The organism is Spirosoma litoris (genome assembly GCF_054776755.1).
Genome location: NZ_BAAHBI010000057.1, coordinates 115,274 through 172,944, shown reverse-complemented (window position 1 = coordinate 172,944; position 57,671 = coordinate 115,274). Strand labels below are relative to the sequence as shown.

The following is a 57,671-nucleotide window of genomic DNA, read 5'->3' as shown; positions in this document are numbered from 1 at the left end:
AATCAGCGGGTATTTTTTTGCCTGAATCAATCGTAATATTACATTATACCAATAGGAAAACATATGGAAACCGCCGAGCAAATCAAAGAAGTCGTGCGCCAGAAATACGGCGCAATTGCCGAACAACCGACCGTCGGCCCGGCCGATACCAATGGCTGTTGGGGACCCACCTCCTGCTGTGGGCCTGAAACGGTCGCCAGCGTGCCCATTGATATGACCGTGAGCTATGACGAGCTGAACGGCTACGTCGCCGAAGCCGATTTGGGATTGGGTTGCGGCCTGCCTACGCAATTCGTGCAGATCAAACCCGGTGACACCGTAGTGGATCTTGGATCGGGCGCAGGCAATGACTGCTTTGTGGCCCGTGCCGAAACCGGCGAAACGGGTCGCGTGATCGGCCTGGATATGACCCCGGCCATGATCGACCGTGCCCGCAAAAACACCAAGACGCTCGGATTTACCAATGTCGAATTTGTCTATGGCGACATCGAGGACATGCCGTTACCGAGCAATTTGGCCGACGTTGTGGTGAGTAACTGCGTGATGAACCTGGTCCCCGACAAACAAAAAGCCGTTGGCGAAACCTTCCGCATTTTGAAGCCCGGTGGTCATTTCAGCATCTCCGATATCGTGCTGAAAGGTGAGCTGCCCGCAGGCTTGCAACAGGACGCCGAACTCTATGTGGGTTGTGTATCGGGTGCCATCCAGAAGAACGAGTATTTGCAGCTCATCCAGGAGAACGGTTTTACCAACATCATCGTGCAGAAAGAGCGCGAAATTTCTTTGCCCGATGAGGTGCTGAAAAACTATCTGTCGGCGGAAGAAATCGCCGATTATCGCCATCAAGACAAAGGTATTTATAGCGTCACCGTATTTGCCCAGAAGCCCGAAGAAGCGGCCCCAGCGGCCTGCTGCCCTCCCGGTTGCTGCAACTAAACCCAACTACAAAACAGCCATGAAAAAAATCCTAGTGCTTTGCACGGGCAATTCCGCCCGTTCGCAGATGGCCGAAGGCTATTTGCAGCATTTCGCAGGCGACCGCGCCCAAGTCTATAGCGCGGGTGTTGCTCCGCACGGCGTCAATCCGTTGGCCATTCAAGTAATGGCCGAAGACGGCATCGACATTTCGCATCATACCTCGAATCACGCCGATGAGTATGTGCAAATCCCGTTCGATTACGTCATCACCGTGTGTGACAATGCCCGCGAACAATGTCCGTATTTTCCCACAGCGGGCGAAATGATCCATCACAGTTTCCCCGATCCAGGGCACACACCAGGCGAGGATAAATTGACTTCCTTTCGCCGGGTGCGGGATCTGATCAAAACCTACAGTCAGGAATTCATCGAAAGTCGGTTGGGTGAACCTGTTCCGCAATAAGTGATGGCCATGCAGATCGAACCCGCGCAACTGGCAGATAGGGAGGCCGTCATTGCCCTGCTAGAGCAAGGGCACCTATTGACTGAGGATTTACCGACCGGCCTTCCTGATTTTTTCATTGCGAAATACGAGGAAACTCCCGTTGGGGTGGCTGGTTTGGAACGCTTCGGCCCGGTGGGCCTGCTGCGTTCGGTGGCCGTCGATCCGCACTACCAGGGCAAGCAAATTGCCGCCCAACTGGTTGGCCGATTGCTGGAAGCCGCCCGGGCATCCAGCCTGCAAGAAGTGTATCTTATAACCAATACCGCCGACCGCTATTTCGAGCGGCATGGCTTCCAAATCGTCAGCCGGCAGGAAGTGCCTGCGGCTATCCAACAGACGCAGCAATTCAGCGATTTATGCCCGTCATCGGCCATCGTCATGAAACGCGCGCTAATTCAGGATCAATTATGAGTACCCCCCGTCTTTCGTTTCTCGACCGCTTTTTGACCCTATGGATTTTCCTGGCCATGCTGATCGGCGTGGGCATCGGGTATTTTTTCCCGCAGTCGCAGGGCTTCATCAATGGGTTTAATTCCGGCTCGACCAACGTGCCGCTCGCCGTTGGCCTGGTGCTGATGATGTATCCGCCTTTGGCGAAGGTGCGGTATGACGAGCTGCCCAAGGTGTTTGCCAACACCAAAATATTGGGTCTTTCGCTCGTGCAAAACTGGATCGTCGGCCCGCTGCTCATGTTCGGGCTGGCGGTCATTTTCCTGCCTGACAAACCCGAATACATGACCGGCCTTATTATGATCGGCATTGCCCGCTGCATTGCAATGGTGATTGTCTGGAATGATTTGGCGGGCGGTGATCGGCTCTATGCCGCCGGTCTAGTGGCCTTCAACAGCATTTTCCAGGTGCTGTTCTATTCGGTCTATGCCTGGTTGTTCATTACCGTGCTACCGCCCCTGTTTGGCCTGCATGGTTACGAGGTGAATATCACCATCGGCGAAGTGGCCAAAAGTGTCTTCATTTATTTGGGCGTGCCCTTCCTGGCAGGCATGTTTTCGCGGATCATCCTGACGCGTTTGAAAAGCCGCCAATGGTACGAGCAGACGTTTTTGCCTGCCATCAGCCCCATTACGCTCATCGCGTTGCTGTTTACCATCGTGGTCATGTTCAGCCTGAAAGGACAGCTCATCGTGTCCATTCCGCTCGATGTGCTGCGCATCGCCATTCCGCTGACGATCTATTTTGCCATCATGTTCTTTTCGGCCTTCTATCTCTCGAAACGGGCCGGTGCCGATTATGCCAAATCCACCTCGCTCGCTTTCACCGCAGCGGGCAATAATTTTGAGTTGGGTATCGCCGTTGCCATTGCCGTCTTCGGAATCAATTCAGGCGCGGCCTTTGCCGCCGTGGTTGGTCCGCTGATCGAAGTGCCGGTGCTGATCCTGATGGTCAATTTCGCTCTGAAACAACAAAGCAAGTTTGCTCCCTACTACAAAAAGACGCTCCAAAAGCACGCATGAAAATTGCCCTGTTTTCCGACATTCACGCCAACTTGCCTGCTTTGGAAGCGGTATTGGCCGACATCGACAGCCGCCAGCCTGACGCGGTTTATTGTTTGGGTGATTTGGTCGGCTATAATATCTGGCCAAACGAGGTGATTGCCACGATCCGCAAACGCGGTATTCCGACGATTGCCGGGAATTATGATTATGGCATCGGTCGCAGCTCCGACGATTGCGGATGCGCCTACAAAGAGGAACAGGAAAAGTCCAATGGCAAAGTGTCCATTGCCTACACCAATGTCCAGGTGGGCAACGATGAGCGGCAGTATCTGCGCACGCTCCCAACTCATATTCGCGTGGAATTTGAGCTAGGCAACGACCCCGAACACCTTTGGCAGCAACAAACCCCGTTCACGTTGCTGCTGGTGCATGGTAGCCCCCGGCGCGTGAATGAATATCTGTTTGAGGATCGGGGCGACCGCAGTTTGGGCCGCGTGATCGAGGGTGCGGGTGCTGATGTGCTGTGTTTCGGTCATACGCACAAACCCTTCCACAAAGTGGTGAGTGCCAAGGCAGAAGGCCAGGAAACATATTGGCGTCATGCCATTAATATTGGTTCCGTGGGAAAACCAAAGGACGGTGATCCGAGGGCCGGTTATGTGCTGCTGACGATAGACGAAACAGCGCGGCCAGGTTCGCGCGAAGGGGTTACCGTGGAGTTCGTGCGCGTTGCCTACGATGTAGAAAAAGCAGCCCAGGCCGTTGAGCAAAGCGAATTGCCGGATGCCTACGCGGAAGCCTTGCGCATCGCCCGATAATCGATTTACCCGACCGCTCCTAAATTTCCCAGCGTATGAGAAAAATTTTATGTTGGTTCGCCAGTGCCGGGATGCTGTATTTTGTGGCAGCTCCCGGCCTTGCTCAGTCGAGCAGTAATTTTCTGATCGACTACACAAGGGAGGGCGCATGGCGATATACCAGCGTCAGAGAAACACCCTACCAGAGCAACGGGCGCGTCATTCAGCACCAATTAACCGCGCTAGGTAAAAAGCTCAATCATTTGTCGGTGGTCGATGCCCCGGCTTATTCGCAGCTCCAAAGCGACTTACACGGGTACTTGCAACGGCTCGAAAACGATTCCCCCGATTATGGCCGCGCCGAGGTGTATCATTCCGTTTTACTGCGCCTGATGCAGTTCGAGGAGTCGATTAAAGAAAACCTGATCGACAACAGGCACCGTGACCCGCGCCCAATAGACGCCGATGCTGCAAAACAGGATGAAGGTCAGCAAGCCGCCGTGCTACCTTATGCGTTGCTCTTTCGTCGGCAGGATCACCGCTCTAAGCTGGTGCATATCGTTACCAGTGGGAAAGTCACGATTCTAAAGCATGGCCCAACTTACTGCCTGGTGCGGTGCGGCCCCCACGAGGGATATTTGCACAAAGGAATGATCGTTGCATTACCATGATGCAATTGTGCGTTTTACATAATTGCGGATTACTTTTACGAAGAATTGGGGTCTCACAACTAAGTGATACTCAAGCCGTTAAATGGGTATGATTTCAACCGATCTTCTCGAAAACTTTAAGCCCACTTTGGCAACGGCCATTGGCCAACTTCAAGCGGTATTGCATTCGGTTAAAGAAAGCAGCGATCCCGAACGGGAATTAATCCAACTCAAAGCGGCTCAGGTACTTTTATCGAAAAGCGTTTTGCTGCTGCTGGATGATGTTTACCGAAAAGCAATGGCCGAGAAAATTGCTTTCGCGCACCATCATTGCCCCGGTGATTGTGGACAAGAAAATTTGATTGAACGATTACGGCGCATGTTTCCCGATATACCATTGGAGGACGTACCCCAGCGGTTGAAAGAAGCCGAAGCGGTCGAACAGTTCATGAAGAAAATTTTATTAGAAAAAAGTTTGGAGACCCCCCATCCCTCCATCTGAACTTTCGCGCTCACTTAAAATCAATTCATTATGTCTAAACGCACAGTGTTTGCTTCTGTCGCCACCATGTTGGCGGTTGGAGGTATGGCCTATGGCCTAAGCAGCTTCACCAGCCGGAGCGAAACGTGTCCGCTGGAAGGTACGCCCGCTTGCCCGAAGGCAATGTCGGCGCAGGCCGTAGCATCGACCCACGCTAAAACGGTGGCCGATGCGGAATTACCCCCATGCTGCCGGGCAAAGAAAGGCATCTAACGTGTAGAAGGCCCCGAAAGGGGCTTTCTGCTTCTCTGCGTTGTTCACAAGCACACGTCGCTTGCAAATAAACTTTATGGCTTTTCCTGCAAAAAGAAACCGCTGTATGTGATTCAAGTATTTAAGAATTTGCTTAAATAAGCAAATTACTTACCTTTGTTCTGAAATGGAAAATTCCTCAAACTGTGTTCGCGTCTTTGCCGATCAAGAACAGATTCGCCAATGTACCGAGAAAATAAAATATGCCGGGCCAGTCTTTGACCGATTGGCTCAGGTGTTGGATTTGGCAGGCAATGCCAACCGGCTTAAAATTATTTATTTGTTGCGGGAAGAAAGCAATTTGTGCGTTTGCGATTTGAGCGACATTTTGGGCATGACTATTCCCGCTGTTTCTCAGCATTTGCGTAAGCTCAAAGATGCGCAGTTGATCCAAGCCCGGAAAGTCGGCCAGACTGTTTTTTATTCATTGCGGACAGAATCAACCGGCATCTTACATTCGCTGTTAGAACATCTTGAAACGATGCAAACCGCCCCTTGCTAACTGTTTAATTTGGGGCCATAACGATCGCAAAGCTATGAAACTCGCAGGATTGACCGGGCTACTGACCGCCTTTGTTTCTTCTCTCTGTTGCACAGTCCCTTTGCTCACATTGCTGGTGGGTGCCACTGGCTCGGCTGGTGGGTGGGCTTGGCTGGAACCTTTGCGGCCTTACAGTATCGCGCTCACGGTGGGCGCGTTGGGTTGGGCCTGGTACGAACAATTAAAACCCAAAAAAACGATGGAATGTAATTGTGAAACGAAGAAAACATCCTTTTGGCAAACGAAGCCAATTTTGGGCGTAATAACAGCAATTGCATTGCTGCTGTTGGCTTTCCCTTCTTACTCAAACTGGCTGTACCAGAAAAAGAATCAAGCGACCTTGCAACCCGCGCAGGGAGGCACGCAACAAGTGGCCTATGTCACCATCAAGGGCATGTCCTGTGAAGGCTGCGAACATCACATCAAGCAGGAAGTCACCAAGATCAAGGGCGTATCGGCGGTGGATGTGTCGTACCAAAAAGGGGCTGCTACCGTGAAATACGATAGCAAAAAAACCTCTCTGGCTGACATCAAAAAAGCGGTGGATGCCACCGGATACAAAGTCACCAGCACAAAAACGCTTTAAGGAATGACTGTCACACTCGGATCTGTGATTACATGCCCAAATTGTGGCCACCAAGCAGCGGAGATCATGCCGACCGATGCTTGCACCTATTTTTATGAATGCACCTCCTGCCAGACCCTTTTAAAGCCGTTGGCGGGGGATTGTTGTGTCTTCTGTTCCTATGGGTCGGCGAAGTGCCCGCCGATCCAAGAGCAAAAGAGTTGCTGCGCCTGATATGGCTATTGTCAAATCACTTTTCGTGTTCATTTTGGCCGGATTCTGTGAGATCGGGGGCGGATACCTCGTTTGGCTTTGGATGAAAGAGGGAAAACCGCTCTGGTATGGCGTTATCGGCGGCATCATGTTGGCCTGCTATGGCATCGTGGCAACGTTTCAGCCCACTGGATTTGGCCGCGTGTATGCCACATACGGCGGTTTCTTTATTGTCATGGCTCTGCTGTGGGCATGGAAGGTGGATGGATTCCGACCAGACAGATATGATATTATCGGCGCATTGATTGCGCTGATCGGGGTTTGCGTTATCTACTACGCACCCCGACATTAATCAAAACAGCCTACCGAACGGCAGGCTGTTCAAGTTTGTCGAGTTCCATCACCAGATAGACCATTTCCTTTGTTTCGGCGGAATCCCCCATTTCCAGGGAAATAGGGCCTTCTTCAGGCTGAAAGGTCAGGTGAAACACCAGCCAGGGGCAGCATACCCGCTCGAATTTGATAAATTCAGCCAGGTCGCCAATGATAGCATTATCGGACTTTTCAAACACCAGCTCGTAGCTATTCGGATGCTCAACGGCGCGTGACACCTTTTTAAAAAGCGTCTGGTGCAATTCATTCATGCGCTTGATCTGGTCTTTGTCTGTAAGCTTGCAGGCGAGCGCGATTTTTTTCTTTAAAACGGCTTGGGTTTCCATCGTCTTTGTTGTTTTTGTCTGAGCCAGGCAGGACAATACGAGCAGCCAGGCCAACCCGGTAAGCATGAGTGATTTCATGGTTTTTCTGGTAAATTTAAACGGTGGAGTATAGTCCACTGTCAAGCGTTTCACCGATAAAATTATGCTCATCGGCATCATTGCCCAGGAATCAGGCTTTTCCCGCGATACGATCCGGTATTACGAAAAAATCGGTCTGCTGCGACTGCCCAAACGAGCCAGGCGGGAAAACAACTACAAGGAATATTCCCCGGCTATTTTATCGCGGCTTCGGGCAATCAAGGAATTAAAGAAAATCGGCTACACGCTGGCAGAAATTCAGCAGGTCATCGCCTCCTACGAAACGGGCGGGATGGATTGCATCGCAGGCAAAGGCCAGGTGCTGGAAAAAGTGCGACTGATTGAGGAACAGATCGTGCAATTGCAAACCCTCAGACTGCAATTGTTGGAAGCGGTTGCCGATTGCCCCGACCATTGCAAAATTGCTGCCATTTTAGATGATACTCTGATGGTTCGATAGAAGGCCGCTAGCAATGACCGCAGCAGGCCGCAACATCGTTCGATTTCTCGAAACTCTCCTGCCCTTCTTTGAAGGAGAACCAGGCTAGCCCCAGCATACCAGCTGCATCAATGTAGGGTAGATGCAGCAACTCATACAGCACACTCGATGCCAACAACACCACCGACATATAGACACAAACCATTGTGCATTTGCCATCAGTAATAATAGAGGCTGAACTGAGCTGTTCGCCTGTGCGAATCTTCCACCTGGCAAGCACTCGCATAATGGCAATGGAGAGCAGAGATACCACGATTCCGGCCACGGTCGTTTCCGGCTTTTGATTCTCCCAAATACTGACGCCCGCGCCGATCATCAAACCTGCCACCAGTACATACAAGCAGACGCCCGTGATTTGAAGAGCCAGCTTTTCAAAGCGGCCCCGATCTTTGTTGCCGAACCGACGCAAACGGGCGATCATGGCTAGGATACCCAAGCCGGAAATGACTTCGATAAAACTATCCGCGCCAAAGCCTGCCAAGGTCAAGGCTTCGTCTTGTGCGCCGAAATACAATGAAACCAAGCCTTCGCCGATATTGTACACGACGGTAAAGAGGGCCAATCCCGTGGCAATGTTCCACCGTTTATCAACGGGAGGATTAAGTGTCGTTTCCATAGATTCTTGTATTTGTAACCCGGAAGGCAGGGAAATAATTTATCCGCCTTCTTTGATCGTTGTTCCTATATAAACGAGCGTTTATACAGGAACACTTCTTTTTAAAGGATATTGACCTTGTCTCAAGAAAGGCTAGTGGCTGTTGCACAACTCCACTTAGGAATTTAAGTGGCCTTTTCTGTATCTTAAGGTATGCAAGGCCGAAAAGAGTATACCGAAAAGCAAATCACTTGTTTTCAGTTGTCCAGCCGCGTCCCTAAGCACAACTTCTACCGTCGGTTAAAGGAGACGCTCGATCTGACCTTTATCTATGAGGCCACTAAACAGCTCTATGGCCATACCGGAAACCCTTCCATTGACCCAGTCGTATTCTTCAAATTCATGCTCATCGGTTGCCTGGAGAATATTACTTCCGACAGAAAGTTAGTCGAGCATTGCTCGCTACGCATGGATATGCTGTACTTCTTGGGCTATAACATTGATGAGCCATTACCCTGGCACTCCACGTTGAGCCGTACGCGACAACTTTATCCGGAAGCACTCTTCGAAGCCGTGTTCGATAAAGTGTTCGGCCTATGTGTAGCTAACAACATGGTGGCTGGCCGTAGGGTAGCCATCGACTCAGCGCCTGTCAAAGCGAATGCGTCGATGGAAAGACTGTTAGAAAAACAACCCAACCTACCTGGTCCCAGACTGGTCCAGTCGGCTGAGGATCAGCCCGGGACTTCCATAGCCCAACTTAGCCCCCGTCATCCTGCGTCGGTGATTACCGCAGCCGATCACCAATTGAGACGGCTGAAAAAGCATCAGCAAAACCTGAAAAGTGCACCGACTACCTTGGGAGCTGGTAACGAAAAGGCAAAGTTACTGAGTAACAAAACCCACTACAGCCCAACCGATCCTGACGCCCGCATTTCCATCAAGCCGGGTAAAGCCCGCAAACTTAACTACCATTGCAATCTGGCAGTTGATACCGCCGAGGGGGTCATTAGCCATGTGCAGGCCGATTTTGCCGATGGTCGAGACAGCCAGTGTTTGCCAGATATTACGCTGAAACTTCAGAAACGGTTAGCCGCCAATGAGCTGCGCCTTGAAGAGGTACTGGCTGATACGGGTTACTCTAATGGCGGTAACTATGCCTTGCTGGAGGGGTGGAAAATCACGGGGTGGATACCTGTGTTTGGTAAGTACAAGCCACAGATCGAAGGCTTTCCCTATGATCCTGAAAAAGATCACTTTACCTGCTCGCAGGGTAAGCGTTTACCCTTTAAGACGTTCGACAGGAACGCGGACGGAGGCTTATTGAAGGTTTATCGAGCAGCTTACCAAGACTGTCAACAGTGCCCCCTCAAACCCACGTGTGTTCCTAAGAGCCAATGCCGTCAGATTATTCGTTCGGCCTATGATCCACACTATCGACGAGCCCTAGAACGCCAGCAAAGCCCACGAGGCAAGCGCATGAAGCGGTTACGGAGTGCGACGATAGAACCAGCCTTAGGCAGTTTGGTCGACTATTATGGGTTACGAAAGATAAATGTACGAGGCAAAGCTGGGGCTCACAAGGTGATGCTCATGGCAGCAGTGGCCTTCAATCTGAAGAAGTATATGAAGTTCACTACCAAGTCTACCGTCAGCCAAGCCATAGCCCTAAAAGTGGAGTGGTCATTGGCTTCTGGTGACACTTTTCTAAGCTTTACCATGATTTATCTCAACTGAGATGGGGCAACGAGGTGAGAAAATCTGACCACTAGCCTACACAGAGAGAACAACCGATGTAAAAAGCGGAGTTGTGCAACAGCCACGCTACTTTTCTTGAGACAACTTTGTACACTGCTGGCTTAAACGACGAATTATCTCCCTTTCCGCAGAACTACCCACCCCTTTTTCATTTAAGACTGTCAAATGAAGAGCTAACTGCTTCAGTTGTAGAAATATGAGAAAGGTCAGGAATTTATGTAACTAAGATCATCTCATTGAACCCACGCACTTCTGACCTTTGATACAGATTATTATATAATCCAGTGATCTTGCTTGGTACGCTAAATGGGTGAAGCCTACGGATACAACAAGCGAGTCGCCTTGGGTAACTACAACCAACTTTTAACAAGACCATCATGAAATCACTAGCACTCGTTTTTCTTTTTGTCTGCCTGGTTACCAGCCCCTTTTATACGTATGCGCAAGGTGCCAATTATAAACAACCGATGACGATCAATGCCACTGGGCAGGTGAAAGACGTTACGGGAGCAACGATTGGACTCGTTACCAAAGACAAGATGATACAGGATGCGAAAGGTCACAAAATGGCCTTTGTGGACGGGCAGGGCAACTTAGTCGATGCCAAAACGAACAAAAAGCTGGGGCATATGGGAAAAGATGGGAAAACCTATATGGATGCCAATGGCGATCTGATGTTCACCATCAAAAATAATCCGGATAAAACCTGTGACATTTTTAATGCTAAGGGCAAAAAAATCGGGAATGTGCATGAAAGCTACAAAGGAACAGCCTGCGCACTGCACTGCTTTGAGAATCAGCATACCCATATGAATAAGCAGTAACGGTACGAAATCTATAATTAACAGGGTTAAGGCCCAGTCGCTAAAGCCCTTTATTGCTTTGGTGACCGGGCCTAACTTTAAGAAAAATAGTTCATTGAACGGGATAAAATTGACCGTAAAGGCGTAATAGCTATTCCTGTTTGGGGTTAAGACTCCGCTTTAGGAGTTGCGCGTTCAGTGCTACAATCACTGTACTTGCACTCATTAATACGGCACCCAAGGCCGGACTAAGCACAAAGTTGGGGTACAGCACCCCAGCCGCCAGCGGAACGGCAATCACATTGTAACCCGTCGCCCAGAATAAGTTCTGAATCATCTTGCGGTAGGTAGCCTTTCCAAAATCAACCAGGTTGGTAATATCGGTGGGTTTGCTGTTGACTAAGATAATGTCGGCAGTCTCAGCGGCAACATCGGTGCCGGAACCTACGGCGATGCCTACGTTGGCCTGCGCTAAGGCGGGAGCATCATTAACCCCGTCGCCGGTCATGGCTACGAATTGGCCTTTTGCCTGTAAATCCTTTACGATCGTTACTTTCTCGTCGGGCAGCACCTCGGCGAATACCCCGTCCAAACCCAGTTCTTTAGCAACGGTATCGGCTACTTTCTGGTTATCACCAGTGGCCATATACACCTTTATACCCGACTCCTGTAAGCGTCGAACGGCTTCTTTAGAATCATCGCGTATACGGTCAGCTAAGGCTATGTAACCCATAAGTTGATCGTTCATCAGAACGAAGATTACCGTTTCGGCATCGCTGCCGGTTGCATCCGGGGGCAGTTTGATCTCTTTCTCTTTCAGATAGCCAGGGCTGACAACCACAACCGATTTTCCGTTCACGGTAGCCGTAACGCCTTTACCCGTAATGGATTGAAAGTTGCTGATGGATGGCAAATCCAGTTTCCTTTTCTGAGCCTCACGAACAATGCCCTGGGCAATCGGGTGTTGTGACTGTTGTTCCAAAGCGGCTGTCATACCTAACAAGGTTGTCTCGTCCATCTCTGCCGACAACACCTTGACGCGTGTAACGCCAAACTCGCCTTCGGTCAGCGTACCGGTTTTGTCGAAAACCATCGCGGTAATTTTGCGGGCTTCCTCAAAGGCAGTCCGGTTGCGAATAAGTAGTCCCTTTTGGGCTGAAATGGCTGTGGAGATGGCTACTACCAGCGGAATTGCAACGCCCAAGGCGTGGGGGCAGGCTGTCACCATTACCGTAACCATCCGCTCGACAGCAAAAGCGACGTCTTTACCCAGCCAGAGCCAGGTTACAAGGGTAATTAGCCCCACCGACAGGGATACAATGGTTAGCCAGCCCGCTGCGCGGTCAGCCAGTGTCTGGGTTTGTGATTTGGCATTCTGAGCCTCCTCAACCAGTTTAACCACTTTGTTGAGGTAGCTGTCTTCCCCCCGATGGGTGACCTTAATTTTGAGCGACCCTTCTCCGTTAACCGCCCCGGCGATAACCGTATCGCGCAGCGCTTTCTGTACGGGCACACTTTCACCCGTTAACATACTCTCATTGACCGCACTATCCCCCTCAACTACCTCACCATCAGTCGGAATACGTTCTCCGGGTCGAACCAGCACTACGTCGCCAATAGCCAGTGACGTGACGTTTACGTCGCTGATGGTATCTCCATTCACCTTGTGGGCATCAGAAGGCAACATCTGTACGATCAACTCCAATGAGTGTGAGGCTCCCGCTACTGATTTCATCTCGAAATAATGTCCCAGCAGCATGATATCAATCAGCGTGGCCAGCTCAAAGAAGAAATCCATACCACTCAACCACCCCACCGATACGACGACGCTATAGACATAGGCGGTGGTGATGGCTACGGCAACGAGCGTCATCATGCCCAACTGCCGATTCCTCAGTTCGCCGATCATACCCGTTAGGAATGGCCAGCCGCCGTAGCCATAAATGATGGACGCAAGCACCAGCACCACCCCATTCCGAAAGGGGAAGTCAAGGGTGTAGCCCGTCAGGTCGCGAAACATCATTGACAGGAGGACAACCGGCACCGACAGGGCGAGACAAATCCAGAACCGGCGTAAAAAATCGGCGATCATGGCTCCATGATCATGCCCCCCGTGTCCCCCATGACCGCCTTGCTTACCATGTCCCATCTTAGAATGATCCATCTGGGCGTGATCCATCGACTCATGTTCCATCCCTATGCCGCCCTGATGTTGCTGGGGACTGTCGGGTCCACTGTGGCCATCGTGCCCAATATGTTGCAGTGCTTTCTGTTCAGCGGGTGATTCGGCAGCAGACCCTACGCGGTTTGCATTTGGTTCGTGGTCATGGGTGGGATTGGCAGGCAACCCGCTTGCCTGATGGTCGGTATGTATAGGGGCTGGCTCATCACGGGCTTCCATCACATGAAACGATCCGACCGTCGAAACCAGTTGCTGTATGTCGGCAGCGGAAGGATGATGCTCAACCGTAAGCAACGCTTCGGGTGGGTCAACGGTTAGCCGGGCGTCGATGATGCCCGGCTGACCAATCAAACGCTTTTGGATGGCTTCGGCCTGCTCGGTGGTCGTTAAGCCGTGTATCATATACCGGTGCTGATGCGTCATATTCCTGGATCCGTTAGCATTCGTTGTGTATTCTGAAAGCGCAAAACACGCTAGCTCATCAACTTAACTCGCTGGACGTTAAAAAAGGCCATACTACAAAAATTCTGCAAGGCAAGGCCCGAATTTTGCAAGCCTCTGCATCACTCATACCCATAGCTTTGTTTGTTATCGTATTGAGTACACTGCAATTACTTCCACCAGTGCGTGACGGGGTAAGTAGTCAGGTCGGCATTCAACCGGCCGGCGACCCCGTGAGATATTGCCCGATAGAAATGGAGCCAACAATAATGAAAGCGATTCAGCCGGACGATCAGAACGCCGGTAAGGCGGAACACCAGGCAGGTTTGCTACGAATTCGGGGCATGGTGTGCGCCCGGTGCATCGACGTCGTTCAACGTGAACTAACTCAGGCTGGTTTCGATGTCCTTACAGTTCAGTTAGGAAAGGTCACACTTCGAGACGCTTTAACGTCGAATGACATGGAGCGCATCCAGACTGTTTTATCGAAGCAGGGATTTAGTCTTCTGGAGGATCAACAGAAAATGACCGTTCACCAGCGAGCCAAAACCTTTGTTGATTTTTATTTCGCACAGGCGACTGACCTTAGCGAAAGCAACATCGGATCCGCACCGGCGGGGGTGCGGCCTTCCGACCGGCAGAACCGCCGACTATCAACCCAGATTCAGGACGCGCTAGGTCTAGATTATGACACCATCAGCAGTCAGTTTACAAAAACAGAGGGCATCACGCTGGAACGGTATATTATCCTCCGGCGAATCGACAAGGTGAAAGAATGGCTGGTGTACTCAGATGAGACCCTCACTGAGATTGCTCACCGCACGGGTTACAGCAGTGTGCAACACCTTTCCAACCGGTTTCGGCAGCAGACCGGCTTGACTCCTTCCTATTTCCGTCAGGTACGTCAACAGAAGCAAGTATTGCAGCAGGGGACTCTGTAAGCAGCAACCAATAGGCCGGTGGTGGTTCATCTTTGGGCATCCCCTAAAATCTCACAAGCGGCCGGGGTAATTGTATAACGAAATGGGTGGTAGGCGGGGCGACCTTTGCCCTATAAATTGACGAAACCATGATGACCCAACCCATTACTGCTCCTGCAAAATCCGCAACTACGGGTGAGCTAACCCGCCAAACGTTTCCAGTACTGGAGATGACCTGCGCAGCTTGTGCCGTCAGTGTCGAGTCCATGCTTAGCCATACACCCGGCATTGCGAAAGCGGCCGTCAACTACGCCAACCAGTCGGCTTCGGTCGAGTATGATGCTAAACTGATTACCCCGTCCGGGATGCAGCAGGTACTGCAATCCATTGGCTACGACTTAGTGGTCGACGTTGACGATCCTCAGCAGGTACAACAGGAAGCGCAACAGCGACAGTACGAATCATTAAGAAAACGAACCTTGTGGGCCGGAATTCTATCCGTTCCGGTGGTTGTGCTGGGTATGTTCTTTATGGACCTCCCGTACGTCAACTGGATTATGATGGCTCTGTCGGCTCCGGTCGTGTTCTGGCTGGGTCGGTCCTACTTTGTGAATGCCTGGAAGCAGGCCCGGTATGGCAAAACAAACATGGATACGCTGGTGGCGCTGTCAACAGGCATCGCCTTTCTGTTTAGTGCCTTCAACACACTAAATCCTCAGTTCTGGCATAGCCGGGGTTTGCACCCGCACGTTTATTTTGAAGCCGCTGCGGTAGTGATCGCATTCATCTCGCTGGGCAAGCTGCTCGAAGAACGGGCCAAATCAAATACCTCGTCGGCTATCAAGAAGCTGATGGGTTTGCAACCAAAGACCGTACGAATTGTCGAGGACGGAGCCGGGCCGCATTCGGTCGAACGCGACATCCCCATCGCACAAGTGCGCGTCGGTCAGCTCATCGTCGTGCGACCGGGTGAGCGGATTCCAGTTGATGGGGTTGTTGAATTCGGGGAATCGTATGTAGATGAAAGTATGATTTCGGGCGAAGCGGTTCCAGTAGTCAAACGAACCGGAGAAACCGTCTTTGCTGGGACTATCAATCAAAAAGGGTCGTTCCGCTTCAGGGCCCAAAAGGTGGGTGGTGAAACTGTGCTGGCGCAAATTATCCGCATGGTGCAGGAAGCACAGGGCAGCAAAGCCCCAGTGCAGAAATTAGTCGATAAGATTGCCGGTATCTTCGTACCCGTAGTGATCGGCATCGCTCTACTAACGTTCGGAGCCTGGATGTTCTTCGGTGGTGAAAACGCCCGCGACGGCGGACCGTTCACCCACGCGCTGTTAACCTCTGTGACCGTGCTGGTCATTGCGTGTCCCTGTGCGCTGGGGCTGGCTACTCCTACAGCCATCATGGTCGGCGTCGGTAAAGGAGCCGATAACAACATCCTCATCAAAGACGCGGAAAGCCTGGAACTCGGCTACAAAGTCAATGCCGTTGTGCTGGACAAAACCGGCACCATTACCGAAGGTAAACCCACCGTAACGGATCTGGCTTGGCAAGTAAGCGACGATGAGGTGGCCCATGTAATGCCGGTCCTCTATGCCCTGGAAGCCCAATCTGAACACCCGCTGGCCGATGCCGTCGTTGAGCAGTTGCGTAGCAGAAAGGTAACCGGAACAACCCTGGACGAATTCGAGAGTTTGACTGGTAGGGGGGTTGTAGGCCGGGTTGGAGCCATAACCTACCTGGTTGGCAACGCCCGATTGCTGGCAGAACGGGCGGTTACGGTTAGCCCCGCCATTAAACAGGTAGCCGAGAGCTGGCAGGAAGCGGCCAAGACGGTGGTATATTTCGCTGACCAAACACGCATTCTGGCCGTGATAGCCATTGCCGATCCGGTTAAACAAACCGCCTGCGAAGCGATTCATACCCTCAACGAGCAAGGCATTGCTGTTTACATGATGACCGGCGACAATGCCCAGACGGCCGCGGCGGTTGCCAAAGCGGTTGGGCTAAAGGACTTTCGAGCGGAGGCCCTACCCGCCGATAAAGCGGAATTCGTCAAACAGCTACAGGCACAGGGCAAAGTCGTCGCCATGATCGGCGATGGTATCAACGATTCACAGGCACTGGCGCAGGCTGATGTCAGCATCGCGATGGGACGCGGCTCCGATATCGCGATGGATGTAGCAAAAATGACACTTATCACCTCCGACCTGAATAGTGTACCCAAGGCTTTGCAACTATCCCGTAAAACCGTGCAGACCATCCGGCAAAATTTATTCTGGGCCTTCATCTATAACCTGATTGGGATTCCCATTGCAGCCGGGTTGTTATACCCCGTGAACGGCTTTTTGTTGAACCCGATGATTGCCGGGGCTGCGATGGCGCTTAGCTCCGTGTCAGTGGTTACGAATAGCCTGCGGCTACGGGCGACTAAGTTGTGATGAATGAAGGGAACAGTTTAACAAGACATAAACCAAGTAATAACAACGAACATGGAAACGCTGAATTTCAAGACAAACATTAAGTGTAGTGGTTGCGTGGCAACCGTAACGCCTTTTCTCAATGACATCGAACAACTCGATGGCTGGAATGTAGACACCGCCAGTCCGGATAAGATTCTAACCGTGCAGACAACGGACAACCGCATTGGTGAGGAGGTCCGAAAAGCGGTTGAACGGGCAGGCTATAAAGCAGACCCAATACCACGGCCCTGATTTCTAAAATTTTGTAACGGTATGGTCTTAATCTTATAAGCTGGTCCACTATCCGGTGGGGCAGCTTATTTGTTTTACTGATACTCAACAAATCTATTTATGGAAACACACGATCAACAGACCGACCAGGTTCGGTCAATGCAGCAGGGCCACACGATGGCTGGGCAAAACCACTACGGCAAATTAGCCATCATGGGAGTCTTGTCCTTTTTCTCCATGTACATCCTCATGTACTCGATGGTGGACCGTTTTGAAAATGTAATTCCGAACGTCAATCAGTTGTACATGGCTGGCCTGATGACAATGCCAATGCTTATTATCGAAGTACTATTGATGTCGTCCATGTATACAAATAAACAGCGGAATGTTCTAATCGTCGCGATTAGTACCCTAGCATTGGTCGGCTTTTTTTTTCTCATTCGTGTTCAAACGGCGGTTGGCGATAAGCAGTTTGCCAAATCGATGATTCCGCACCATGCCGCAGCCATTCTGATGGCTAGGGCGGCCAAACTCAGCGATCCCGAACTGCAAAAGTTACAGCAGGATATCATTTCAGCACAGGAAAAAGAAATCAGGCAAATGAAGAACAAAATCGCTGAACTGGATAAGTAAAGAGGATTGAGAGACCAGGCCTGTTAATTATAAACGGCTCTGCTATAAGGTAGGGCTTTTTGTTTTATTAAGTTATAATTCGAAAGCACTGATTATGAAACGTTTTTTTCTCATCACCTATCTTGTTCTGGTGTTTACGGCCAGCTACGGACAACATCAACAGCACACAATGCCCGATGCCAATCGGTCGGCTGAGCAACCTCACAATCCTGACAAGTCTAACTTCCCAGCTGTCAAAACAAGTTTGCCCGTGTCGCGGCCACAGGCGTTGGCGAACGTAAAGCCGACAGGGAAACGGGTACCGTATGATCTGGTCATTGATGAGCAGATGGTTAATATTACGGGCAAACCCAAAAAGGCCATGACCATAAACGGTGGGATTCCCGGACCCACCATGCGGTTTACAGAAGGTGATGTAGCCGTTATTCGGGTTCATAACAAACTGAAAACAGAAACCTCGCTGCACTGGCACGGCATCCTGCTCCCCAACAAACAGGATGGTGTTTCGTATTTGAATACCCCCCCTATTCATGCGGGCGACACCTACACGTTTGAGTACCCCCTCGTTCAGTCAGGTACGTACTGGTTTCACTCCCACACGCGCTATCAGGAGCAGATTGGCGTATACGGCTCGATTGCCATTCAACCTCAGCAGCCCACTCACAAAGTAGATCATGATTTGGTGTTACTACTGTCGGATTGGACGGATGAAAATCCGGCCCATATCCTGAAAAACCTGAAACGGCGCAACGAATGGTACTCGATCAAAAAAAACAATGTCCAATCGCTCAACCGCATTATTCAGCACAAGGCCGTGGGGGCGTACCTGCGGCAGTCGATGATGAAAATGGCACCGATGGATATTTCCGACGTTTACTACGACCGGTTCCTGGTAAATGGAAAAGACACGGTTCGATACCCGGAAATCAAAGCAGGTCAAACCGTTCGGCTTCGGGTTATCAACGCCAGTGCGTCCACCTATTTTCACGTTAATTATGCCGGTGGTCCCATGAAGTTGATTGCTGCCGATGGTCTGGATGTGCAACCGGTGGACGTTGACCGGCGGCTAATTGCCATTGCTGAGACCTACGACTTTATTGTCACTGTCCCAAACGGTGGCGCTTTTGAAGTACGGGCGACGGCACAAGACGGTTCTGGTTACGCAACGGCTTTGCTGGGAAAAGGTAAGGCGAAGTACGCCCCCACTGTCCCCCGCCCCGATCTGTATAAATTAACCGCCAACATGAGTCGAATGGGGGGGATGGGCATGGGTACGATGAACATGGGCAAAACCGACACAACTGCTCAGACTAACTCCGACATGAACGGCCCCATGCTGCACGATATGGCCGGGATGAATCATGGGGCTAGCCAACAACCCGTAAATCCAGCAAAACCGGGCACCAAAGAACCAACCATGGGGAACATGGACCATAGTCAGATGCAGATGGGACAGACTAAGCCAGCACAGGCCGTACCCGGCAAACCGAAAAAGCAGGATCCGATGGCTGGGATGGACCACAGCCAGATGGATATGGGTGAAAAGCCGTCTGCCAAGCAGGCGATTCCGGCAAAAAAAGCCTCAAAGCCCTCAAAAGCGGTTGGATCAATGGCTGGGACGGATCATAGTGCCATGAACATGGGTGGCATGAAAACGGCCAAAGATGGTAAGATGGACATGACGGGGATGGACCATGGACAGATGGGACACTCCTCCATGCCCGCGTCGGTGGACCGGGGCATGGACCATAGTAACATGGCCATGAAAATGGATTCGATGCCCACTACGAAAACGGACGGCAAAAAGCCGGATGACATGGCTGGTATGGATCACAGTAAAATGAACATGGACAATAAAACTGGCGATAAGGCCGGGATGAAAGGAATGAGCAGTGGGGGCGGGGGTATGGAAGGGATGAACATGATGGACGAGCAGAATACCATCGACTACAGCATTCTCAGGTCTTCCGAACCGATTGTCTTTCCGGCGAATCGCCCTATCCGCGAAATACCGCTCACCCTGTCGGGCAATATGTTCCGCTACATCTGGGGCTTTAACGGACAGCCACTCTCGCGAGCCGACATGATTCAAATCCGTCGGGGCGAAATTGTGCGTGTCCGTATGACGAACAATACCATGATGATGCACCCGATTCACTTGCATGGTCATTACTTCCGCGTACTGAACGGGCAGGGTCAGTATTCACCCCTGAAGCATACGGTGAACGTATCGCCCATGGAAAACGTCACGATTGAGTTTATGGCTGATGACGAGAAAGACTGGTTTTTTCACTGTCACCTGCTGTATCATATGCTCAGCGGAATGGCCCGCGTGGTTAGCTATGGCGACAAACCGGACTCATCCATCGCTGCTATTCAAAAACTTCACCTGCGCGACATGCGCGATAATCAGCCGTTTGTCTGGGGCTTCCTGCAACCTGGTTATCCGATCAACTACTTTAATCTAAATGTCTCTACTAACAAAAACGCCATCGTTGCCGGGGGTGACCACGACTGGCGCACAAATCGGTTCGAGTTCGATTTGGATTATGAACGCTACCTCGGCGATTGGTTTCGGGTATTTGCTGGAATAGACGGAGGCAACGAGGAATTCCTGCGCCGGATACGGCCCGAAGAAGGACAGCCAACTGGGGATCAACGCATCATCCGGGCGGTGGCGGGTATTCGGTATATGTTGCCGTTTTTGATTCAGTCAGAGGTTAAACTCGACACACGTGGCAACGTCCGTTTTCAACTCAATGGGCAGCAGATGTTGTTTCCCCGCTTAGATTTCCAGTATCAGACTCAGTGGTTGATTGGAGGCTACCTGCGCGCGCACGTTGAGTTGCAATACACAGTCAGCAAGAACCTCTTTCTACACACCGATTATGACACACGTTACCGCACTGTTGGGGGCGGGCTGGGGTATAACTTCTGATTATAAAAAGGGTTTGCTGACCGGCAAACCCTTTTTACTTCACTATTAACGCCCTTACTGAAATGGTTAACCTAACTCCAATCATGTTCGTGATACCAGTTATTACACTGACAATCAGAATTAATATTAAACATTTATTGGTAGTGGCTTAATCGCGTTGATCAACCCTTCAGACTTGCTTCAAGCCGCTTTAATTCGCCAATCTCTTTAGTCTGCACCTTGATAACGTTATTGGCCATTGCCTTCATTCTCTCCGTCTTCCCTTCCTTCAAAAATGCACGGGCCATATCAACGCCCTGCTGGTGATGCTGGGCCATCATACTGGCAAAGTCGTGGTCAACATTGCCGTTCATGGAGTGGGTACCACTATGCATCATTTTCATCCCTTCTTGTCCTAACTTGGACGAAGATGATTGAGGTTTGTGGCTACTCATAAACTGCGTCAATTCTCCTATCTCTTTTTGATTAGCTGCTTTAATCTGGGTAGCCATTTTTCTTACCTGAGCATTTTTACCCTGCTTAATCTCTAAATCAGCCATTTCTACGGCTGATTGATGATGCATCTTAAGCATCATGGCGAAGTCATGATCGGGATCGCCGGTCATTTTCATGCTCATCATCTGATTCATGCCCGATTGCATGGACTTCATCATGGCATTGCCAGGATTCTGAGCCAGCGTTGGTTGAGTGAGCAGGAGTGCCACACCCAGTCCCGCTGCAATGAATTTATTCGTTTTCATCCGTTTTCGTTAGTTAGAGATAAATGATACATCACAACTCCTCAATAGGGCTTGTTGGTGATAAGCCAATCCTGAAACTGACTAATTTCGGCCTTTTGCTCAGCAATGATTTTCTGAGCCATCTGACGCATGCTCTCAACCGTACCGTAGTTTAATTCAGTCTGTGCCATATCGAGAGCACTCTGATGGTGATCGATCATGAGCGCAACAAAGTCTACATCGGACCGGCCCGTCAGGATACGGGTATCCTGCGCTTTCATCATTTTATCCATATCCTGCATAGCCATCATATCGAAGGACTGACCAGCCGCTGATGCCATTGGCTGGTGGCTGCTAAGAAACTGGGCAAATTGGGCTTTTTCTGCCGTCTGGGAAGTAACAATGTTTTGTGCCATCGTTTTTATAGGTTGATCAGTACCACTCTTGAGTTCCTGATTAGCCATGTCAATGGCACCCTGGTGGTGCATTTGCATCATCATCGCGAAGTCATGATCGGCATCTCCTGTCATTTTCATAGCATTCATCTGCGTCATGTTCGCATGCATGATCTGCTGATAAACATTGGCATCATGTTCCTGTGGTGTTATACCCTCACTATTTTTAGTACAGGCGGTCATAGCTCCCACTATCAGTACGAAGAAGCCAGCTAGTTTAAATACGTTACTTTTCATTGCGTTGAGATATGCGTTTGTTCCTCTACATAACTTGTGGTTATTGACCTGAGTTTTTACAAGATTACCCCTTTAGACTTATAGAATTTACGGATCCAAATAGCATATTGTCATTCGATTTAGTTGCAGTCACTTGTTTATCTGCCTTTCATCCATCAACTTAGTCACCTGACTTGTTGCTTTACCCCCTATCATGCTTGCTGACTCCTTTACCCGCCTGATTGACGACTACAGACAAAACCCGAATCTGATTTACCAAAGTTGGTTTCTGCACAATGAAGACCGCCTGAAAGCCTTTCGCTCGATTCGGCGTGGCGTCTTACAAGTCATCAGTGACATTAAAGACGGTTCGTTTCCCAACGATTTCAAAGGCAGTTCTCTTGAGTTTGTGCTTACCTGCATTACCGAGCAGAAACAGGTATTTGAAGGCGCGTCGCACCCTTTCTACTGGAAACCAAAGCTGCGTATTCCAGATATTTATGAGAATCAGGACCACAAGCGATACTTTGGCCAGTTTCTGGAATGCTGCCTGAAGGCCACCAAACCCGAAACCATCGTCAACGAAATTCACAAACTGGATGCGTATAAGATCAAAGGCCTAGGGCCCGCCGTAGCCAGTATTCTTTATTTCTTGCACCCAACCTGGGTCCCCCCTTTTAATACGGCGATCATTAATGGCTATAACCGACTCTTTAATGAGCGTCGGAAACTAGGATCGTGGTCGGAATACCTAGCCATCCGCGAAAAGATGCTGACGGTAAACAACGAGTACCGGTCTGTGCTGTCAAACGACCTGGGTGCCCTGGCGGGTTTGTTATTCGAGGTGGGAGCGGGTAACCTGCTGGTGCCGGGACTGGCCGATCAACCGGCCGTTGATCGGGAAAAGCTTCAGAAACAAATAGAAAAACGCCACAAAGGTGTGGTAGATGAACAACAGGAAGAACATACGCATAGCGAGATGCAGTATCACCTGCTAACCATTGGTCGAGCTCTGGGGTACGACGTGGCCGCTGCCCGAAATGACATGTCCCGTCACTATAACGGACATTCGTTTTCCTTCCTGAGTTTACCTGCTCTTCCTCCCCTACCTGTCTCGGCTGAAACGAGCCAGACGATCGGCCTAATTGACATTGTCTGGTTAGAAAAAGGCACCGGTCGAATTATTTGTGCCTTCGAAGTAGAGAAAAGTACCTCTATTTACTCTGGCATTTTACGATTGACGGATTTAGTCTGCTCGCTACCCGATCATGCCACTACGCTCTATTTAGTTGTCCCTGACAGCCGTCGGAAAGAAGTTGAAATTCAGTTAACCCGTCCATCAATTAAGCAAACGAATACCCCTATTCGCTACATGCTCATGTCTGAGCTTCGGACCCATTGTGATGCGCTATGCAAATTTGGTGATAGCTACCGGGTGTTGGAGAAGATTGCCCGCTCTGTGTAAATCGATAATTGAGTGATTATTTCAGCACACCTTTCTTGTGTTAAATAACATCATTTATCTTTTAGATACATGCGGCCCACCGCTGTGGTCGGAAATTTGCCGATAGTGTCTAGCCACCTCTTTGTTTGGTTATACCCAACAGTCTCACAAAAACGCTCAATTCATGCTACGGCTTTCTCTAAGGTGGGTCGTGAATTAACCACCAAAAGGACAAAACAAACTCAAGTGACGAATTTGGTGGCCGCCGATGTGCCAGGCCGCTGGAGCGGTCCGTTTTTTTAGACTTACCCAATGATGGGTAAGTCAAGATAAACGACAGTCGATATGAATACGATCTCATCCCGATAAACAATCCGCATCGAGGAGGACAGCCGGGCGTTCGTGTAATTAATGGCTTTCACCAGCGCCTGCTCGATGGTTAGCGAAGCAGGTACGACAAATCCTTCCGCTTCGATTCGTCCGATTAAGTCCAGGATATCGTTAGTCGAATAAGCCAGCACTGGACTCGACTGGTTAGCCATCGTCTCCAGGTAATCAAAGAAGGGATCACTTAGGTCGTATAAAACGGTAGTTCTCATACCTAAATATCGCTTATCAGGGCAGTCCAATTGGGGTTAGCAACGCATCTTTGGAAGAGAGGTGAATCATCTTTCCCCCGTTATTGGCTTTCGTTTTGTCCAAATTTTTGGACATTTTCCTTATTCTTAATCCTATCAGGAAAACGGAATTTGATCATCTGTAATTTGTTCTGCCAGTTCCTCCGTCGTAAAACACGCTAGCTGAATTGCCGAAAAATAACCGATAATCCGGGCGTTGTTGTCAGTAGCTAAAGGTGTTGTTTGCAAGAGCCCTTGTGAATGATCGTCAGCATCAAAAGCACTTGGGCTAAAATAAAGGTGATTCTCTTGATCAAGAATAGCCGCGTAGGCGGTGGGGTCACTTTGCTGGAGTTTCTCCGGCATCACTTCTTCAAACGCTTTGGACAAGCCAGCCGCCAGTGACAATTTAGTGAGCATGATTTCTGAGTCGTTTTCGATTAAAAAAAGAGTTGCTTGTTGAGTGGTGAAACACCTGGCTAGCGGCCAGCTTTTATGCGGCCACTACCCGTTAGTTTTTTACTTGATATATGGACTGTGTAATGCGCCCGTTTATCGTCCTGAACCGTAAAACCTAACTGCGTGGCACCGTAAGCCATGACCTGACGGATCTGGGACTCAAACTGATCGAACTGCAAAATTGCGTCGACGGGTTGATCAATTCGTTGCCAGCGAAGCTGAGGATGGTAATACTCAGTAAAGGCAATCACCGTGGCCTGCGGGTAGGCTTCTGTAATAATTGGGTAGTTCAACATACATTAAATGAAGTTAAGTCACTCGACGGGTACTGATTGGTCGGGATACCTGAGCGGAGGGTGCTTTCGGTTGACTCGGGAGCGGCTTGGCCAGGGCAGACGACTTTAGGTCGGTCAGGGGAGAATTCCCGGGTTTAGGCAAACGGGGTGCCTTCAGCGTTGGTATTTCAGAGGGTTGCTGAACGGCTCTTGCCATAATTTTCTTTACCTGGTCCCAGCTCCTGCCGTTTCGAACATCAACTTTGGTTGAATCTGCTTCGGCATCCGTAAAGAAAGTAAGCGCCCGGCGAGTATGGCTCATCGCCATCGGGGAAGGCGAAAACTGACGCTGATAGTTTTCGAGTACCTCCTTTAAGGGCATTCGTTGGAGGATCTCCGCCAGATCGTAAAAGTCACGGCGTAATCCGCGGTTAGCCACGGCGTGAACTTTCATCGCCACGGCATCCCTTAGATCCAGGAATCGGATATTCTGCTCCGCAAGGGGGGCATGCTGCATCTGATAAGGAAAACGGATCATGTCAAATTTTACCCCATCCAAGAAACCTCGTATACCCAAATCGCTTTGTGAATACACATCGACACGAGCGCCAAAGGTTTGCTCCATGAATTTCTTCATGGCCCCTGGCGGAATGGCTTTGGGCGTAAACAGATCAATATCTGTACTTTGCCGGTGGCCCAGGTGCAGGGCGATTGCTCCACCCCCGCATAATAAAAACCCGGCTTGCTCCAGCTCCCGATTCGTCATCAATTCCTGCAGCAACTGGTAGGGTTTTGCATCGATGGTTTGGAGATGGTACATGCAGGCTGCTAATTTTCAGGTTTATTTTAAATTCTGTATTCGCGAGGATTGATTTGGGGCTTCTTATGATCTTCTGCTTTTAAGCTTGTTTCAGTTTGTCCCTAGAAATGGTTACGAATAGGGAGAGTTGACTGATGATAAGCGAGCTCCTGATTGCGTTAAAACGAAGCATGCTTCAGCTGTGATAAGTCCAGTCGTTTGTAAGCCCGGTACATTTCCGGTTTTAAATTCAGCCATATGGCCGTGAGGGAAATGGTCGATGACTGCAATTCAGCGGTATTCAATAATGCTTGTTTGATAGTCTCCAGATCAAAATAATCGATTATGGCCAGCTTGTCTTCATGGGTGCCCGCATCAAAAACGCGCGCGATAATTGTCTGACGATCCTGATCGTTCTCGATATTGAGCGAGTCGACGTCGTAGCCCCATAAACTGCGGGTGGTGATCTGCAACGACTTGCGGGAAGTAGCCGGTTTGCCGGTTGCCAGGTTAGGAGTTGAATGATCTAAAGGCATGATCGTTAAACTAAGATGAATGAATAAACCTAAGTCTTATTGACCAAAAAAAAAATAATTTATTAAGCCAAATAAGCCGAAAAATGAAATTTTAAATTTTATAGATTTTGGGACCAATCCGGCGTAAGGGATTTACTGCTGGGCAAAAAAAGCCATCGCGTTGGCCACGATGGCACGTAAATGCTCAATCTATAATTCTTCCGGTGAGACTTTCTTCTCGTAGGTGGTAATCAACCGCCCCTGTTCATCGACAATGTCAATTTGCTCAACAACTTCAATCGTGGGTGTGGCATTAGCTAGTCGGTAGCCAACGTACAGAGACATACCAATTTGAACGATTTCAGCAGCTATGGCAAGATAGAGCATCCACTGCCGCCCGGTTGCATCCTGTTTAAACAAAGCAAAGACCATCTTCACCAGGAAAACGCTGATGGCCATACCAATGCGAAGCCGGCTGATGAAATAGGCCTCTGGTCCCAGTAGAATGGCGATGGTAAGCCGGATTGCTCCTACCAGGAAAGCCTGTATGTAATAGGGAATATCAAACAGCTTAGGCACTCTAAACGGTAATGACAGGGGTTCAAAAAGGCGTTTCATGACCAGGCGGGCTTTTAAAGGTTTGTTCCCTATTCAATATACAATCTACTTCAAAAAGAATCGGGCTAATACGTCTGAAAATGAGTACAAGAGCTTATCATTTCTTCCCGGTTATCGCCCTGTTTATTCGACGCGTTAGATAAACAGCCAAGCTGGTCAGGCACTCTAATCAATACGACTTAGCTACTGATCATGATTTTCAATTGTAGGCTGGTTAACCCGGGCGGGCAGCTTTGCATACTCTGGTGATCGGGCAATCTCCTGCTGTAGCTTCTGGCTTAATTCATCGTATATTTCCCAGTTCCAGTCTTTAAATGTCAGCGAATAAAAGTCATATGGACAATCGGATACGCCGGTGTCAGCGGAGAGTGGTTTAATCTGTTTTAACTCAGGATGGCAGGTTTCACCTTTTTTGGTTACCTGTACCGATAAAAGACTGGGAGTTCCTAACAGGGATAACAGATCAAATGGATAGGTAAGCTCCGATTCAGAAAAGTCATAGCCTCTCATCCCAATGACATCCCGGTACAGGTGCGAGCTTTGCCGGAGTGATTGCGTGTATTCTTTATGGATCAGGACGGGACGCGGTTGCTTTTGAACGAGTTCATACTGATCCGGCAATACCCAAGTCAACAGTACTTTTGGCCGCTGATACAGTTGATTCGTTTGTTTGAATAGCTCTTCCTGCGTTCCTTTTTCAACAATACGAAACAATATGCCCACGTATTCACCCGTGGTTAAGTCGGTTGGACTTTGCCGAATTATTGGCAATAGAAGGCTCATCGTCGGTCATAGTTAAAGGATTAAATCAAATAACTGGGGAGAATCCTGCCGTCGTTCACGAAGGTGGCGTCGAGACCAGGGTAACTTCTCATCGGTTTTCAGCAGCAAATACCGGTCTTTCTGTCTCTTTTGGTGATCCAGTAAATACTGCTTTACGTAGATCGGATTAACCGCATGGGTTCGGTGAATTCGGACAAAATCGTGTAAGTATTTCGACACCCATTTGAGACTCATCGCTAATAAATACCGGGTATTATCCTTGAGATAAATGTAACAATACCCTCCATTGCTTTCCAGTCGAATAATTTCTTCATTGCGCAGGGGCTCCAGCTCAGATTTATTGCCATTAGCATTTACTTCCCGATAGATCAGATAAGCCGGCTCCCCAACTATAATGGCATTTTGTGTATCGTTTGGCATTGTCGCTTCAGTTAACCATTCTAACTCGTCAGTTGAACAGGGTTCACACGGCTTACAGGAAGAAAGCCGATCTTCATTTTCATCCGTTACTCTTATTTTTTCGGTACTTCCACCGTAGGTAGGAATTCTTAAATACCGGATCGTTGCATTAAGGCGTATACGGTGCATGGCTAAAGTAGCGTTTTTTGGGGAATTTCAGAGGCGATGTACAGCCAATCATTTAAATTAGATTTCAAGTAAAGCTTTTTTTGCAGATATTTTTGTTTTTTTTTCGGTTCAAAATTCGCAAAAAAAGAGGAGCTACTTATTGGTGGCTTTTCTTTTCCATTCCAGATAGGCTTTTATGATAGTCTGTGCATCAGCAGCCTTAATCGTTTTCATCTGGCTTTCCGTAGCAAACTGCTTAGGCAGTTTAGCATTCGTAACCCCGTCCGTTAGGTAGTACCCAAACGGCCCTTTTCTGACTTCGTATTTTCCGGCTTTGTGAATGATTGTAAGTCCTTTAGCAGCCGGTGTCGAAGAACTTGATTCTAACATTGGAATAGCAAGCTCCAGCGTTACCTCATCGGCGGATAGCGACTCGACCCCCGTAAACGCATCGTTATATAAAAGGTACGTTCCCTGTTTTGAGGTGCCTACCCGAACGGGTTTATTCTTGTACTCCCCCAGTAATCGGGTAGCCGTTTCCCGCTTGGCATCAGGTAGCTTCGCTTCCACGTGGGCAATCATTCGCTGATGCATTTGATCATAGCTCTGAATAACAGTCAGAAATTTGCTTTTGCCTTCGACTATGTCGTCAAGCTGTTTCTCCATGCCTGCCGTAAATCCGTAGTCAACTAATGGGGAAAAATTAGCGTCCAAAAAATCGGCTAATTGAATACCCGTAGCCGTGGGGACCAGTTTTGCTTTATCGCCCCCAACGGATTGTTGTTCGGTCGTGGTACGAATCGTCCCCTGTTTCAGCGTAATGATGGTTGCCGGCAATTTTCGGGCAGCTACATGGCCAGTTTCTGCATAACCCCGCTTTTGAATCGTCGATAGGATACTAGCGTAGGTAGATGGTCGTCCAATCCCTTTCTGTTCCATACTTTTTATCAGTGTTGCTTCATCAAATCGCTTCGGGGGCTGTCGGTAGGTTTGTTTACCCTGCATTTGATCGAGGCGCAGCGTTGTACCAACCGCTACGGGCGAAATAACGGACTCTCCATCAGTTGCATCCTCCTCATCAGCCTCCGTATAGATAGCGCGGTAACCCTCAAAAATTAAGGTACTGGCTTTTGCCTGAAAGGTATCAATGGGTTGCCCGGTGCCGATAGTTAGTATTGTCTCCTCGTACTGGGCTGGTTTCATTTGTGACGCCATGGCACGCGTGTAGATGAGCCGGTACAAGGATTGTTCATCCCCGCTAGTCCCCGCCATTCGAACATCCATATGAGTTGGTCGGATCGCTTCGTGAGCTTCCTGGGCATCCGCTTTAACGGGAAAGCGCCGGGGTTGAAAATAGGTATCACCGAATTGGCTAATGACCTGGTGTTGAATTGCCTCGACTGCTTCCAGGGACAGGTTGGGTGAGTCAGTACGCATATACGTAATATGACCAGCTGCGAATAACGCCTGAGCAACCTCCATAACCCGTTTTGCCCCCCATCGGTCATTTCCTTTGGATAGCTTGCGAATGGCTTCCTGCTGCAGAGAGGAGGTGGTGAAAGCCGGGCCAGGCTGCCGCAGTACCGGCTTGCTTTGTTTATCCAGCAAGCGCCACAACTTGCCGGTGGCCGTATTTAGATAAGCCTGTAAAATAGGCAGTGCATTCATTTTTTGGCTGTCCGCTTCCCCCGCCCCTACGTAATTGGCTTTGATAAACTCATTTTTTGGGCTCGTAAAAACAGCCGTGAGTTTAAAGCTGAACTGATCGGTAAAGGAAGAGATCGTTTTTTCCCGTTCCACAATTAGCTTTAATGCCACACTCTGCACCCGGCCTGCCGTTAAATTTTTACCTGTTTTGCGCCGGGCAATATCCGAAACTTCGTAGCCGGCAATCCTGTCGATGGCCCGCCGGGCTTCCTGGGCTTTGACCAGGCTCATATTAATTGGCCGTCGGCTATCCAGCGCTGATTTAATAGCTGATTTGGTAATCTCCTGAAAGGTGGCTCGTTGTGCCTTGTCTGGTGATATGTTGAGCAATCGGCTCAAATGCCATGAAATGGCTTCGCCTTCCCGATCAGGGTCAGTGGCTAAAATAACATTATCAGCACCCACCTCCCGGACCAGGTTCTTTAGGCCGGTAACGACTTTTTCCTTATCCCGGCTTACCTGGTAAGACATGCTGTAGTTGCGCTCCCGGTTTATGCCTAATTCCTTTTCCGGCAGGTCCTGAACGTGACCTACACTGGCGGCTACATACCACTGGCCGCTACCATATAAATCATCGAGATATTGAAGTAATTTTTGTTTTTTATTTGGTGACTCGACAATGAGCAGATGCTTGGCCATGACTTAAGAAAAGTAACGGGTTAGAAAATTGGATAGGTAAGCTGTCAACCCCACAAAAAGTACACGACCATAAAACCCCCATTCGTAGGGCTTACCCTGACCATTTGTACCTACGCAAAAGCGAACCGCGATCCAGCTTAGGCCGGCTGCCCAGAGAACACATTGTATCAAACGCCACAACCTCTCGAAAGACCCACCCGCTGTTCTTGTTGCCAGCAGTGAGCTGCTCAGGCGTCCAAACCAAAAATGAATGACTAACCCTAGGACTACGAGTAGCAGGAGCTGACTCCATAAGGGCCAGTTCCATATTTCTTGAGTGAACTTATTCATCCTTATTCATCAGTTGATGAGCCGCTTGAAAACAAGGCAGAAACAAGCCTTTTTGCTGATCGGCTATCAGTTTTTGACAGCTTGAAAATTCATAGTCGAATTCTACAATTCCCAAGCTTATAAAGCTGTTGTGGACTTGTAAAGCGTCAATTAAGTTTAAATCATCACCGGATTCCATTAGAATGCCAACGTAAGGCATTTCAGGATCTTCGGTATCAATCACGTAGACTACACCTACGCTGCCACACGGGTTATGGGGCCCATAATGCGGTTCAGCAAGGGTTACCAGCTGTCCGACTTGCCAAAGCTCAGGCAGCGCATCAGCTTTTTGAGATAGATTGGGAAATTGATCCATTAATGAGGCAAGAGGTTGAGCTATGGAGAAACCTTCAAAATATTTCATAAAGGTATTAATTTAAATACTTTTTGACCAAATTATACGGTCAATATTTTAACCTTATAAATTTTGAATGGTAGGAGTAAAAACGGAATCAAAGACTACGGAAGCCACTTATTTTGATAAGCCCCAACTAATTTGTTGAAATAATGGCTGAGTCAGCGGGAAAAGGTGGTGAACCGGCTTATTAAGTTGATTAGGGGATAAACCAACCTTATTTGGGGACAGATTTATTAAGCGGTAGTAAGACCAAAACAGGTTGCTTAAAAGTTGCCCGGATCAGTAAGCAAAAAGGAACTAACTACGTCCGGATGACTCAAGGGCCAGCGTTGAAGTAGTTAGCTAAACACTAACCTATAAGATCAACTAGTTGATAAGTTTGCCTAAATGAGTTTTTTTCTGGCTAGTTCCGTTTCATAATGGCGAGCCAAAAAATGGTAAACGACCAACTCATGACGGCGCTGCTGACCGCTGAATATGCGGTTCAAAATCATGTGCACGAGACTGGCCATCAATTGATCGGATGTGGATGAATCATGCTCCTTCAGATAGATTCCAATTCTGGAACATTGGCCTAAAGTCTGCTTACTTCGGTAATCAATCAGTGGAGTAAGGGTTTTCTCAGGGGTAAAATATAGCGTGTTATGCGTACGATACAGGGCGTTTAACTGGCTCCTGATTCGCACGCGGTTGGAGGTTTGTTCATCGAGGAATGCTTGCTGCAGGCGTTGAAAAAGATTAACCCGGGCCTGAAGACTCCAGTTAAAATCATCCAGTATCGCCTGTACACTAGCAATTGCAAACCCGTACCTGGAATCTGCCGTAAACTGTTGTTCTGTCGTAAGCCAGTCTAATACCAAGGCAGAGTCAGCCGCGAAAAGCTGCTCATACGCGTCAATCAACTCGGGTGTGTAGCGCTCTATTTCTGGAAAATAAGTAGCGATCTGCACGGAATGAACCAATCCGGATTCTTGATGTTCCTGGATCAATTTCGTCCAGGCTCGTAGTAGCTGATTAATTTTAGAGGTGTCAATGCGAAAGCGCACGCGCAGATGATAATCCGGATCTTGGTAGCGAATGAAAAACATAGTCGTGGCCCACTTTCTCTTCTGTACCAGTTGCCAAAATGGTTTGATAACCTCAGTTAGTAGTTTATTTGACACAGCTTCATGCGCGTACACTTTAAAGTATAACCAGTCCGAACCGGGAAGGAAACTACGACGAATCGATTGGCTTGGCTTTAACGCGGCTGTTGGATCGTAGGCTGGTTGCGCTGGCAACTTCAGTGGCGACATCTCTGCCTTGCTGGTCATTGGAATAATAAGCTCTGAAACGTAATGATCCGTACTATTCTTTAGCCATAGCTCATGCTGTTCTCCCAGCCACTCTTTAAGCAGGACTTTCTCCTGTTTCTGGATTTCGTCCAATAAAATTTCCTGCGCTGGTAGAAACGTTAAATCGAGTAGCAGCTTGTTGTCCGATTCTACCAAATAGACGTATCTGGGCAAATTATAGAAACGGATTAATTGATCGATCGTTAGGCCTTTAGGGGCTGGCAGACTCTCTTTCTTGATCGTCCACTGGGCCGGGCAAAGAATTACATTTTTATAGATAAGTCGGGGTAAGGAAGGCAACTGACTCAGCGACCGCCATGACCATCCGATTGAATCAGCTTCCTCAAGTTGTACAAGTGCCAGAAACTGATAAACCTCGTCACCTAATACTGGGTTATGAGCGGAGCTATGCCGGGGTCTTATGCGTTGCCCTGTTCGTTTGGATCGCAACAAAAGTTGCCCGGATTCGCTGACTGAGACGACGATATCACTCAAAGGTATGGTATGGTCATAGTCGACGGCTGGCGGGGAAATGTACGGAATTTCGTAGGGGCGCAGCACGGGCCGGGTCACGACGTTACCAGCAGTTTCCGGCTTTAAGGGCAAATGGACTATTTCGGCGAGTAACTCGTCAGGGTATTGAGCCTGCTCCCAGGCACACAGCTGCTGAACGGCATTTCGCAACGGCGGATGACCATGACAAAATCTCCCTAAGAGCGAAGCAGCGGAAGCGCCTGCCATTGAATTTAAGGCAAATCGGACGGCCGATTCGTCTCCGTTATCATGTGGTGCAGAAACCGTTTCGCGAAAACGGTTTGCTTTCGGGCCCGCATAGAGTTCGCCGTGTAAATACCAGGATGGCGGTAGATTGTCCGCTGGTTCCAAACCGGTTAGCGTATCTAAATCGGTTTCGGTCAGTTCAACCTCCCGTTCACCGGTTAGGATGTATCGGCTGTATACGATTTCCCGTAGCGTATCGAGCGTATCTGACTTTGAAACACTGGTCATCGGTTCAGCAAATCCCAACGCGACTAATTCAGGGTGCAGGGGCAGGGTATCTACGCTGAATCCGACTCCAATCTCAGTATCTAAGGCCGTCATCAAATCGATTTCCTGTTTATCATACCGGTTGATGAATCGGTTCTTAAACGATTGTAGGGGGGACTGCCTGACAAAGGTTAATAGTGGTAAAAGACGGTGAAATTGAGCACCAAGTTTATTAATCAACGACTCACTGACCGAAAGCGCTTCAGGGAAGAAAAACAGGTCAGTCTGCAATACGGGGGTAAGAAGAGGTTTTTCCTCTTGAGCTGTTTCCGCTAACGCCGTTGTCACCGTTTTGGACAGCAACTGAACGGGTTGGTTAGTATTTGTGGCTACTAAATCAAGGATACGGGTAACTGCTGGAACCGGTGTCAAGCGATGGAGCTGCTTGCGTAAATACTTGATCATTTCGGGACCCGTCACCGGCAGGGTTAGATTACTGAGCAGAAATTTACCCTCAATCAATGTCCGCAGGAAAGGCTCTACCTGCGTTTTAACCTCCTCTCCGTATAAGGTGCTTAGTGCAGAAAATGGGGCTTCATGACTATTTTTCAGGTATGTTACCAGGGTTTGTAAGTCGTAGCTGACGGGATAGGAGGCCAGCGTGATGATCTCCTCTCCGGGTGTCCCCGTTATTTCAGAAAAGCGGTATTCATCGATTACCTGATAAAGGCTGTTGTTGAGCGAATAATTGAGCTGTTCCTGATAAGCGGGATCAGTCTCAACGGTATTGATAATTGATTTGAGCACTCGACTATCAAGCCTGGATTGCGTTTGCCAGGGAGAAGAGCCAAATTTTACCGCTGTCTGTTTACCTATCTGACCCATGCCCACACCAGCGAATGTGCTAAACGGCGTTGACCGGCCATAGGCCCTGAAAACGTAGCGCCAAAGTGTCTGCAGTAGTTTTGGCTGACTGATTAAGGTCCCGTGTTGACTAGCTTCCTGCCAGGCGTTGAAGAATGCCGGAGCCGCCAAAAAAATGGCGTCCTGGATTGACTTATCCGTCAGAAGTGTTTCCAACAACTCAACACGTGAGGATGGTGTCGTGACCGTTGACCCATCAAGAAGCGCTACTAACGAACTTACGGGGCGGGCTGGTAATCGAACAACGATAAAATCTGAATGCCCAAACTTCTGTTTTTTCATCTACTGGAAAAACCCGTATGCTAGAACACCCCGCTCAGTCGACTGAGCGGGGTGTTCTACTGTGTTTAAACGTGTTAACTCGCCGGGTTACATTAAAACAGTTGACACTATGCTACCGCCGGTTGCTCCGCAATCTAGCTTATTGCTGGCATCAGAAAGGGTAGGTTTAACCATGCGGGATTTGATGGTTCTTTTGTTGGAAAGCTGAAAGCGGTTTGAGGCGTTCATAAAACGTTGTGAGTTGGTTTACCCAACAAAAGAACATATTTTGTAAAAATAAAACAAATTCTATCAGATGAGTGAGGTAACGTCGATGGTTGAGCCGGAGACGTTTCTGACGGGGGCGGGTTGGGCGGTTGTCTGGCGGGTTGTAATATGCTTCTTGATGATCTGGAAGCGCGCTGGCTGGCTGTTTTGAATTCTTTGTTTCATGGTTTTTTTGTTTTTTGGGGGCAAGTTGTTGATTATATTCATTCAGCCCTTGAAAAGATGATAAACCTGAACTATTTGTTGACGTAGGGACAAATGGGGTTTTTGTGGGGACTTCTATCCCGTCTAACCCGATACTCGTTTTGTTTCTACCGCCTCCCGTACTTGATCTCTGTATATAACTCCGATCGGCAATTCCTCTCCGCTGAACAGGATTAAGGAAGAACTACCCAGCTGATGAATTTTGTCAACCCGGACAATGTACTTTCGGTTGATCCGGATGAACTCTTTTGCCGGTAATCGGGCGATGCAGTCCGATACGGTCATTTTGGTAAGTACATTCTTAGCTGGCTTAGTTACGAGGTGGATTTTTAAATAATTCTCTAAGGATTCGATGTAGTTTATGTGGTCAAGCGGAATGAACACGTCCGCTCGTTCGGATCGTACTGTCAATAATTTTGGTCCACTTTCTTGCGGTGATTCCACCCTTTGGTTTACCTGTTTTATCTGCTTAATCCGTTCAGCTGCGCGCTCAATTGCCTTATTGAACCGATCGAAATAAATGGGTTTCTCCAGAAAATCGATGATAGAATGCTCGTACCCCTTAAGGGCGTACTCCCGGTACGCAGAGGTGACAATAACCAGGGGTACGGGTTTGGGTAAGGCTTCCATCAACTCAAAGCCGCTCATGCGCGGCATGCGGATGTCAAGTAGCAGTAAGTCGGGTTTCAAGTCAAGACTCATGGCTAACGCCTGCTGGCCATTGGCCGCCGACCCTACCATCGTTAGCTCAGGAATTCGTTCTACATAGTCAATCAACAACTCCTGAGCAAGTGGTTCATCATCAATAATTAGGCACTGAATCTCTGCCGGGTTTTTCATAAACCATTCCTTTTTTAAGCGGTAATTCAAGATCGACCAAATAGGATCTGCTCTCGGCGTGGGTATCCAGTTTGAAGCCGTTAAAGCCGAATAGCAAATTCAGTCGTTTCTGCGCATTGACCAATCCCACACCCCCTTCTTCCTCGTTTCTGCTTTCGGTACCGGCGATATGGTTTTCAACTTTCATGCGCAAGGCATCCCGTTGATCGTCTATGTGAATGGAGATATTTACCCATCCCTCTTCGTACGAATTATTCAAGCCGTGTTTAAATGCATTTTCAATGAAGGTAACCAGCAACAGGGGGGGAATTAAGTACCCATCGGTCAGTCCATTTTGAGTGAATTGAACTCGTTCCGGTTTGAATTGGCGGCTTTTCTCGATGTCAATATAATTCGACAAAAACTGCAGCTCTCCCGCCAGGGGTACAAATTCATCATTTGTTTTATAGAGCGTGTAGCGCATCAGATCGGATAGTCCTCTTACTAATGAAGCAGCCTGGGAATTTGTTTTCTGGATTAAGGAGTAAATGTTATTAAATACATTGAACAAGAAATGGGGGTTTATCTGTATCTGTAACAGATGCAATTGATTACGCATTAAAATTTGATTCTGCTCCTTCTGATTTACGCTTTCAACTCCCCAGGAAATCGCTTCCCGAATGATGCGGATGAGCAGGGGTAGCATCAGATAGGATACATTGTACGCCCAGATGAAGGTGAAGAGGGAGTAATTTTTAAAAATGCCTACCGGACCAGCCGCTAGCAGCAAATCATTATACCGCTGTACATAAGCAGGTGCCGGTTTGAAATGCTCAAAGGCGTAAGTAAACAGATAATAATCATACACATTAAAAATAATAAACACGCAGGCACTGGTCAACACCACTAACGCGGCTTTCTTGGTCAGCCACTTCCCCGTTGCCCGGTTATACACCAACAACTTCATCAGGGACGGTACAATTAAATAGCCGAACAAATAAAATAGCACGACCGTCGACAGTACGTGCGTGGTAAACATAATCTTGAACAGACCCGGATCAGGTGGCAATTTCGGGTCTACGCGCAGTACCCGATCCATGGCATTGTAGGCCGAGAAAGTATCGTAAACCCAAAACAAAACGTGTAACTGGACGCGAGTCCAGGTAACTTTTCGGTGGGGAAGATTAAACAATGACTCATCATCAATCCAATTCTGTTTATTATTTTTAGTCATAATTTGGGCTAAACCTTAATGGGTAACAGATTGATTTCGCTTTATCTACTCAAGTTCAGTATTGTAACTTGGCTCCTAGTCTATGGATTAACAGGAATCGTATCAGCTCAGTCTGCTCGATCAGCGCCCCCACAATTGGAGGTGGTTAAAAGCGGGCTGAAAGGGTACGTCATGAGTCCTGATTCCGTGGCTATCCCCAACTCAGTAGTTTCCCTATTTCGACTGGATTCGAGTTTGGTAAAAACAACGCAGGCGGATTCATCCGGACTTTTTGAATTTAACCAGGTACCGTTCGGTGCGTTTCTTCTTCGGGCTACCCGCCTGGGATACAATCCGGTCAATCAACCCATTGTTGTTCGTGATACGCTGGCAGTCACCTGGGTTAATATCACCCTGGAGCCTTTAGTTAACAAATTAAACGAAGTTTTAGTCAAAGAAAAACGGCTGCCCTTTGAGGTATTATCGGATCGGATTATAATCAATGTAGCGTCTAATCCGGTTTATTCGGGTGGAAATGCCCTGGAAGCACTGGCTTCAGCACCCCGCCTAAGTGTTGACCCCATCACCAAATCAGTCTCCATTGATGGTAAAAGCGGAGTCATCCTCTATCAGAATGACAGTCAGGTCAATCTTCCAAGTGATCAGGTAATTGGGTATTTGCAAACGCTGCAGGCCAGTGCCATTTCACGAATTGAAGTATTGACCAATCCCCCCGCCCGGTATGATGCTGGCAGTAGTGGGATCATACTTATTTATACGAAAGGGATTCGTAAAGACGGGGTAAACGGTGAAGCGTCCTTATCAGTTGGGGCAGGCCGTTATTTTAAATCGAATGGCTCTTTAAATCTGGCGCTTCGTTCGGCCCGCCTGCAGGGCACCATTCTATACACACCTGGCTTTCGTCCAACCTACTACAGTTGGAAATCGGATCAGATACTCACGGCGTCGACCGTATCGCAAGCTGGATTTTCACACAGTGATCAGTTCAACCAGATCGATAACTTAAGCCATACCCTCCGAACGGGTTGGGATCTGACACTTTCTAAATCGTTAACACTTGGCACCGTTCTATTGGGGAGTCAAATGAACGATACCGACAATCCGACGTCAACGCTGAATTTCCGGTTACCACAGGCAAACGCTTCAAAAACTCAGATTGATGCGCGTACTCAGAATCAACGGCGCATTGCCAATTTTGCCGCCAATATTCACCTACGAAAACAGTTTAAAGACGGTAAAGCACTGCTTTCCACTGACGTTGATTACGCGCATCATGTCGATAATGCCAAAGCGACTTCCGCTTTTACTCAGCTTTTCCCCAAGCCACTGCCGACCGAATCGGTACAAATACGGTATCCCAGCGCGATTAATATTGGAACGGCGAAAATTGATTTCTCGACCAATTTCACAAAAGCCTGGGCCTTCGAAGCCGGTCTCAAGTACAGTACCATACGTATGCAAAACTCACCCGCCATCGATCAGTTCTCGGCGGGATTTGCCCCGCTTATTTCCTTGCTGGCTACTTCGTATCGCTATCAGGAAAAAACCCGTTCGGCTTATGAAAGCATGCGTTTTACCTGGTTGAATTGGGCAGTGGTGGCAGGATTACGGCTGGAACACACTAATTATGAAGGGGTGTCCGGCGTATCGTCTGTCATTCGTCGTACGTATACGAATCTTTTCCCTACCTTTTCCCTCCAGTATCGTTCCAAAACCGAGTATCAATCAAGCTTTTCAGTCAATCGCCGGATAATCCGGCCGGGGTTTGATCAATTAAACCCGGCGTATGTTTTTTACGACCCCCTCACGTTGTATTCGGGCAATCCGCTTTTATTACCTCAGTTAACGACTACCTGGCAGCTCTTCGCCTCAACCCCTAAACAAACGTCGTTAACGGTTCTCTACAGTCACACCCGTAATAGGATCGCTGAAATAGTTTACCGGTATGACTCCCTGCAGGCTACCACCCTGGACCGGAATATTAACTTCGATTGGGAGCGTCGTTTCGCAGCAACGCTATCGTGGCCTTTGCGGTTATCAACCGCCTGGCAGTTGCAGGCTACCCTTACCGGGGCTTATTCCCAGTTTTACGGGACGTTTGCCGATCGTCCTACCCAAACCAGTCAATCCACGGCCACCGTTCGTTTAAACAATACGTTTAAAGTCAGAAAATGGGATGCCAACCTCAACATAACGTACCGTTCGCTGGCCTTAATCGGTTACATGTATTATGACCCCATTGCCTTTGTGGACCTGGGTCTGCAGCGATCACTTACAAAGCAATCTACCCTGAAATTAGCGGCTACGGATATATTTCATTCCATGCTCATTCAAAACTACGGTGACTATTTAAATACGCATATTATCTTTCGGCATCGGTACGAAAGCCAACGTATCATGTTGACTTATTCTGCTCAGTTTGGTAATACAAAGGCTAAGCGTGTGAAAGAGGGCACTTTCGGTTCCGATTCCGAACAGGAACGACTGGGAGGATCGTCTTCTAGATAGGAAAAAGCTTTTATTGAATACGATGAAACAACTATTATGCATTGTTTGGCTGATCGTTAGCAGTATGACTGCGGTATACAGTCAGAAAAATCCGTTTCCAACCGATAGTCTCGACAGATATATCCAAAAAGGGATGTCGGATTGGCAAATTCCCGGATTAGCCATTGCCATTGTAAAAGATGGAAAAATTGTTTTCATGAAAGGGTATGGCGTGACGGCCGTCGGCTCAACCAAGCCAATTAATGAGCACACAATTTTTCAAATAGCTTCGCAGTCAAAATTATTTACTTCTACGGATCTGTGTTTACTGGAAGAGCAGAAAAAAATTTCACTGTCCGATCCGATTCAGAAATACCTGCCTTCGTTTGCCATGCAGGATGAAGACGTTTCTAAAGTGGTATCGATTCATGATTTGCTGTCACATCGGCTTGGGTTCAAAAATTATCAAGGTGATTTTGTATTCTGGGATACAGATCTGTCTCGTCAGGAAGTAATCAGTAGCTTGCGGAAGCTCAAGGCTCCCTACGTGTTCCGACAGGATTTTGGTTATTCGAATGCCGCTTATGTGGTAGCCTCCGATATAATCCCGAAAGTTACGGGGATGAGCTGGGAACGATTTACGGAGAAGACATTGCTGGAACCCCTCCAGTTAAAGGATACTCATATGTTGTCGGTTGGGATGGACAAACTACCTGACGTTGCTCATCCATCGACAACGTGTTGCTCCTCGGACGGCAAACTCGTTTCGCTTCCTTTTGATAACCTGGATAATTTAGGGCCCGCTACGGGCATGATTTCGAGTTGTTCAGACATGGCCAAATGGCTTATGTTTCAACTCGACAGTGGCCGGGTAAACGGGCGGCAGGTTGTCCCTTATTCGGTGATTGAGAAGACCAGAACGGCTTCGACCATCGCCAGTCAGGACCGGATGTCGGCCTTCCCGTTAGGCTTTCAATTTTACTGCTTGGGCATGGGGCTAATTGATTACGCTGGCCATTCGGTATTTGCTCACGCGGGTGGCTCAAACGGCTATCGGAACAACGTGACCTTTGTCCCGGCTAAAAATTTAGGTATTGTCATTCTCACGAATCAGGATAACCAAAGTTTTCACGATGCCCTTCGATTTCAATTACTGGATGCCTATTTAGGGGTGCCCTACGTCAATCGTAGTTCGTACTACCTGGAACGGGCTAAGAAACGAGACGCAAAAAGTCAGGAAAGTATTCAGCTCTTGGCCAAACGGGTCAATCAGAAAGCCAAAAATCCAATTCCGATGACCGCCTTTGTAGGTACATACCGGAACGAACTTTATGGAACACTGACTATTTCAGCACCAACCCCGGGGAGTGGCCAAACGGGCTTAACCGTTCGATTTGAGCATCACAAAAAGTTGCTGGGTACGTTAGACTTTATGGATGGTCATGAATTTCGACTTACCTTATCTAACCCTCGTTTCGGTATCTTCCCCGTTATGTTTTCGGTTACGAATGGAGCCGTTTCCGGGCTCGAATTAAAGGATACTGATTTCGTCGATCATGAAACTTACCCATTTAAGAAAGTATCGGTTAAGCAAAAAGGTTAGCCTTGGCTAACCTTTCTTTTAAAGAGGACTTAACTATCTCGTTCATCAAGGTACTGATTCCAGTCTTCCTCATCATCATCCGAGAACTCCGAATCGAAATCGGATAATTCCCTGAATCCAATAAAATTAATTTGACCTTCCAGCCAGCAACGTGTTGATTCGGGGGACATAAGTTGGCCTTCTTGGTTCACATTGATCCAGATGGCCCGGCCATAATAAACCGAGCCCGTTCCAAGCCATTGCCAGCCAGGTGGTAGTGGGGGCTGAGTGAGGACATCGCCATTCATGATCGCCCGATCACCGCACGGATGATGGAGAAAAAAACCAATCTCAACGGTACCGATCCAACGGCTGATATCCGACAAGGAATCCGTTAGCTCAATTGGATATACCGACTCCAGGTAAGGATCGATTAGCCAGGCGGAAAATAAAGGCTGCATAGTTGCGGACGTTTTACTGGTACTTGACGAGTATAAAAGTAACGATGAGCGGCAATTACCTGGTGAATAAAGGTCCTAAACGAACTTAACGCGCAGTCGAAAATACCACTCGGTTTAGGTTTGTCTAGAAACACTGATTACGACCGTCTTATTCGATTTGTTGGTACGGGCTTATCGGTAGTGACCGCTGGCTTCACCCGTTCTTTGGGATCGACGGGCTTACCCGATGGAGGGACTGTTTGTGAATTTTGCGGCACTGTTGCTGGTGTATCTTTCCGAATTCGCTTGGCTCCATCTTTTGGTAATTCATTATTGACAGCTCCCTTCTCATATTGATGCAGCGGTAATCCCGTTGGCCCAACCTTCACGGTTGATTTTTGATTGGCTATGGCAGCCGGGTCGTTTTTGAATTGAGACTGTAATTTTACTAGCCACTCGGGTTGAAGCGTAATGGGTTCATGTTGCCGGTTTTCAGGCCGGTTAGCCCTTATTTTGTCAATTTCCTGCTGAATCTTATCGGCTTTTACTTTTAAGTCATCATTAAAATCTTTCTCCACCGAGCGGTTCACGTAAAAGTGATTGTCCGTTAGGCGGATTTCTTTGGTTAGATTTTCCGCCCGTATCAACATCGGTCTGTTATTGGGAATATCGACAGTAATTTCAGTATCGCCCAAATACGTTTTCCCCACTTTAACTTTAGCTTTCGTCTCGTCAACTAAATGGCCCTGATTCATAACCGAAACAATTCGCTGGGCTAGCTCATCGGGCGATTTACCGGGCGGGGATTCCACGCCCTTAGGCAAGGTTAAACGTAGCTGATTTGGATTGCCTGTCTTTTGATTGCCCTCTGTCATATACGCTTGCCAGGCTGGGTCCGGTTGACCAGGCAGTTTCAAGCTACCCATGTATTGAATATTAAAGCGTATCCCCGAGAAGTCATTATCGTTAGCTAAGATGAACCGTTCGGGTTTTATGGTATCAATGATTTTTTGCAACGTGGGCAGTTGCAGACCACCGGGCTGCCCCCCTGTTGATACATATAGCCGATCGCCAGCTTGACGGGGCGGATGTAGCTGGTAGTGAGAGAGGGCGTCGATGGGGTTTTCGGTAATAACAATTTCCCGGGGTTTTACGCCTGGAATAACGTTGGATAACCAGACACTATCGTGTTTGGGAGAGACGAGCATATTATGACTGGCATTGCGCGTGTTGAGGGTCACGATGTGTTCCATATTTCGCATAGGGAATGCCGTGTTGATGCCGGTATAGCCGTTTTTCGTCTCAAACGGGCGTTGCACAATTTGGCCTTTGAATTCTGGCGCATCGATGGTCTTATCCTCAATATGACGACTATATAACCAGTTGCGTTGTTGCAATGGCTCAATGTTGAGCAGTCTGGCCGTTGTAGTCTCATCCAGCTGACGAATGTCCTTCAAGCCAATGGGCCGGATCGACTCATGGGACGTATAGACATTACCTACCATGGGACTAAGGTGAGCGTGCAACTGTTTCCAGCCATCCCGGCTACCCAGATCCAGGTTTAATTTATTGGATACCATGTTGATGATCGTTCCCCGGTCTCGGTTATCCTGAAACGATTTATAGGCATAATGTCCGGTTTCCTGTACCCGGTGCACGGTGATCTTACGCCCGGTGGATTCCTCTTCCAGAGCCGCCCAGTTTTTACCGTGTTTCCCCTTAATCGGTTGCCAGCCCTGATCAATGAGATACGTCACTAAATTGATATCCGATTTATACCGATCGGTGAGGGAACGCTCCTCGGCAACCCGACGATCGTAAGCATCTTGTCGGCTGGTACGTTGGGCTTCCTGCGTTTGAGTTGACATGGCGATTCAATTTATAACAGGGAAAAAGGGACGGGATAAAGCCCTTACGGACGATGTCCTTTAGGCGGCTTTACGTCTGTTTTGGGTTTACTAACTTTAACCTTTGCTGATTTCGCCTCTGCATCGGACTTCACCTGGGCTGGTTTGGTTGTTTGGTCAGGTCGTTTGGTAACCGACGCCGTCGTCGTTTGCTTTTGGGCTAACGGAGGGATGGGACGGGCAGCTGTCTGGAGATCAGTTGCGCTGGGGGGTACGTCAACTTTTTTGTTCAGCGCCTTCATTAAATCAAGGTTCAAAAGACGTTGAACGGAATCGGGTGTTTGTTGAAGGATAGGAAGGAGCGGTTGATTTTTTCCAATCGCTTTATCCAGTTGCTGACTGAGCTGAAGTAAAGCTTCTGCTTCAGTTCTTGAGGCCATGATCGGTAGCGCGAATAACTTACCGGTTTCGGGAGCCTGAGCAAGCTGGGGAAGTTTTATCGATAATACGTATTTAGCGTTATCGGCCTGCGGGATAACCAACACTTCAACCCCATTAGGGTGAGCTTGCGTTGTTTGCCTTATTCCCTTCTCGGCGTAACTCAAACTATCCAGTAATGGCGTAGCTGAAGTAGACCGTTCACCAGCTTGTGAGGTAACGAACTGCCTAGTTTTTGGAACCTGTTCAAGCTTGGGCGGCTTGATGCGTTCAAACTTAAACCCTCTCTTGGAGGCTGCCAGACGAACAAAGGCCGAAAACGTCTGGTCATCTTTTTTCATGTTATTGATGCGAATTGAGTATCCTTCCCGTAGCCGCTCTTTAGCGGACGGATCAATCGGTACGCCCAGCAACTTGTCCGGTATCGGAAATTTATCGGTGTTGATCACCGTCATTTTTTGCGTTTCCGGATTAATGCCAATGATCCCTCTAAAGGGTTCATTAGAGGTTGGGTCGATGAGTTGAACGGCGCGCCCCATATCTCCGTACCGCTGGAGATTTTCTTTGTCATTAGGGCTAAATTGGTGACCTAAGTAATTATCTCTCAGTTGTAGCCGCGCCTGCACATGCATTACGTTAATTGATAAACCCCGCGTTGGATGATTAATTACGCTGAGCTTGGCGGCATCGCCATCCTTTAACGGAATGATGTTGGTTTGTTTACCGTCCAATAATTTTTTTATCTCAAGGCCGACCGGTGCGGAAACTAAATTCGACGATAAGTCCAGGTGAGCGGCTAGAACTGGACGCATCTGTTCTATCGTATAGCGTTTACCTATCAACGTTGATACATCAATTGGAGGAGTATTCTCGACGGTGCTATCCATTCATTTAATATTTTGTATATAACGTGAAATTACAAGCTCACTCGTTTATAATAGCGTTTTATACCCGTTTCCTACCGTATCCCGCTTTTACTGAGGCAATCGGTTCAGTAGGTTTCGTATTTTTATCCGTCTTTGCTACTGGCTCATTTTGGCGTGCGGGGCTTGGCGGGGTAGCCGTACGCGCGGGCGTTTTTCCCTCTGACAACGACGAAAATTTTTGATCAGCTCGTTTAATTTCCTCTGCTGTCGCAGTTATTTTGGGTGGCAATACTACCCCATTTTGTTCCTTTCGATAATCCAGAATTTCCATCTTAGCCTGTGCTCTGGGACTTTTCAATTCCTGCCCATGGGGGATACGGTTTAGGGGCCTCCATTCTACCGGTGAGTCACTCGCCTTATTTACCCGAATCATATCCTGATAGGTTAGTGCGCCCGCTGGCTTGCGAACGACCTGGCCTTTTTCATCCTTTGCCGATACGACCGTTTTCTTCCATTGTTCGTCGGCCGCCTGACGAGCTACCTGTTTGGGCGTTAATTCAGCGGGTTGTGGCGCATTTCGTTGCGTATCTCGTTTTTCCTGGAGGGCGTTGAGAGCCGCCTGGTTGACAGGCGTAAATTTCAACCCTCGTTTATGGGCGGCCACCTGAACGTCGGCCGTAAAGGGCTTGCCATCCAGACCCGTCATGTTTTTTACCCGGATAACTCCGTGGTTTTTCAGCGTCTGTTGCTGTTTGTCCGTAATGGGCACGTTCCGAAGAACGGTTGGTGGTACGAATCGTTCTTGCCGAAAGACAGTCAGCCGATTTGTCTGGGGATCATAGCCCACCAATCCCATAAACTGTTGATTGGTCTCTTTGTCCGTCAATGGGACGGGGCGGCCTAATTCACCGGTTCGTTGCAGACGGATATGATCTTCGTGCGTGAGCTGGTAGCCCAAAAAGCGGGGGGCCGGCGTTCGTTCTAGTTGCCGTGGAATCATTTCAACGCGCGGACCTTTACCCGGATCGTCATAGACAAATAAACGGCCCTGAACCGGGGTAGTGGTCCCGTTGCCATCCGTTTGATTCAGAGTCAGGCTGGAGGTACGCCGGGCATTTAATAGTTCGCGCATATCCTCCGGCGATAAGCTTTCCTTGCGAATGCCCAGCGGTTTAAGCTGCATTTCCAGCTGCTCCCAAGTGAAGCGGTTTCCGGTTTCCAGCGGACGCGGGTTAATGGGTTTTTCGACCCTGTTTAAGCTGTTATAATCTGTAGAAGCCATGGTGTCGGTATTGATTGAAATTGTTAAGGGTGACGGCGAACAGTGGGTTGTTTTGGCCGGTCCGCCGGTGCGGTTGGCTTTACGGAGTTGGATGGCCCTTTTTTCGCTTTGGTCGAATCCGCGTTCTGCCGTGTATTACCAGCTGGTTTTTGCTCAAGATTCCCAGTCTGGTTTTGCGTTATTCGAGTCGATCCATTTTTTGAAACGACGCTGGTATCCGTTTGGGTCTGGGGCTGGTAGCGGGCTTTGGCTTTCTCCAATTCATGAGGCTTTGCTTCCTGTAGGCTAATTCCACCGATTGGCGGATTTCTTTCCAGTTTTGTCAGTAATCGGGCCTGTTCGGACGGTGATAGAAGTGTATTGTCCTGAGGTTTCATCGTAAGCGGCACGTATGCCTTTGAAAGACCATCATTTTTGACAGCAACGGAATCCGAATAGGTCAGATCTTTAACTTTTTTACGCTGCTCGAGCCCATCCCCCGTTTTTACGTCGAGGGTCGTATTGAGCCACTTCTGATTATTCTCTGGCGTCAGCGATTTTAGATAAACAACAAACCCTTGATTCGGCTTTTCATCACTTGCCGACTGACTTTGTAAAGGGCCTTGTTTGATGTTTTGTGGAATCGTTTCACTCTGCTTTTTGCCGATACGATCCAATCGAAACTGACCCTCCACCGCTGAGAATTGTAGCGTTGCCGCATAAGGCTTTTTGTTATCGCCTAGCAGTCCCGTTAATGTGATTTGTTTACCGTCGCGCAGCAGCTCCTGCTGCTGGGGGGTCAATGGCTGACCCTTAACCTCAGCGGGCACTTTTATAGATTCTTTATCAATGGTGCGCAGTATTTTAGCCACCGGATCATAACCGACCAGAACTTCCCGTTTGGTAGCGGTTTGAGCATCCGTGTACTCAACGGGGCGGTTAGCCATGCCTGTCCTTTGCAACCGCATAATGTCTTCTGTATATAAGTTAAGCCCCTTCGGCACAGACAACGAGGTTTTGAGTTGGGGCGGCTCAATATGAACCTGGGGCCCTTTACCTGGAATCTCAATGAGAAGCAGTTTCCCCTGGGCGGGAGCTACTATACCGTTTCTATCCTTTATGGTGAAGGATACGTTCGGGTGCGTAGCATAGCCATCAAGTAATAATGCTTTGTTCATTGGATCAATTGATTTTTCTGAAATGCCCAGTTTATCCATCTGGGGCTTGATCTGTTCCCAGCTGTAGCGCTTTTCCTGGTTCACGTAAGCGGCCTGCTGCCGAAATGTCTCAGGTACAATAGGTTGGGTGTGGGTTTGTTTATCTGAGACCAGGCTATGAGCCCTTTCCCCGGATACGGTTGGCTGATGAGCTGCCGTCGATTTGAGCCCATCAGTAGCTAATACTCGTGCCGGTGAATTGGTAACAGCCGTTGTAGAAATAGTTTCTGAAGGTCTGGTTTGCTGACGCGTCTCCAACCGGTCGAGCAGTTTTATAGCCAGCTTGTCCAAAAAATGATCCATTATGCGGGACACCATCGATTTTGGCCCAGCTTCTGAAGCTGCGGATTGACCGTTTTGACGGATGGGGGGATCTACGCTTAATTTTGGTCCAGGCCGCTCTGAATCGACTTGTTGAGACCGGGCATTTGCGCTTGCAGTTGGTTTTGGGTCAATCGATTGATTGGCCGTCACTTTCTGAACGTCGGCCTGGTTGATCCCAGCAGGACGCGTTCGCCGATCGAGTTCCCGAATTAATTCCTCAAGTGACAGCTGATTGGCTTTTGATGAACCATCCGGCTTAGTTGGCTCGTCGGTTGCTTTTCGTTTAAAACCAAAGTTCTCTCCCTTAAATAGTTTGTCCATCAGGTCCTGAACAATTTTATAATTATTCAGAAAATTGGACACCATACCCCCTTCCGTTAATTTCAATTGAAGGATTTTCGTTAATAAGCCCCCTGATGATTCTCCTTCATCAGCTACCCGTTTAGCCGGTGCTGTGATAGGCCCTTTTTCGCCGGGCAAAGGCAATGATGCATCCCCTTCCGTTGCTGGACGTCCAGGAATGGCTGGCGATTTTACCGAATCAAAAGCGACATTAGCGGGCTTGCCGGTTAATTCCTTAACGTCCTGCTCCGTCGGAGCATTTACTGCCCGTTTCTGATCCAGAACAGGTTCCGCTGAATCGAACGCTTTTTTCAGGCGCTCTAACAAATCAATGTTCTTTACCGCTTCGCCCGGGGGTGGTAATGTTAGCGGCGTTTCTCCCGATTGATGATTCCGAACCACATTCATCAAACTAACCATATCAATTGGCGTACCAGGTCCGTGCTGTACGACGGCAGGAAACTGTTGAGTTGTTTCTTTCAACTCCATCAAGTAGTCCGTAACCCGCTGCTGCACGTCAGGCTGTCTGGTCGTATCCAACTTTTCGACCAATTGATGCATTTGATGCCGAGTCGTATTTTCGTTGAAAATCGCTCGGGATACTTCCTCATTGCTTAAATAGTTATCGCCTTCAAGATACTGTCGTAATTGACGAGCGTGGGCTGGCAATGCCAAACTCATTTCCGTTGTTTGAATACCCTCTGCTATCCCTAATTGCGTGGCATCGGACCGGCTCCGTTCACTGGCCATGTCAACGCGCCAGCTTTGTGAATCATTCGGCAATAGTCCTTGATCCTTCAGGCCCTGACGAATCGGCTCATCCACTAAACCCGGTAGTTCAATACTTCGGGTATAAAGGAGTTCGAACTGGGGATACATCTCCCCCTTACGTGCTAAGGTCGTATCAACGACTGCCTCACTAACAGGCTTTATCGCATGGGCTGGTAGTTCCCCTGCGTAATCGTTTAGGTAACCAGTTATTGAGGCAGGAATCTGACCCCGTTGAAGACCCTGCTGCTCAGCTTCTGATAAGGGACTTTGCTGCTGTTGAACGCGTTGCTGGCGAAATGGCTCCAGCAATTCCTGCATGATCGGGTCCTGCGTGTAAAGCACGGTTAGTAAATCATCGGACGGCCGGGCATCCAGGGGCTTTCCCAACGCGGCTGCCCGTTCCTGGGCGGCCATATCATTATTAATGATTGTTGCCAAGGGAACGTAGAGATTGGCCGGTAGTCGATTGTCATTTTCTTGCCGATACGTTAAAATCGGCTGGGGCAATTGGCCACGCTGGGCAAAAGCCGACAGGTCAGCAACCGTTAGGTCATGGGCAGATTCTGGCACGGGTTGAGGTTGCATCTTGGATCAGTACGTTAAGTGATTCATGGGAAATAATGGTCAATAACTAATGAAGATGTAATAATACTATACAGAAAGTTCGATAACTTTGAGAATGAAAATCATTTTTTTTTCGGTCACGTTTAGGCGCTTATGAATCACTCGCTCATAACTTTATTTGTTTCCTTCTGTATTGGCTACGGAGGGGTACTTGGCACGGCTCAGGCTCAGGTAATTTTTAAAGTTGATTCACCCATTAAGCGCCATCAGAACCTTATGCCTCAGCGCCAGGAAGCTGTCGAACTCGACGAACCGATGGCCGTTGATGTGGACTCTGCAGACAATCCAATACCTGAGCAAAACGCAATGGGTAACTCTCCAAAGCAGGATAGTATTGATGGATACGGGAAGCAATTTTCCCCTCCCTTAAATCGTCCGGTTAACCCCAAACAACGATTTTTGGTAACCTACATGGGTAGCCCCCTGAAAAGCGATACTAGTTCTCAAAGCCGGTATCGATTAGCGCCGATTGAGTTTAATGCTGCCGATTCAAGTAAACGGAATCCATCGGATAATCGGACTCTTGCCCCTCGACGGTTTGTGGATCAGGATTCGATTATGGTTGCGGTTTTGGAGGATTCCCTACGGCGTATTCGTCAACAACTGATACCTCTTGGCCAGACAAGTAAAGCGTCGGCTAAATCAGCCTTTGATTTATACCGGTCCATTCCGTCAATATTACCCGTTCGACTACGCTCTTATGAGGACTTCCGAATTTCGTCTGCGTATGGCCTACGCGTTCATCCGATCAGTGGTCGTTTACAGAATCATGCCGGTATTGACTTACCCCAACCTCGCTTTACGGCGGTTTACGCCACGGCCGATGGCGTTGTTGACCGGGTTGTCTGGCAACCTGCCGGGATGGGGCTGGCTGTTTATATCGTACACCCCTCAGGGTATCAAACTGGCTACGGTCACCTCGAAGACCATTCGGTACTAGTGGGAGAGGTTGTTCGCCGTGGACAGGTAATTGGCCGGGTCGGATCGACGGGCTTAGCTACGGGGCCACACCTTCATTACACCGTTTTAGCGGGTACCCAACCTGTTAATCCGGCCTCGTACTGCTTTTTGCTACTAAATGCGTTAGACGAATCTAAATCCAGCGTTTCCCGTTACGGCCGGTCATCAGGTTCTCAACGGAGAAAGTAGTCTCCTTTTTTCGAAGACCCAAAAACGCATTCCTATCGGATAAAATACACCGTCGGTTTACGAAAGTGTCAACGAGTACTTTTCGGGCTTCCCCGATCCGATGCTGAATAAAAAAAGGCACTTGATCAGTCAAGTGCCTTTCAGGACAGGTTTTCTTTCGAATTAATTATCCACTGTGTATTCATCATTTACTGCGTCGTACTCATCTGAATTCTCATGATCGGCTTCTTCATCGGCAGCTTCTCCCGTTAAATAATTGGGATCAGCGGTGCGCAGATCTCGTAGCAAATGACTGTTCGGTCCCTGACGAATAGCGTCTAATTCTGTTTTAATCAGATTCGTTACCTCCGTCTTGACTTGTTTAAACTGCTCGTTCATCATCTCCTGCACCTGTTTGTCACTCAGGTTTTCATAGGCTTTAAGGGCCGGTATTTCAGGGAGTTTACTTAGCTCATCGATCATTTCTTTATCGACGACGATCTGCGCATGAAATATTTTTTGCTTGATGGTTGCGTCAAAGTTGTCCGCTATCGATCCGACAAACCACCCTTGAGACAGGTTGCTGATCTTACTTTCGGGAATGACCGAATCCATTGCCGTCGAAAAATTAGTCGTCGTTTCTTTCTCGGTTACGTTAAAACTTTGACGCTGCTGTACGTTTTTTCCAAAACGGCTCGATAGATTTTTGGCCGTTTCTCCGACAACCTGTCCACTGAATATGTTGCCAATCGTGTTAAAAATTGCTTTTGCTTCTTTATCTCCGTAATCCCGTATGAGCTGAGTCAAATCCTGCAACCCTAATAAGGTAGACACTTTATTAGAACGAGCCGTGGCAATCAGGTTATCTAACCCTCGCATATAAATGGTGGGTAGCTCATCAACGATGATGGAGCTTTTCAGACGGCCTTTGCGGTTTACAAGCTTGATAAGGCGGGCATTGTAGAGCCCCAGGGCGGCTCCGTAGACTGACTGGCGGTCAGGATTATTACCGACACAAAGAATTTTGGGGTCATCTGGATTATTAATGTCTAGGGAGAAATCATTGCCGGTCATCACCCAATAAAGGCTAGGGGATGCCATGCGCGATAAGGGGATTCGTGCCGATGCAATTTGACCTTCCAACTGCTCTTTTGCTCCGTTTTTCAGGGCGCTGAAGAACGGCTGAATTAAATTTTCGAGTTCAGTTTCAGCCGCCATTAATGGGAATATCTCTTCATAATCGTGATTAGCGAATTCAATAATGTGCGGAAACGTACAGTAATTGATATGATCCGCGACCCCTGGCTTTTCCCGCTCCGATTCAGGAAGGGTTTCTAAAAAAGCATCTACCTGACGGTCATTGAATCGTTTCATGTACCAGATGCAGGACATCAGAAATGTTATCGGTGACTCGACAAAAAAGTCGCCCTGCTTCTGCAACCAGCTTTTATTCAGATTCAGCAGGATAGTAGCACTAGCCTCCTGGGCATCAATGATGTCTGTCATAAGACGGGGTAAGAGTGGATTACACCGATGAGAGCGCCGGGGGTCGTCAAAATTGATGGTGTAGAACCGGGGTACTTTACCGTACATCTTCTTATATACATCCTGGTATTTGAGTAAGTAAAAATAAGCGATGCGCGACAAGTCGGGGAATTTGAAGTCGTAGATAAACATCGTAAATCCTTTTTGTATCTGCTGTCGAATGTAATTATTGACTACAGCAAAGGATTTCCCGGAACCGGGCGTTCCCAGTACCATCGCAGCCCGAAATACGTTGACCACATTAATCCATCCCTTGTAAAGCTTTTTTTTGTAGGTAAACAAGGTGGGGATGTTCACGGAATATTCATTATCGACCAACACGGTCTCTTGCATAAAGCTCTCGTTCTCTTCATTGAACGGGTCATCGCCCATTTTTAAATTGATGATACTGTCGGCAATACCCGCAGCTTTGATCAGAATTAAATAACCCGACACGGTTGATAGGACGTATAACAGGTTAATCAGATTGTAGCTTAGATTCCGAAGAGTCAACAGAAGTGCGCTCCCAAAGTAGAGGAGAATACCAATCAGTCCGTACAGGAATGCATCGTTCCAGGTAGCCGTAATATTCTTTTTGGACTTATTTCCCAGTACATAGACGAGTAATAAGAACAGAGCTGCCAGCTTGGAATACCAAACTTGCTCAAATACGTGCGTCGAACTGTTCAAGGAGCGAATGAACCGATCCAGTAAGCCAAGGGGTATACCTAACTGCTGAAAAACGTTGTTACAGAAAACATAAAAATGAAATAAGAGGACTGCATATCCCATGAACATAATTGTGTTCAGGATACCTCTATACTCTTTGTCCTGTTCTTGTGAATTAGCCATGACAATAAGACCTGTTTTGAATTAGAATTAAGAATAACACGCTGTTGACTAGCCAGATGGCTTTGCTCAAGGGTTAGCGCAACTTGTGGCGCTGACGTTCCTGCTGAAGTAAGTCAGTGACTTCCTGTTGAATTGTCGCCATATGGTCATTCAATCGCTGGCCGAGCTGCTTATCAGTCAGCGTAGCCAGTTCAGCATTTATTGGTAGTTCAGCGAGGTGCTCATCAGGCTTTGCCTTATTGGCAGTCACCTGAGCGAAGAAAACGGGTTGCGTGGGAGGTGCATCAACCTGCGTAGCTACTTCCCCGGCAAAGCATCCATAGGGTAAAGCTTCCAAAGTGGCGGGTGATATACGGGGTGATTGCGTTGCGTTCGGTTTTGAAAAAAAGGACCACCTTCTGGGTGGTTTTACAGATTCCAGGCCCTTAGTCAACCGATCAGCTATTCGTTGAGCTGACGTGCCCACCACTTTTCCGGCTAGTATCGTTCCACTCATGGTAAAGAGAGACTGAGCTTTAGCTTTGCCATATTGGTTTTCAAGTTGGGTTAGATCCTGAACCGATAAGCAGAGGGCAATTTTATTGGACCGGGCCGTGGCTAAAAGGGTATCAAATTCGCTTATATAAAGGGTAGGAAATTCGTCGAAGATCAACGCGCTGGGTCGCTGATGGGTACGGTTGACCTGCCTGGCCATCAGGTGCGAAATCAAAGCTAATGGAACAGAAAACAAGTGGCCTGATGCTGGATCGTTCCCCAGACACAGTATTTTAGGATTAGTCGGATAATTGATATCTACCAATGCTTCACTCCCTGTCATGATCCAGTAGAGCACCGGATTTTTTAGGGTGGACAGGCTTAGTTGCATCACCGTCAACAGCCCCTCCATGTGTTCACGCGTATCATTTTCATAAATGCTGGTGATCCCCTCCATCAAATGGGCTAACTCGGGCTCGGCATTGAGTAACGGAATGATTTCTTCGTAAGGCCTTGTTGCAAATTCAATGATGTGAGGTAAGGTGCAGTAGTTAAAGCGATTTGATTTATTGGCCTCAGCTCGTTCTTCAGTCGGCAACCTATCTTCATAATTCGCTACCTGCCGATCGTTGTAGAGTTTCATGTACCAGATACATGCAGTTAAATAATTGATCGCAACCTCAATGAAAAAATCTCCCTCCGCCTTCAGAATCCAGGATCTATTTACATTATACAGTAGGTTTTTAGCGGCTAGGAAGGCCTCGAAACTATCGGTGAACCGATCGGCCAAAAATGGATTACAACGCGATGAATAACGGGGGTCAGTAAAATTGATGGCATGAAATGAAGGGCTTACTCCCGATTGGTTCGTTGTTTTTTCCAGATTGTCTACGTAATGCGTATAAGCCAGCCTGCTTAACTCAGGCGATTTATAATCGTAAATGGCCATCGTGAATTCCTTATCCAAAAGCTGATGTACAAAATTTTGGACAAAGGTTTCGGTTTTACCTGTTCCGGGTGCTCCCAAAATCATCGTACCACGAAACAGATGTGTCATGTTAATCCATCCTTTTCTGACCTGATTCTTATAGCGCCAATGGGTCGGAATATTGACCGAACACTCATTGGCAATTCGTTGGGTTTCCTGGTTAAAAGAATCAATCAGCTCGTCGGCTTGTGTTGCTGTATTCATCATGATACGTTGGATTTAAACTGGAGAAGATAAAGTGATTCACTACGGCCTAACACCAGGTACATTGGTGAATTGGTATGTAGATTTAGTTTAAGCAGGTCGGTACGACCGTCAGTGAAGGGGCTGGTTTTATTGGTTTGACAGGGTTTCGAGGCCCTCGCGAACCAGGCCATTCTGGCCAGTCAGGGGGGAGATTATCCGATTCATCACCAAAGGAGTCGCCCGGTCTTGTATGCCCTAAATAAGACGTTAACGCTGGCAGTGAAATGAACACTAGCCCTGATAAACCCAAAGCGGTAGTGCTGACGTAAAGGAAGATGGTCTGTATGTTGGGCTTACCAATTGGATCAACCAGATACCCATTGCCTAGAAACAAGACCAATCCCAGCAGACTGATTAAATAGATAAAGAGTGTTGTCGGACGGTGGTTGTGACGCTTGATTGTTCGTTGTTGCTTACTACCCAGTGCCTCAATTAAAAACAGTATCAATCCCCACAGCTTAGGCACCAGCAACCCGCTCATTAAAGGCACTTTATTAGTTAAGCTGAGTATAACGTGGTCTATATGGATTAGTGAATAGCCCGCTTGACTAAGTAGTTTATGGGCGCTCCAGTAAATGTGCAGGCCTATAACGAGGTAAGCCATACACCGAATCGAAAGAAGTGCTTCTTGATACGCCCGGCCATCCTGATGAAATCTTGACATAAAGTAGTTGGTTGAAACAGTTTATAATTCCGGTGAATCCTGCACCTCAACTATAGACTGTTTCAAAATTGACTCTTGTCAATCACATATCATTTGATGCTATTACATTATTTTTTTTTCGGTCACAATTATTAAAAATAAAATCAACGCTTACGGCCTCGGCGTCTCACGGGCATATCCTCGCCAACTCGTCTTTTCTTGGGCCGAATGGCACTAGCCGACTCACCCAATATATCCAAGAGTCCTTTCTGGGGAGCCTGGTTTTCAAATCGGTCCAGCAGAGATTGTAAACTGTCACTGGATGAAGATTGCTTCAGCATAGATGTACTAGTTGACAAAGCGAAATTCTGTGGACTGGCGAGTAGTGGTTGCGACCCTGACGTTTGGCCCTTGGTCGGCTGACGATTCGCTCGTGGTTGACTCACGAGTTGATCCAATAAAAGTTGGGGCTCTCGAATTCGCGATAAATGAGGAAACCGGTCGTGGATTCGGTCAATTAATAAATTGATTTTGCCGGGTTCAACGTCGCTATCGACGGCCCGGGCTAATGACCGCATCCGTTGGGCGGCAACCGAATCGGGCGCTGGCCAGGCCCCTTCGAGTACATAGGTATTCTTTCCCGGTTGAGAAGGAAACTGGCGGCTAAAGGTTTGCGCAATTTCCGGCGGCACCGCTACGTAGCTGGCGGAGTCCGTTTTATAGTGCCCCATTCGGAATACCGGTTTGTTGGTAGAATCAACTTCCTGTTTGATTAAAAATCCCCGTTGATACAAGGCTGATAGATGCCGTCGGGCGTCACCAGGCCGAGTTGTAGCGGGATCGCCGAATTGTTGAGTGGTGTCGCTTAAAACTTGGCTTCCCCGTTGTTCATTGTACCAGCGTTGAAAGGTTGGCAGCATCTGCTTGGGTAGGATAGTTTCTACGGCTGGCAGCGTTAGACTGGCCACCTGCTGACGAGTTAGACTGGTGAAATCGTTGCCCTGACTGATGGCCCGCAATAAGGCTCGATCGGCCGCGTTGAGACGGGGGCTTATAAGTTCATTAGAAACGGGACGGCTAAAGTAAGTTTGTTCGGAAGGGGTTAATGTATAGAAGCGGCCGGGATGGGTTGAGTGTTCACCTTCTTTTAGCCGCACTTGCCCGGATTCAGTTCGTTGCCAGACCAAGCCTAGCTGTTTGGTAATCTGGTAGCGTTGCTGAGCCGTTAAATCAGCTTGTTGTAAAAGTCTTACCAGGTCCTGGCTTACGGTGGATACTGGTTGAGGGATTACTGGTTTGTTTGGTAAGCTGATCTCTTTGTTTGCTTCCGGTGTTGCATTATTCCCTGCAGTTGATTCCAGTTGAGCCAGTAGCTGAATTTGTACTCTCATGGCTTGCTCCATCAGCGAACCCGAACCCGGTGAATGATTGGTCTGACGATGCCACCGGCCAAGCTCTCCCTGCATCAATGCCGTATTGTTGAGGTCTATTGCCTGGCTCATGGAAACCAGACTGCGCCCCGCCGACGATTGCAATGTTTGGGTTTGATCCGCTAGCGTGGGTATGGACTCTTTCTGTAATCGACGAGCCAATGCATCTGGCACGGGAGTAAATCCGTCTGAGCGGGTTAAATAGTGTCCCATTCGATAGGCACCACTGGCTAACGCGTCGATGACAAAACCTCTGGCCTGAAGTTGAGGAAGTAGGGGTTTTTGGTCGTTCAGGTAAGTACTTACCTGATTGGCATAGGATTTATTTAGCCCTACGGCGACATGGTCAAATCGCGGGCCCGTGACCGCTTTGAGGTGAGCAGCCGATACCTGGTAAAAGCTGATTGGGTCGGGGGGCAGTTGTCCACTGGCTAACGCCCCATACAGCAATCGTTCCGGTTTAGTTAGACGACTTCGAAAGGCCAGTGACGGCCCCTGATCCTGTTGTAGCTGTTTTTGAATAGACAAGGGTATAACATAACGTAGCTGTGCGTCTTCCCGGTGCGTCAGCGTTCCCTGATCAACCGTAAATACGAAATCAGCGGCCGTCAGAAACGCCCGTTTACTGGTTGCCGATAGTGGAAACTCGCTGGCCAGGGAAACGAATTGATTGGCGGTCTGGCTAAAATAGGCCTCTTCTTTTGACCGGATCTCGGGTAATTGACTTTGTTTGTAGGCTTCAAATTGAGTGACTGCCTGCCGGGCGGATTGGAGATTTACCCCCTCCCCTATTAACAACTTGGTCAGTGGCTCATGGGGAAACTGACGGATGAGTTGGCTCTCAAAAAAGTATGGCTTTTTGCCATCAACACCTTGCTGCCGTATCTGCTGGTAAAAGTGA

The 57,671-nt window shown here is 48.4% G+C and carries 52 protein-coding genes (1 of these 52 cut by a window edge); 24 read left to right on the top strand and 28 right to left on the bottom strand.

The genetic code is table 11. The features are described 5' to 3' along the window. The first annotated feature begins 63 nt into the window (after nt 1–63). From ACYVGR_RS30320 to ACYVGR_RS30265, 12 genes are all read left to right on the top strand, one after another. Nucleotides 64–936, top strand: coding sequence for an arsenite methyltransferase (locus ACYVGR_RS30320; RefSeq protein WP_460963715.1), 873 nt, complete (start codon nt 64–66; stop codon nt 934–936). A gap of 19 nt (nt 937–955) precedes the next feature. Continuing rightward, nucleotides 956–1,381 (top strand): arsenate reductase ArsC, encoded by a 426-nt coding sequence (locus ACYVGR_RS30315; protein ID WP_182462309.1) that lies wholly within the window; start codon nt 956–958, stop codon nt 1,379–1,381. Between the two features lie 9 nt (nt 1,382–1,390). Further along, nucleotides 1,391–1,834 (top strand): arsenic resistance N-acetyltransferase ArsN2, encoded by a 444-nt coding sequence (gene arsN2 / locus ACYVGR_RS30310; RefSeq protein ID WP_460963714.1) that lies wholly within the window; start codon nt 1,391–1,393, stop codon nt 1,832–1,834. After that, nucleotides 1,831–2,895 carry an ACR3 family arsenite efflux transporter gene (gene arsB, locus ACYVGR_RS30305; protein WP_460963713.1) on the top strand — a complete coding sequence of 355 codons (1,065 nt, stop codon included), beginning with the start codon at nt 1,831–1,833 and terminating at the stop codon, nt 2,893–2,895. Before arsN2 ends, arsB begins: the two co-directional genes overlap by 4 nt. Further along, nucleotides 2,892–3,695, top strand: a complete 804-nt coding sequence (locus ACYVGR_RS30300; RefSeq protein WP_460963712.1) for a metallophosphoesterase family protein — start codon at nt 2,892–2,894, stop codon at nt 3,693–3,695. Before arsB ends, ACYVGR_RS30300 begins: the two co-directional genes overlap by 4 nt. A 71-nt stretch (nt 3,696–3,766) precedes the next feature. Further along, nucleotides 3,767–4,345, top strand: coding sequence for a hypothetical protein (locus ACYVGR_RS30295; RefSeq protein ID WP_460963711.1), 579 nt, complete (start codon nt 3,767–3,769; stop codon nt 4,343–4,345). Between the two features lie 88 nt (nt 4,346–4,433). Then, nucleotides 4,434–4,826 carry a phosphonate metabolism protein gene (locus ACYVGR_RS30290; RefSeq protein ID WP_460963710.1) on the top strand — a complete coding sequence of 131 codons (393 nt, stop codon included), beginning with the start codon at nt 4,434–4,436 and terminating at the stop codon, nt 4,824–4,826. Nucleotides 4,827–4,856: 30 nt separating this feature from the next. Next, nucleotides 4,857–5,078 (top strand): hypothetical protein, encoded by a 222-nt coding sequence (locus ACYVGR_RS30285; RefSeq protein WP_293691102.1) that lies wholly within the window; start codon nt 4,857–4,859, stop codon nt 5,076–5,078. Nucleotides 5,079–5,244: 166 nt separating this feature from the next. Next, nucleotides 5,245–5,619 (top strand): ArsR/SmtB family transcription factor, encoded by a 375-nt coding sequence (locus ACYVGR_RS30280; protein ID WP_293691104.1) that lies wholly within the window; start codon nt 5,245–5,247, stop codon nt 5,617–5,619. A gap of 34 nt (nt 5,620–5,653) precedes the next feature. After that, a complete protein-coding gene (gene merTP, locus ACYVGR_RS30275; protein ID WP_460963709.1) occupies nt 5,654–6,244 on the top strand; it encodes a mercuric transport protein MerTP in 591 nt (196 codons plus the stop codon). A 3-nt stretch (nt 6,245–6,247) separates the two neighbouring features. Beyond that, a complete protein-coding gene (locus ACYVGR_RS30270) occupies nt 6,248–6,457 on the top strand; it encodes a GDCCVxC domain-containing (seleno)protein (protein WP_460963708.1) in 210 nt (69 codons plus the stop codon). Then, complete coding sequence (locus ACYVGR_RS30265) at nt 6,390–6,788, top strand: YnfA family protein (protein ID WP_460963707.1); 399 nt, start codon at nt 6,390–6,392, stop codon at nt 6,786–6,788. The genes ACYVGR_RS30270 and ACYVGR_RS30265 overlap by 68 nt, the downstream gene beginning before the upstream one ends. 10 nt (nt 6,789–6,798) lie before the next feature. On the opposite strand, the gene ACYVGR_RS30260 is transcribed toward ACYVGR_RS30265, so the two are convergent. After that, nucleotides 6,799–7,233, bottom strand: coding sequence for a hypothetical protein (locus ACYVGR_RS30260; RefSeq protein ID WP_293691112.1), 435 nt, complete (start codon nt 7,231–7,233; stop codon nt 6,799–6,801). Nucleotides 7,234–7,297: 64 nt separating this feature from the next. On the opposite strand from ACYVGR_RS30260, the gene ACYVGR_RS30255 reads away from it, so the two are divergent. Beyond that, complete coding sequence (locus tag ACYVGR_RS30255) at nt 7,298–7,693, top strand: MerR family transcriptional regulator (protein WP_293691114.1); 396 nt, start codon at nt 7,298–7,300, stop codon at nt 7,691–7,693. Nucleotides 7,694–7,700: 7 nt separating this feature from the next. Here the strand turns inward: ACYVGR_RS30255 and ACYVGR_RS30250 are convergent, their stop codons facing one another. Next, nucleotides 7,701–8,348 (bottom strand): cation transporter, encoded by a 648-nt coding sequence (locus ACYVGR_RS30250; protein ID WP_293691116.1) that lies wholly within the window; start codon nt 8,346–8,348, stop codon nt 7,701–7,703. A 192-nt stretch (nt 8,349–8,540) separates the two neighbouring features. On the opposite strand from ACYVGR_RS30250, the gene ACYVGR_RS30245 reads away from it, so the two are divergent. Together ACYVGR_RS30245 and ACYVGR_RS30240 are read left to right on the top strand one after the other, a co-directional pair. Further along, on the top strand, nt 8,541–10,064 hold the full coding sequence (locus tag ACYVGR_RS30245) for an IS1182 family transposase (RefSeq protein ID WP_460963706.1): 1,524 nt from the start codon (nt 8,541–8,543) through the stop codon (nt 10,062–10,064). Nucleotides 10,065–10,462: 398 nt separating this feature from the next. Then, nucleotides 10,463–10,909, top strand: a complete 447-nt coding sequence (locus ACYVGR_RS30240; RefSeq protein WP_460963705.1) for a 5-fold beta-flower protein — start codon at nt 10,463–10,465, stop codon at nt 10,907–10,909. A gap of 130 nt (nt 10,910–11,039) precedes the next feature. Here ACYVGR_RS30240 and ACYVGR_RS30235 read toward each other — a convergent pair whose 3' ends face one another. Further along, a complete protein-coding gene (locus ACYVGR_RS30235; protein WP_460963792.1) occupies nt 11,040–13,289 on the bottom strand; it encodes a heavy metal translocating P-type ATPase in 2,250 nt (749 codons plus the stop codon). A 491-nt stretch (nt 13,290–13,780) separates the two neighbouring features. Between ACYVGR_RS30235 and ACYVGR_RS30230 the strand changes: the two genes are divergently transcribed. The 5 genes from ACYVGR_RS30230 to ACYVGR_RS30210 all read left to right on the top strand — a co-directional run bounded on the left by ACYVGR_RS30230 (nt 13,781) and on the right by ACYVGR_RS30210 (nt 20,695). Further along, nucleotides 13,781–14,452, top strand: a complete 672-nt coding sequence (locus ACYVGR_RS30230) for a helix-turn-helix transcriptional regulator (protein WP_460963704.1) — start codon at nt 13,781–13,783, stop codon at nt 14,450–14,452. Nucleotides 14,453–14,580: 128 nt separating this feature from the next. Next, nucleotides 14,581–16,872 carry a heavy metal translocating P-type ATPase gene (locus ACYVGR_RS30225; RefSeq protein ID WP_460963703.1) on the top strand — a complete coding sequence of 764 codons (2,292 nt, stop codon included), beginning with the start codon at nt 14,581–14,583 and terminating at the stop codon, nt 16,870–16,872. A 51-nt stretch (nt 16,873–16,923) separates the two neighbouring features. Continuing rightward, entirely contained in the window at nt 16,924–17,145 is a 222-nt protein-coding gene (locus tag ACYVGR_RS30220) for a heavy-metal-associated domain-containing protein (RefSeq protein ID WP_293691124.1), read from the top strand. A 99-nt stretch (nt 17,146–17,244) separates the two neighbouring features. Further along, nucleotides 17,245–17,757: a DUF305 domain-containing protein gene (locus ACYVGR_RS30215; RefSeq protein ID WP_460963702.1), complete on the top strand. Its 513-nt coding sequence runs from the start codon at nt 17,245–17,247 to the stop codon at nt 17,755–17,757. A gap of 94 nt (nt 17,758–17,851) precedes the next feature. Next, on the top strand, nt 17,852–20,695 hold the full coding sequence (locus ACYVGR_RS30210) for a multicopper oxidase domain-containing protein (RefSeq protein WP_460963701.1): 2,844 nt from the start codon (nt 17,852–17,854) through the stop codon (nt 20,693–20,695). 161 nt (nt 20,696–20,856) lie between these two features. Here the strand turns inward: ACYVGR_RS30210 and ACYVGR_RS30205 are convergent, their stop codons facing one another. Together ACYVGR_RS30205 and ACYVGR_RS30200 are read right to left on the bottom strand one after the other, a co-directional pair. Further along, nucleotides 20,857–21,435: a DUF305 domain-containing protein gene (locus ACYVGR_RS30205; protein WP_460963700.1), complete on the bottom strand. Its 579-nt coding sequence runs from the start codon at nt 21,433–21,435 to the stop codon at nt 20,857–20,859. A 41-nt stretch (nt 21,436–21,476) separates the two neighbouring features. Beyond that, the gene (locus tag ACYVGR_RS30200; protein WP_293691132.1) at nt 21,477–22,106 is read right to left on the bottom strand and encodes a DUF305 domain-containing protein; all 630 of its coding nucleotides are present in this window, start codon (nt 22,104–22,106) and stop codon (nt 21,477–21,479) included. A 193-nt stretch (nt 22,107–22,299) separates the two neighbouring features. Here ACYVGR_RS30200 and ACYVGR_RS30195 point away from each other — a divergent pair, with 193 nt between their 5' ends. After that, complete coding sequence (locus ACYVGR_RS30195) at nt 22,300–23,550, top strand: hypothetical protein (protein WP_460963699.1); 1,251 nt, start codon at nt 22,300–22,302, stop codon at nt 23,548–23,550. A 284-nt stretch (nt 23,551–23,834) separates the two neighbouring features. On the opposite strand, the gene ACYVGR_RS30190 is transcribed toward ACYVGR_RS30195, so the two are convergent. From ACYVGR_RS30190 to ACYVGR_RS30125, 14 genes are all read right to left on the bottom strand, one after another. Next, entirely contained in the window at nt 23,835–24,128 is a 294-nt protein-coding gene (locus ACYVGR_RS30190) for a hypothetical protein (protein WP_460963698.1), read from the bottom strand. Between the two features lie 135 nt (nt 24,129–24,263). After that, nucleotides 24,264–24,566, bottom strand: coding sequence for a hypothetical protein (locus ACYVGR_RS30185; protein WP_460963697.1), 303 nt, complete (start codon nt 24,564–24,566; stop codon nt 24,264–24,266). 59 nt (nt 24,567–24,625) lie between these two features. Then, nucleotides 24,626–24,901, bottom strand: coding sequence for a hypothetical protein (locus tag ACYVGR_RS30180; protein ID WP_460963696.1), 276 nt, complete (start codon nt 24,899–24,901; stop codon nt 24,626–24,628). Nucleotides 24,902–24,914: 13 nt separating this feature from the next. Next, a complete protein-coding gene (locus ACYVGR_RS30175; protein ID WP_460963695.1) occupies nt 24,915–25,700 on the bottom strand; it encodes a nucleotidyl transferase AbiEii/AbiGii toxin family protein in 786 nt (261 codons plus the stop codon). A 158-nt stretch (nt 25,701–25,858) separates the two neighbouring features. Then, nucleotides 25,859–26,215, bottom strand: coding sequence for a DUF6922 domain-containing protein (locus ACYVGR_RS30170; protein ID WP_297369788.1), 357 nt, complete (start codon nt 26,213–26,215; stop codon nt 25,859–25,861). A 189-nt stretch (nt 26,216–26,404) separates the two neighbouring features. Next, nucleotides 26,405–26,812 (bottom strand): hypothetical protein, encoded by a 408-nt coding sequence (locus ACYVGR_RS30165; protein WP_460963694.1) that lies wholly within the window; start codon nt 26,810–26,812, stop codon nt 26,405–26,407. Between the two features lie 183 nt (nt 26,813–26,995). Further along, nucleotides 26,996–27,595, bottom strand: a complete 600-nt coding sequence (locus ACYVGR_RS30160; protein WP_460963693.1) for a phage replication initiation protein, NGO0469 family — start codon at nt 27,593–27,595, stop codon at nt 26,996–26,998. A gap of 12 nt (nt 27,596–27,607) precedes the next feature. Continuing rightward, nucleotides 27,608–28,183, bottom strand: coding sequence for a LytR/AlgR family response regulator transcription factor (locus tag ACYVGR_RS30155; protein WP_460963692.1), 576 nt, complete (start codon nt 28,181–28,183; stop codon nt 27,608–27,610). 132 nt (nt 28,184–28,315) lie between these two features. Further along, entirely contained in the window at nt 28,316–30,508 is a 2,193-nt protein-coding gene (topA, locus tag ACYVGR_RS30150; RefSeq protein WP_460963691.1) for a type I DNA topoisomerase, read from the bottom strand. Between the two features lie 322 nt (nt 30,509–30,830). Next, the gene (locus ACYVGR_RS30145) at nt 30,831–31,241 is read right to left on the bottom strand and encodes a hypothetical protein (RefSeq protein ID WP_460963690.1); all 411 of its coding nucleotides are present in this window, start codon (nt 31,239–31,241) and stop codon (nt 30,831–30,833) included. 377 nt (nt 31,242–31,618) lie between these two features. Beyond that, complete coding sequence (locus ACYVGR_RS30140) at nt 31,619–34,762, bottom strand: lantibiotic dehydratase (protein ID WP_460963689.1); 3,144 nt, start codon at nt 34,760–34,762, stop codon at nt 31,619–31,621. Nucleotides 34,763–35,053: 291 nt separating this feature from the next. Further along, nucleotides 35,054–35,194 (bottom strand): hypothetical protein, encoded by a 141-nt coding sequence (locus tag ACYVGR_RS30135; RefSeq protein ID WP_460963688.1) that lies wholly within the window; start codon nt 35,192–35,194, stop codon nt 35,054–35,056. Between the two features lie 123 nt (nt 35,195–35,317). Beyond that, nucleotides 35,318–36,073 (bottom strand): LytR/AlgR family response regulator transcription factor, encoded by a 756-nt coding sequence (locus ACYVGR_RS30130; RefSeq protein WP_460963687.1) that lies wholly within the window; start codon nt 36,071–36,073, stop codon nt 35,318–35,320. Next, nucleotides 36,036–37,286, bottom strand: a complete 1,251-nt coding sequence (locus tag ACYVGR_RS30125; RefSeq protein ID WP_460963686.1) for a sensor histidine kinase — start codon at nt 37,284–37,286, stop codon at nt 36,036–36,038. Before ACYVGR_RS30125 ends, ACYVGR_RS30130 begins: the two co-directional genes overlap by 38 nt. Nucleotides 37,287–37,304: 18 nt before the next feature. On the opposite strand from ACYVGR_RS30125, the gene ACYVGR_RS30120 reads away from it, so the two are divergent. Both ACYVGR_RS30120 and ACYVGR_RS30115 read left to right on the top strand, forming a co-directional pair. Beyond that, nucleotides 37,305–39,794, top strand: a complete 2,490-nt coding sequence (locus tag ACYVGR_RS30120) for an outer membrane beta-barrel protein (RefSeq protein ID WP_460963685.1) — start codon at nt 37,305–37,307, stop codon at nt 39,792–39,794. Between the two features lie 22 nt (nt 39,795–39,816). Further along, a complete protein-coding gene (locus ACYVGR_RS30115) occupies nt 39,817–41,376 on the top strand; it encodes a serine hydrolase (protein ID WP_460963684.1) in 1,560 nt (519 codons plus the stop codon). 29 nt (nt 41,377–41,405) lie between these two features. Here ACYVGR_RS30115 and ACYVGR_RS30110 read toward each other — a convergent pair whose 3' ends face one another. From ACYVGR_RS30110 to ACYVGR_RS30090, 5 genes are all read right to left on the bottom strand, one after another. Further along, a complete protein-coding gene (locus ACYVGR_RS30110) occupies nt 41,406–41,816 on the bottom strand; it encodes a hypothetical protein (protein WP_460963683.1) in 411 nt (136 codons plus the stop codon). Nucleotides 41,817–41,953: 137 nt separating this feature from the next. Next, nucleotides 41,954–43,663, bottom strand: coding sequence for a toprim domain-containing protein (locus ACYVGR_RS30105; RefSeq protein WP_460963682.1), 1,710 nt, complete (start codon nt 43,661–43,663; stop codon nt 41,954–41,956). Between the two features lie 44 nt (nt 43,664–43,707). Continuing rightward, nucleotides 43,708–44,967, bottom strand: coding sequence for a hypothetical protein (locus tag ACYVGR_RS30100; protein ID WP_460963681.1), 1,260 nt, complete (start codon nt 44,965–44,967; stop codon nt 43,708–43,710). Nucleotides 44,968–45,025: 58 nt separating this feature from the next. Beyond that, nucleotides 45,026–46,228: a hypothetical protein gene (locus tag ACYVGR_RS30095; RefSeq protein ID WP_460963680.1), complete on the bottom strand. Its 1,203-nt coding sequence runs from the start codon at nt 46,226–46,228 to the stop codon at nt 45,026–45,028. A gap of 23 nt (nt 46,229–46,251) precedes the next feature. Next, nucleotides 46,252–49,446: a DUF3945 domain-containing protein gene (locus tag ACYVGR_RS30090; RefSeq protein WP_460963679.1), complete on the bottom strand. Its 3,195-nt coding sequence runs from the start codon at nt 49,444–49,446 to the stop codon at nt 46,252–46,254. Between the two features lie 132 nt (nt 49,447–49,578). Between ACYVGR_RS30090 and ACYVGR_RS30085 the strand changes: the two genes are divergently transcribed. After that, complete coding sequence (locus ACYVGR_RS30085; protein ID WP_460963678.1) at nt 49,579–50,634, top strand: M23 family metallopeptidase; 1,056 nt, start codon at nt 49,579–49,581, stop codon at nt 50,632–50,634. Nucleotides 50,635–50,796: 162 nt separating this feature from the next. Here ACYVGR_RS30085 and ACYVGR_RS30080 read toward each other — a convergent pair whose 3' ends face one another. From ACYVGR_RS30080 to ACYVGR_RS30065, 4 genes are all read right to left on the bottom strand, one after another. Next, entirely contained in the window at nt 50,797–52,989 is a 2,193-nt protein-coding gene (locus tag ACYVGR_RS30080) for a YWFCY domain-containing protein (protein WP_460963677.1), read from the bottom strand. 73 nt (nt 52,990–53,062) lie between these two features. Next, nucleotides 53,063–54,658 carry a type IV secretion system DNA-binding domain-containing protein gene (locus tag ACYVGR_RS30075; protein WP_460963676.1) on the bottom strand — a complete coding sequence of 532 codons (1,596 nt, stop codon included), beginning with the start codon at nt 54,656–54,658 and terminating at the stop codon, nt 53,063–53,065. Between the two features lie 82 nt (nt 54,659–54,740). Next, nucleotides 54,741–55,361: a YWFCY domain-containing protein gene (locus tag ACYVGR_RS30070; RefSeq protein WP_460963675.1), complete on the bottom strand. Its 621-nt coding sequence runs from the start codon at nt 55,359–55,361 to the stop codon at nt 54,741–54,743. Nucleotides 55,362–55,504: 143 nt separating this feature from the next. Beyond that, nucleotides 55,505–57,671: the 3' portion of a relaxase/mobilization nuclease domain-containing protein gene (locus ACYVGR_RS30065; protein WP_460963674.1), read on the bottom strand. The gene runs 1,217 nt beyond the window's last position; the window shows 2,167 of its 3,384 coding nt (coding positions 1,218–3,384); the start codon falls outside the window, past its right edge — the gene reads right to left on this strand; it ends in the stop codon at nt 55,505–55,507.

Excerpts from the sequence above, each read along its gene's own strand:
- ACYVGR_RS30320 (WP_460963715.1), top strand. The coding sequence starts at position 64 with ATGGAAACCGCCGAGCAAATCAAAGAAGTCGTGCGCCAGAAATACGGC.
- ACYVGR_RS30315 (WP_182462309.1), top strand. The coding sequence starts at position 956 with ATGAAAAAAATCCTAGTGCTTTGCACGGGCAATTCCGCCCGTTCGCAG.
- arsN2 (WP_460963714.1), top strand. The coding sequence starts at position 1,391 with ATGCAGATCGAACCCGCGCAACTGGCAGATAGGGAGGCCGTCATTGCC.
- arsB (WP_460963713.1), top strand. The coding sequence starts at position 1,831 with ATGAGTACCCCCCGTCTTTCGTTTCTCGACCGCTTTTTGACCCTATGG.
- ACYVGR_RS30300 (WP_460963712.1), top strand. The coding sequence starts at position 2,892 with ATGAAAATTGCCCTGTTTTCCGACATTCACGCCAACTTGCCTGCTTTG.
- ACYVGR_RS30295 (WP_460963711.1), top strand. The coding sequence starts at position 3,767 with ATGCTGTATTTTGTGGCAGCTCCCGGCCTTGCTCAGTCGAGCAGTAAT.
- ACYVGR_RS30290 (WP_460963710.1), top strand. The coding sequence starts at position 4,434 with ATGATTTCAACCGATCTTCTCGAAAACTTTAAGCCCACTTTGGCAACG.
- ACYVGR_RS30285 (WP_293691102.1), top strand. The coding sequence starts at position 4,857 with ATGTCTAAACGCACAGTGTTTGCTTCTGTCGCCACCATGTTGGCGGTT.
- ACYVGR_RS30280 (WP_293691104.1), top strand. The coding sequence starts at position 5,245 with ATGGAAAATTCCTCAAACTGTGTTCGCGTCTTTGCCGATCAAGAACAG.
- merTP (WP_460963709.1), top strand. The coding sequence starts at position 5,654 with ATGAAACTCGCAGGATTGACCGGGCTACTGACCGCCTTTGTTTCTTCT.
- ACYVGR_RS30270 (WP_460963708.1), top strand. The coding sequence starts at position 6,248 with ATGACTGTCACACTCGGATCTGTGATTACATGCCCAAATTGTGGCCAC.
- ACYVGR_RS30260 (WP_293691112.1), bottom strand. The coding sequence starts at position 7,233 with ATGAAATCACTCATGCTTACCGGGTTGGCCTGGCTGCTCGTATTGTCC.
- ACYVGR_RS30255 (WP_293691114.1), top strand. The coding sequence starts at position 7,298 with ATGCTCATCGGCATCATTGCCCAGGAATCAGGCTTTTCCCGCGATACG.
- ACYVGR_RS30250 (WP_293691116.1), bottom strand. The coding sequence starts at position 8,348 with ATGGAAACGACACTTAATCCTCCCGTTGATAAACGGTGGAACATTGCC.
- ACYVGR_RS30245 (WP_460963706.1), top strand. The coding sequence starts at position 8,541 with ATGCAAGGCCGAAAAGAGTATACCGAAAAGCAAATCACTTGTTTTCAG.
- ACYVGR_RS30240 (WP_460963705.1), top strand. The coding sequence starts at position 10,463 with ATGAAATCACTAGCACTCGTTTTTCTTTTTGTCTGCCTGGTTACCAGC.
- ACYVGR_RS30235 (WP_460963792.1), bottom strand. The coding sequence starts at position 13,289 with ATGGAAGCCCGTGATGAGCCAGCCCCTATACATACCGACCATCAGGCA.
- ACYVGR_RS30230 (WP_460963704.1), top strand. The coding sequence starts at position 13,781 with ATGAAAGCGATTCAGCCGGACGATCAGAACGCCGGTAAGGCGGAACAC.
- ACYVGR_RS30225 (WP_460963703.1), top strand. The coding sequence starts at position 14,581 with ATGATGACCCAACCCATTACTGCTCCTGCAAAATCCGCAACTACGGGT.
- ACYVGR_RS30220 (WP_293691124.1), top strand. The coding sequence starts at position 16,924 with ATGGAAACGCTGAATTTCAAGACAAACATTAAGTGTAGTGGTTGCGTG.
- ACYVGR_RS30215 (WP_460963702.1), top strand. The coding sequence starts at position 17,245 with ATGGAAACACACGATCAACAGACCGACCAGGTTCGGTCAATGCAGCAG.
- ACYVGR_RS30210 (WP_460963701.1), top strand. The coding sequence starts at position 17,852 with ATGAAACGTTTTTTTCTCATCACCTATCTTGTTCTGGTGTTTACGGCC.
- ACYVGR_RS30205 (WP_460963700.1), bottom strand. The coding sequence starts at position 21,435 with ATGAAAACGAATAAATTCATTGCAGCGGGACTGGGTGTGGCACTCCTG.
- ACYVGR_RS30200 (WP_293691132.1), bottom strand. The coding sequence starts at position 22,106 with ATGAAAAGTAACGTATTTAAACTAGCTGGCTTCTTCGTACTGATAGTG.
- ACYVGR_RS30195 (WP_460963699.1), top strand. The coding sequence starts at position 22,300 with ATGCTTGCTGACTCCTTTACCCGCCTGATTGACGACTACAGACAAAAC.
- ACYVGR_RS30190 (WP_460963698.1), bottom strand. The coding sequence starts at position 24,128 with ATGAGAACTACCGTTTTATACGACCTAAGTGATCCCTTCTTTGATTAC.
- ACYVGR_RS30185 (WP_460963697.1), bottom strand. The coding sequence starts at position 24,566 with ATGCTCACTAAATTGTCACTGGCGGCTGGCTTGTCCAAAGCGTTTGAA.
- ACYVGR_RS30180 (WP_460963696.1), bottom strand. The coding sequence starts at position 24,901 with ATGTTGAACTACCCAATTATTACAGAAGCCTACCCGCAGGCCACGGTG.
- ACYVGR_RS30175 (WP_460963695.1), bottom strand. The coding sequence starts at position 25,700 with ATGTACCATCTCCAAACCATCGATGCAAAACCCTACCAGTTGCTGCAG.
- ACYVGR_RS30170 (WP_297369788.1), bottom strand. The coding sequence starts at position 26,215 with ATGCCTTTAGATCATTCAACTCCTAACCTGGCAACCGGCAAACCGGCT.
- ACYVGR_RS30165 (WP_460963694.1), bottom strand. The coding sequence starts at position 26,812 with ATGAAACGCCTTTTTGAACCCCTGTCATTACCGTTTAGAGTGCCTAAG.
- ACYVGR_RS30160 (WP_460963693.1), bottom strand. The coding sequence starts at position 27,595 with ATGAGCCTTCTATTGCCAATAATTCGGCAAAGTCCAACCGACTTAACC.
- ACYVGR_RS30155 (WP_460963692.1), bottom strand. The coding sequence starts at position 28,183 with ATGCACCGTATACGCCTTAATGCAACGATCCGGTATTTAAGAATTCCT.
- topA (WP_460963691.1), bottom strand. The coding sequence starts at position 30,508 with ATGGCCAAGCATCTGCTCATTGTCGAGTCACCAAATAAAAAACAAAAA.
- ACYVGR_RS30145 (WP_460963690.1), bottom strand. The coding sequence starts at position 31,241 with ATGAAATATTTTGAAGGTTTCTCCATAGCTCAACCTCTTGCCTCATTA.
- ACYVGR_RS30140 (WP_460963689.1), bottom strand. The coding sequence starts at position 34,762 with ATGAAAAAACAGAAGTTTGGGCATTCAGATTTTATCGTTGTTCGATTA.
- ACYVGR_RS30135 (WP_460963688.1), bottom strand. The coding sequence starts at position 35,194 with ATGAAACAAAGAATTCAAAACAGCCAGCCAGCGCGCTTCCAGATCATC.
- ACYVGR_RS30130 (WP_460963687.1), bottom strand. The coding sequence starts at position 36,073 with ATGAAAAACCCGGCAGAGATTCAGTGCCTAATTATTGATGATGAACCA.
- ACYVGR_RS30125 (WP_460963686.1), bottom strand. The coding sequence starts at position 37,286 with ATGACTAAAAATAATAAACAGAATTGGATTGATGATGAGTCATTGTTT.
- ACYVGR_RS30120 (WP_460963685.1), top strand. The coding sequence starts at position 37,305 with ATGGGTAACAGATTGATTTCGCTTTATCTACTCAAGTTCAGTATTGTA.
- ACYVGR_RS30115 (WP_460963684.1), top strand. The coding sequence starts at position 39,817 with ATGAAACAACTATTATGCATTGTTTGGCTGATCGTTAGCAGTATGACT.
- ACYVGR_RS30110 (WP_460963683.1), bottom strand. The coding sequence starts at position 41,816 with ATGCAGCCTTTATTTTCCGCCTGGCTAATCGATCCTTACCTGGAGTCG.
- ACYVGR_RS30105 (WP_460963682.1), bottom strand. The coding sequence starts at position 43,663 with ATGTCAACTCAAACGCAGGAAGCCCAACGTACCAGCCGACAAGATGCT.
- ACYVGR_RS30100 (WP_460963681.1), bottom strand. The coding sequence starts at position 44,967 with ATGGATAGCACCGTCGAGAATACTCCTCCAATTGATGTATCAACGTTG.
- ACYVGR_RS30095 (WP_460963680.1), bottom strand. The coding sequence starts at position 46,228 with ATGGCTTCTACAGATTATAACAGCTTAAACAGGGTCGAAAAACCCATT.
- ACYVGR_RS30090 (WP_460963679.1), bottom strand. The coding sequence starts at position 49,446 with ATGCAACCTCAACCCGTGCCAGAATCTGCCCATGACCTAACGGTTGCT.
- ACYVGR_RS30085 (WP_460963678.1), top strand. The coding sequence starts at position 49,579 with ATGAATCACTCGCTCATAACTTTATTTGTTTCCTTCTGTATTGGCTAC.
- ACYVGR_RS30080 (WP_460963677.1), bottom strand. The coding sequence starts at position 52,989 with ATGGCTAATTCACAAGAACAGGACAAAGAGTATAGAGGTATCCTGAAC.
- ACYVGR_RS30075 (WP_460963676.1), bottom strand. The coding sequence starts at position 54,658 with ATGATGAATACAGCAACACAAGCCGACGAGCTGATTGATTCTTTTAAC.
- ACYVGR_RS30070 (WP_460963675.1), bottom strand. The coding sequence starts at position 55,361 with ATGTCAAGATTTCATCAGGATGGCCGGGCGTATCAAGAAGCACTTCTT.